Origin of the sequence: Methanobrevibacter sp. (assembly GCF_045120835.1) — an archaeon.
Taxonomy (GTDB): domain Archaea; phylum Methanobacteriota; class Methanobacteria; order Methanobacteriales; family Methanobacteriaceae; genus Methanocatella.
In genome coordinates this window covers 1-51,972 of sequence record NZ_JBGVFE010000013.1, presented here as the reverse complement: position 1 = coordinate 51,972, position 51,972 = coordinate 1, and the positions used below count along the sequence as shown (strand labels likewise).

Sequence of the window (51,972 nt, the reverse complement as noted above, 5' to 3'; positions counted from 1 at the left end):
AAAGATGCTTAAAATCGGTAAAAAAGCAGAACAGCAATCTTTCTCAAAATATGGTCTTGAATATGTAGTAGATACATATTTCCCAGCCAAATTTGAGGAAATGGAAAATCAAGCATAGTCTTGAAATTTTCCTCCTTTTTTTATTTTTATTTTTTTCCGGACAAAATCTTTATATACTATAACAATCATATACCCCCATAGGTATAGGATGTGTTATTTTGAAAGAATGTATGGACAGTGAAAATTTACACAGAAGAATCAGAAAAATCATCGGCCAGTTGAATGCAATTGACCGTATGATCGATGAAGATATTCCCTGCGAACAGATACTGATGCAGGTCAATGCCTCCAAATCCGCATTGCACAAAGTAGGACACATAATTGTTGAAGGTCACCTCGAACATTGTGTAAAACAGGCTATTGTAGATGAGGATGCAGATGAGGCTATTGGGGATCTTTCATCAATTCTTGAATACTACTCCAGACTTTAATTTTTTTTAAAATAACCTTATACCCCATAGGGTATACCTGTACTATTGGAGATGATAAAAATGAAATTCAAAAAAGATGAAACAATCAAAATTACACTTATAGCAATTTCCACAATAAGTTTAATTGTAAGCTTCTCTTTATCTCTCGATTATGTTGCATGGATTGCAGTTCTGCTATGTGGAATACCAATATTTAAAGAATGCATACAAGGTTTAGTTAAAGAATTTGATTTAAAAGCAGATGTGCTTGTAACAATAGCCATTATTGCATCAATCATGATTGGTGAAGTTTTTGCAGCAGGTGAAATTGCTACAATAATGGCAATAGGGGGATTTTTAGAAAACTATACAGTCTCAAAAACCAAAGGAAAAATCGAAAAGCTCGCAAAAATGAGCCCGCAATACGCAACAAGGATAAAAAACGGAACTGAAGAAAGAATATCTGTCGAAACTGTACAAGTCGGAGATATCCTAAAAGTACTGCCGGGTGAAAGCATTCCAACAGACGGAATAATAATTGCAGGTGAAACATCAATAAATCAAGCCACATTAACTGGAGAATCTCTGCCTGTTGATAAAAAGGCAAATGATGAAGTATACAGCGGAACAATAAATCTTTATGGGTCATTTACAATGGAAGTGACCAGACAAAGCCAGGACAGTTCACTGCAAAAGCTGATAAAACTTGTTGAGTCCTCATCTCCTGAAAACTCAAAAATAGTCAAGACAGCTGATAAATGGGCAACAATGATAGTTGTCATTGCATTTACAGCTGCACTGATAACATACCTTTTGACATTCGAAATAACAAGGTCGGTTACAATACTTGTTGTATTCTGCCCATGTGCTCTGGTGCTTGCCACCCCAACAGCGATAATGGCAACAATAGGCAATCTGACAAAAAAAGGAATTCTAGTCAAGGACGGCGCATCCATAGAAGAGCTGGCCCACATAGACGAAATCATCTTTGATAAAACTGGTACTCTCACCTACGGAACACCAAAAGTGGTTAAGGTAACCTCTGATGATGAAGATATGATGCATCTTTTAGCATCACTTGAATCAAAATCCGAACATCCCCTTGCAAAGGCCATAGTAAAGCACTACAAGGGCAAAATCTACAGTGACGTGGAGAATTTTAGAATACATCCTGGATGCGGAGTAAGTGGAAAAATAAACGGCAGCGAAATATTTGCAGGCAATAGAAAACTCCTGAAACTTAAAAACGTTAAAACAGATGACGACTCCGGAAATGGGGAAATGATAATCTATGTCCTGAAAAATTCAAAGCTGATAGGCAAAGTTTACCTTAAAGACACCATACGTGAAAACACTAAAAAAACAATATGGAACCTCAAGGGGTTGCGTGTCAGAACAACGCTGCTAACCGGAGACAATGAAAAAACCGCAAAAAACATTGCAAAAGAGGTAAAAATCAGAAACGTGAAATTCAACTGCCTGCCTGAAGACAAAACAGAATACATCAAAAAAGAACAGATTAAGAAAAACAGAGTTGCAATGATCGGTGACGGGATAAACGATGCACCATCCCTTAAAAAGGCAAATGTAGGAATAGCAATGGGCGAAATCGGAAGTGACGTTAGCGTTGAAGCGGCCGACATTGCACTTGTAAACGACAACATCGCAGATATCCCTCATCTGATTGCAGCCGCCAAAAAAACCATAAGAACAATAAACATCTCTATAGGATTCGCATTGCTTGTGAATATCATTGCAATGACCCTTGCAATTCTGGGACTCCTCAATCCCATTGAAGGGGCACTGATTCACAACATAGGATCGGTTATTGTGATAGTATACGCATACAGATTGAGCAACCTCAAAACAACAACAAAGGATTATCACAAAGTGAAAAAGTTAGGTTTGACTAAATATTTATATAATGGCATGACATAATATAATTTAACGATAATAAGGTGAATTATTATGGCTGAAAAAGAAATCAAAGTTGTGGGCATGCACTGCCCATCATGTGTAAACGCTGTTGAACTTTGCTTAAAAGACGTTGACGGAATTGACGATGCTAAAGCCGATTTAGACTCAGGAATTACTACTATTACAATGTCTGGCGACGTAAGTGATGCAGACATTAATGATGCTGTCGAAGAGGCAGGATTTAAAGTAGAATAGAATAATTCTACTTACTTTTTTATTTTTTTCTTATTTTTTTAATTTCAAGCATTAAATTTTTAAATTAAAAAATATGAATATACCATACTGCAACCATCCTATAAACCAAGTTAATATGTTGGTGATTAAATTTACAGAACGATTAACATTTTTGTCAAAAGGTCTTCTGAATCTAATATAATTAGCTAAACGAGTATGTTCTCCTTTTTGATATGAATGATACGGAGTGTGCTTTTTTAACCATTCTCTAAAAAGAGATAGACAGCAGTTTAAAGAATAAACAATCTAGTAAAATAATACATCATTAACATCAATAATACGATTTTAGCATACAATTAACCATTCAAACAAACAAAACGAAATCATAGCCAAATATCAAATTTTAAATAAGTTAACAAACAAAATTTAATACATATAATAAATTATTTATTATAACTGAAAAAGGGATTAAAATGAAAACTGTTGCAATTAATGGTTATGGAACCATCGGTAAAAGAGTGGCTGATGCAGTAGCCGCTCAAGATGATATGAAAGTCATTGGTGTAAGTAAAACTAGACCAAACTACGAGGCAAGAACTGCAGTTGAAGAAAAAGGCTATCCTTTATACATTGGAATTCCTGAAAGAGAACAATTATTCAAAGATGCAGGAATTGAAATAGCTGGTACCGTTGAAGACATGATACAGGAAGCAGATGTTGTTGTAGACTGTACTCCTGGAAGCATCGGTCCACAAAACCTTGAAATGTATAAAAAAGCAGGCGTTAAAGCAATTTACCAAGGTGGAGAAGACCATGACCTTACTGGCCTTTCATTTAACGCCATTTCAAATTACGATGACTCATACGGTGCAGACTACACCCGTGTAGTTTCCTGTAACACTACAGGACTGACCCGTACATTACACACAATTGATGCAATTGCCGACATAAAAAAGGTAAGGGCAGTAATGGTTAGAAGAGGATCAGACCCATCTGAAGTCAAAAAAGGACCAATCAACGCTATTGTTCCAAATCCTCCAAAAGTGCCATCCCACCACGGACCTGACGTTAAAACCGTAATGGACGGAATTGATGTAACCACAATGGCATTGCTCGTGCCAACCACATTGATGCACCAGCACAACATCATGGTTGAAATCAACAACGATGTTGAAACCGAAGAAATCCTTGAGGCATTGGAAAAACGTTCAAGAGTAATTGTCGTATCCGCCGAAGAGGGATTAGGTTCAACTGCCGAGTTAATGGAATATGCTAAAGAGCTTGGAAGAAGCAGAAATGACCTGTATGAAATTCCTGTCTGGAAGGAATCAGTTAATGTCGTGGACAACGAACTATTCTACATGCAGGCAGTACACCAAGAATCTGACGTTATTCCTGAAAACATTGATGCAATTCGTGCACTTCTTGAAATGGAAAGTGATAACGAAAAATCAATTGCAAAAACCAACGAAGCTATGGGAATATTCTAAAATTCCCACTTTTTTACTATTTTTAACATGAAACCTAAAGTGCTTTTTGGACCTGCAGGCAGTCCAGTGAACTACAAAGGTGCAGCCTACAAGGCACCTAAATATATTCATGAAGAAGGCCTTCATTCCTATGAATACCAGTCCCCCTATGGCGTGAGGATTGGTGAAAGTTCTGCCGCCACATTAAAAGAGGAATCAGAAAAACATGATATTTTAGTTTCTATGCATGCCCCATATTACATTAACTTATGTGCAAAAGAGGAATCCAAGCTTGAAAAAAGTATCGGACATCTAATAGCTGCAGCCCGTGCCGGCGAATGGATGGGAGCATACCGATTGGTATTCCACCCTGGAGCATACTTAAACAGAAAGCCCGAAAAGGCAATGGAAATATCAAAAAATACCGTAAACAGATTATTTGAAGAGCTCGAAGCGGAAGGTATAGAGAATTTTACCTTTGCACCCGAAACTACCGGCAAACGTACACAACTCGGAAATGTAGGCGAAGTTGTTGAGTTATGTGCTACATTTGACCACTTCGAACCGACAATCGATTTTGCCCATGTGCATGCACGTGGCCGTGGATTTTTAAACAAAAAAGAAGACTACAATTGCATATTTTCAACAATTGAAGATAATTTAGATATTGATATTCTTCACTGCCATTATACAACAATAGAATTCGGGCATGGCGGAGAGGTAAAACACCATACTCTTGATGAAAGTGACGAATACGGACCGGACATTAGGGATTTGCTTTCAAACTTGATCGATAACGGTTGGAAGGCAAACATTATTTGTGAAACCCCAAAACGTGATTTGGATGCACTTAAAATGAAAGAGATTTATAAAGAAATGATTCAATAATCCTTAACTGAATCAATCAAATCGTCCATATCATTAAAAAGATTATTGATGTCCTCATTATCATCTTTATTGGAACTTAAATGGATAACCAACTCATTGGTTAAATCTTCCATCTTATCAACGAAAGTATTTAATGTTTTTATTTTATTTTCAAGCTCCCCTTCAACAAGATTATTGTTTTCGTCCAATTCAACCATTTTATGAGCAATAGCCAACTGATTAGAAAATAGCTGGTTGGATTTTTTAATGGCATTGCTGAATTTCGAATAGGCCATGTGTGATGGGTCAAACAACTTTTCGACCAGTTCCTTTGCCTTTGCCTGTTTTGAATTATAATCCGCTTCAATTTCATCGATTTTTGACTTGTATCTGGAAGGAGTCTTTATAACTGTTGTTTCCGGGTCATGATAAACTTCCTTGCCGCATTGTGAACAGAAATGCTGGTCCGGAACCAATTGCGCACCACAATAAATGCAAAAATGATTATGGTTATCTTCAAGAGTCATATACTTATAGTTTAGATTAAGTTAAATAAAACAATTATGATTTTTTCAACTTCAAAACAACAATTTCAGAATCGGTTCCCCATCTCATAGGAGTATCCATTGAACCGACGCCAGTTGTCACATGCAGATAACTGCCAAATTTATTTCTAAACAGTCCCATATTATATCCGAACAGGATATTTCCAAACCATAGCACCGGATAGAACTGTCCTCCATGAGTATGACCTGACAATTGAATATTGAATCCCAATGCGGAAAATTCCTCCCAATATGATGGAACATGATAATTGATAATGTTTATTTTATCTGGGTTTAAACAGGACTGCAGCTCTTCCATTGACGGCATTTCAATATCTTCAAAGCTGTATGTCAAACCATAAATATTCAGATTTTTAAATTCAAAAACATCATTATCCAAAACGATTATCCCCGCCTTTTTAGCAGCATTTATGACATTTTCTATTCCGGGATAGAAATCATGGTTTCCGGGAGTGAACACTACCGGCATTCCAACATCCCCAAATGCCATCAGGTCATCTTCTTCGACCACACATGAACCGTCAGCCAGATCACCTGAAATTATTGCAATATCGCATGTATCTTCAAGTTCCTGCAATTTCAAAGATACCTCTCGGATAATGCTTTTATGCCTTACAGAACCGAAGTGGACATCTGACAAATGGGCGATGTTGATTTCACCATCAAGATTGTCAAAAAACAATGTTTTTTCATTGACAACCAATTTATGAGCCTTATAATAATTGTAAATGCCCAAAACCGGTACAACCAACAGCAATGCCACAATAATTATTTGAGGAATACTGAAAAAACTTCCAATCAGATATATTATCAGAATATCTATCAGAAACATTAATGATGCCCACATCCAGATTCCATCCATTGCCGATAAAAAGCGAGTGATTTTGCGTGATTTCTTTTCTTCAAACCACATAGGAATTAGACGCAAGAGGCCTATAAAAACTATTGCCATTAAGATATAACCATCCCCTATGCCACCAATCAGTAAAAAAAGATATTTAAGTAGAAAAAACTCAAACAACATATAAAATGGTGTCGAAAATATTACACGTCGTGATCTGAAACTCATGAATTAATATATTATGACAACAAGTATTTAAATAATTAAAGCTAATGTTTGAATGTATACAAAAACATGGAGGTGATTATTTGAAAAGTGACAACAAACAAGTAGAAATTAAGACAACTAATCAAAAAACATCAAAAGTCGAAAATGAAAATAAGGAATATGCCAAATTAGTTGTAGTCAAACCTGTAGGTTATCCATTTGATTTTACATTAATGGACGAGGATATTGAAATAACAAACACCAAATTGTTTGAAGAATATGCTCGTGAGCAATGGCTAGGATTGGTTGTACGTGAAAAGTCACATTTATTTGACCAGAAAATAATCCCCGATTATGGTTTTGAAATTGTAACTGCAAAACCGAATAACTCAATAATTTCAGACAATACCAAAATTCAAATCATTACAGATAAAATTGACAAAAGCAACGACAATAAGATCAAATCCAATATTCATCTTGATGACATCATTGGTCAGGAAAATGCAAAGTCAAAAGTTAAGGTCATAACCAGATATCTTGAAAACCCCAAAAGTTTCGGACCATGGGCTCCGAAAAACATTCTATTCTATGGGCTCCCAGGTACCGGCAAAACCATGCTTGTAAAAGCGCTGGCCAATGAGCTTAAGGTTCCATTGTATCTGGTCAAAGCAACATCACTAATTGGCGAACATGTCGGCGATGCATCATCCAAAATTCATGATTTATTTAAAAAAGCATCAGAAAATGCTCCGGCAATTATTTTCATTGACGAAATTGATGCCATTGCACTACATAGATCATTTCAATCCCTAAGGGGAGACGTTTCTGAAATCGTAAACTCACTTTTAACTGAAATGGATGGAATTGAAGAGAATGAATCTGTAATAACAATTGGAGCCACCAACAATCAGGACAGTCTTGACCTTGCTGTACGCAGCAGATTTGAAGAAGAAATCGAATTCAAACTACCTAACGATAATGAAAGATTGGCCATTTTAGAAAACAATCTCAAGACAATGCCACTGGATTATGATTTGGATTTGGAAAAAATAGTCAAACTGACAAAAGGACTGTCCGGCAGAGATATTAAAGAGAAAATTTTAAAGACCTCTCTTCACAATGCCCTCTCCGAGGATTCCCAGACAATCACCATGAAAAATATTAACTATGCTTTAGATAGTTTTAAAATTAAAAATAGTGATGTTAAAGGAATGTTTGAGTAAAATTCTAATCAAAATGAAAAATTTGCTCAGCCGCCTCAATAACATCCTTATCTTCATCTTTTGCAGCTTTTTTAAGATTATTCGAAATATCGAAAAATATCTTGTTAACAATAGAATTTGTTAAATTATTGAGAATTTTTGCACTGCCATCTATATCTGACAACTTTGAAGATGCTTTTTTAGTTTCACGTTGTCTTATCTCTTCCATAGATGCTCTCAAATTACCAAGTATTTCATCAACTTCCATAATTTTAAAGGATTCTTTAAGTAAAATGAACTCATCATTGATTATGTTTTCCGCTTCACCAAATTCCTTAATACGAAGTCGAGTGTTTTCATCAGCAATTTCACGCAAATCATCAATATTAAATGATTTGACTCCCAATTCGAGAACATCTTCTGAAATATCTCGAGGATTAGCAATATCAACCATCATGACATTTTCATAATCCATATCAATATCCAAAAGGCGTTGTTTGTTAATTATGGCATGAGGAGCACTAGTGGCACTGATGACCAAATCAGCACTGGCCAGATATTCTTCCAAATCATTGAACAAAATAGCTTCGCCACCCAAATCTTTAGCAAGCTCGACAGCAACATAATAGGTCCTGTTAGCAACAAAAATAGCATTCAAATCTTTTTCAGCGAGTGCCTTAGCAACCAATCTGCCCATTTTTCCGGCACCAATAACCAAAACCGATTTATCATCCAAACTACCCATATGCTTTTCAGCCAAATCAATGGCTGCAGAGCCGATAGAAACCGCTCCCTTATTAATATTTGTCTTGTTTCTTACAACTTGACCAACATGAATGGCCTTGGTAAAAATAGCATCAAGAGACTTGCCGCAATGATGGTTTTTAATCGCCTTATGTTTTGCATCCTTAACCTGACCAAGGATTTGGTCTTCACCAACAATCATGGACTCCAAACCTGAAGTCATCCTAAGCAAGTGCATGACAGCACTTTGACCATATTCGATTATAATGTTTTGATTTTCATGAGAAAGCAAATCCTCATCTTCCGGAATAAAGTTATTATTAATATAATATTCTTTTCTGTTACATGTAGAAATCTCAATATATTCATTTATTGAATATTTTTCCTGCAACTTCCAAAATAGATCATCCATATCCTTTGAAATATTCTCCATTGATTGAATATCTGCAATCTTATGGTCTACTCTTAAATTAAGTATCATTTAATCCCCTTATTAACTTATCAATATGATCTTTAGCCAAATCCAATTCCCCCTTTTTTATCAAATCATTAATTTCCTCATCCTCAAAAATCTGATAAAGATAATCTCTTCTCACTTTCTGCTCATCAATGGCACTTTTTAATTTCAATCTTGCATAATCCTGAAGTTCGATTTCAAGGATATCTTCATCTGTAATGACTGCCTGAATTTTTTTTCTTAATTGGCGAGCCATTAATGGACTTTTCCCATTAGTAAAAATAGATATTTCAACATCAGCAATGTTGAAACTTGTAGGAACAATAACATTGCCCCTTAAAGGATAATCGGCCCTATTAATTAACTTATCGCCAGAGATTTCAGAAACATGCTCACACAGGCCCTCATCGCCGCTTGCAACTACAACCAAATCAGCCCACTCGACCAGTTTATCGGCATCACAAGGGGAACATAATTCTGCACCCTTATCAATTAAATCCTTTGATAAATCATTGCCTGCCAGTTTAACATTAGCTCCATGGTCTAAAAATTTATTTGCACGCCTTGTTGCAACTTCCCCAGTGCCTAAAATAAATACATTCAAATCGAATGTCTTTAAATAAATAGAGGTATAATCCATTTTAATCAGAATTTTCAAGAGATCTTGCATGCAATACTTTTACAGCAGCTCTCAAATCATTATTGCAATCAGTTAAAACATTCATTGCCTCAAGTTTGGAAATGTTGAATGTTTCAGCCAAAGCCTCGGCCCTTTGATCAGGGTCAGGTTTTTTAACGCCAACTAACCTTTCAGACAATTGTTTTTTCAAATCCAAATACTCATCATGACTCATTCCCATATTCCTTAGGGTCATGTCTCTTAATGGGCAAGGTTTTGACGGCTTGCAACACCATATAAGTGACCCGAAACAGGTCCCTGCCCCTTCACCTAATCTGGTTTCCTTACCGAATTGAATCTTGATATCCACAAATTCCTGTGGAGTTAAATTAACTTCCTGTAACGCGTTTAAAACTGGGCATGGTTTAACTGGCGGACAGCAAAAAGCAAGTCCTCTTACATCTCCCCCTCTGCAAATGTGAGATGGTGCATCTTCCCAAGTCATAACAATCCTCCAAAAATTATTCACTTCTCTATTGATAAATATAAAATAATAATATAATTTATTTAAATTATGAATATATAACCTTTTTGTGAAAAGTTCAAAATCGATTAATGAAAAAATAAGGTTTAAATACGATATCAATCTTAATTTTTAATGAAATGATAATTGAAGATATTGCCGTCACTGTTGAAAAGAAGAACATAAAAAATATGTACATTCGTATTCTGCCTCCAAATGGAGACGTTAAAGTATCTGCACCCCTATTCGTTAGTGATGAAGATATAATTAGATTTGTTAAATCCAAAAAAGACTGGATTTTAAAAAAACAGAGATATATTCAGGAAAATGACATAAAAGCTCCTTATAAATATGATAATGGTGAAAAACATCCATTATGGGGAAAAGAATATGAACTGCAATTAATTTCAAATGAAAACGTGAAAGATGCCTTTGTCATGGATGATAAAATTTATCTTCCAATCCCCAAAAGAAGCACAATTGAGAAAAGAAAAAATATTCTGGATGAACTGTACAGACGGGAACTTAAAAATGCCCTTCCAGATATTTCAGATAAATGCTGCAACACTGTTGGCAGAAGACCTAAAAGCATAAACGTCCGCAAAATGAAAAACTGGGGAAACTGCAAGCAGGACGGCAGAATAACCCTAAACTTGAATCTTGCAAAAAAAGATAAGGAATGTCTGGAATATGTGATGATTCATGAATTATGTCATTTAATAGAATTCAATCATGGGAAAAATTTTAAAAAATTAATGGACCAGTTCTGTCCGAACTGGAAAAAAATAAAAAAAAGATTAAATGAATAAAGACTATCTGTCTTTAAGCATATCTTCTTTTTCGTCAGGAGTCAACTGATCAACAATTTCTTCAGGAGTGCCAACATCCAAAAGTTTTCCACCCCTCATTAAAGCAGCCCTGTCACAAACATCCAAGACAAAGTCCATATCGTGAGAAACAATAATGAATGTTTGTTCCAATTCAGTACGAGCTTTTAGAATTGAGTCAGTAACATTTACACGAGTAATAGGATCCATAGTACCTGTTGGCTCATCTAAAACGATTATTTTAGGTTCTTTGATTAAAACTTGTGCTAAAGCAATCCTATGTTTTTCTCCTACACTCAATTGATCAGGATACTTATCAAGAATTATTGCTGCCTCTTTTTCATCAAAACCAACGGTAGACAATGCATGAATCGCCTTAATCTTTCCAAATTCCGCAGGCAGATTTAAACTAATTGCATCAGTCAGGTTTCCTAAAATTGTTCTGTGTGGATATAAAGAATACTCTTGATGCAATAATCCTAAATAAGGAACAATACGTCCACGATTAAGAGGTCCTCCTTCAGTCATGTCAATCCATTCATCACCGAGTTTGATTTTGATTTCACCACTACTTGGTTCAGTTAAACCGATTAACATTCTTGTGGTGGTTGTTTTACCGGAACCGCTCAATCCAACAAGACCAAAAATTTCCTCCTTATGGATTTTCAAGTCAATTCCATCAACAGCTTTTACAACACCACGTTCAATGGAATAATAATGTTTTTTAACGTCATTTAAAATAATTTCTTCTTCACCGAATTCTGGAATTTCTGGTTTTTTAGGGACTGGAACTGTTTCCAAAAACCTGTTCACAACAATTTCCGGGTCTCCTTCTTCTTTAATTTCACCATTTTCCAACCAGATAACCTTATCCGCAAGTTCGTTCATTACTTCCGGCCAGTGAGAAGTGATTACCATTGTAATATTTTTATCTTTAACCCCTTCTTTTAATGTGTTGTGAAGTTTTACAGCTGTTTGAGGATCCAAAGTACCTGTCGGTTCATCAGCTAAAAACATCATTGGATTTTTAGCCAATTGCCTTGCAAGCACTACTCTCTGTTTTTCCCCACCACTTAAATCACGTGCAATATGAGTAATCCTGTGGTTCATTTGAACCATTTCTAATAATTCCAAGGCAATATATAATCCTTCTTCATAATCAACATCATCAGGTATAGCCCTCATAACATTTTCAATAACAGTCTCCTCATCATATAGCGCGAAATTACGTTGCAGCATGATAGAAATTCTTCTTCTGATACTTGCGAATAATTTCCTGTCACAATTAAAGAAATCTACTTCTTTAGATTCATATGTTGCTCCACAATTACATTTATCTCCAACATGAGACGGAGATTCGACAGCCAAACAATCTGGACAAACTGCAAGATTCATTATAATATTTCCATCATCAGGCCAATATTCTTTGGTTCCACGAAGCATACTAATTAAAACAGATTTTCCGCTTCCACTACGTCCCAAAATACCTAAAGTCTCTCCTTCATTAATCTTTAAATTAATATCTTTAAGAACATCAACACCATCAAAATTTTTTGTAATATTCTTAAGAGTTATAAAATCCATGAAATCACCTATTGATTTAATCTTTATTTTAAACTATTAATAATACTTTCTAATAACAATTGTTTTAAATTTTTTAAAAATTAGTGATATTGAAATCTAAATTTCCAGAAATAACTGAACGAGCTATTGAAAAACCATCTACCCCAGTATTAATCATTTTTTTAATATTCTCTTCACTGTTTACTGAATTATTTCCAATAACTTTAATATTAACATTATTACAGACTTCCCTTAAAAGTTCCCAATCCGCTTCAAAAACACCATTTCTCATAGCATCGACATGTAAATAATCAGCACCGCTCTGTTCAATTATCCGTGCAATTTCTAGTGTATCGATTCCATCAACATTTGCTCGGATTTTAACTGAAACTTCACTTTTAACATTGTCTGCAACATCTGAAATAAAATCTCCCAAATCATCTCGATTCAACATTTCCTGGCCACAACCAATAGATATTATTTCATTTTGGCGACAATGACAATTTATTTCAACAATATCCAAATCCTTAATATTTCCAACATCAATTATTGGCTGCGGAGTAGTTGAACGAACATTCGCTGAGACCTTTACATCATTATGAACCTTTTTTATTGAGTCAACCTCATTTCCGATATGTGTAAAAATTTCATCCAAAGGAAAATCAAATTCTGCCCGTCCCCTTTCAATAATTTTTTTACTTGCTTCAATTGTAGGCAAATCCAAACTATATCCACCTAAAGTAGCCACATCAAAACCATATGGAATAACCTTATTTAAAAATTCTGCATTAGTTATCCCCGCCATTGGAGCAACTACTTTAATCATGATTTTTCCTCAGTATTCCTTTTCGATTACCCAAGTCCACATTTCATTATTATGAGCTCTGATTTCTTCAAGACCTATATCTGCCATGTAAGCAGCATCTTCAGCATTTTTTCCTCTACCAATACCTGCTTTGAGTTTGATTCCAATCTCTTCATCAATTTCAACCATGATGTCTTCAATTTCCTGTTCGGATAAACCGTTGCATGGAGACATAAAGTTATCTCCACCAATGAAGAATAATAATGCTCCTTTTTTAATCAATTTAGTCATCAAGTAATGTTGAGCTTTGTTAACCATGAAACTTGTGTCAAAAGCAGATTCGATATCGGTTAATGTTTCTGTGACACTGTTAATGTCAATGTGTGCGGCCTGAACAAAACTATCTTCTTCACTTACCAAACTGTCAACAGCTAAAATTTCTTTTCTTTCACCGGATTGTGCACTTCCAGCTTTTTGAAGAGCTACAGTTGCTAATTTTTGAGCTTCATGAGGAGTTTCAGCAGCACCTACCCCCATACTTACTGTAATCGGAAATCTGTTTCTGATAGATCTTTGAATTCTTAAATGGTCTTCCTCATCTAAGCCGTTTGAAATTGCAAGCAGATTATCGAATCTTGTAAAGAAAACTAAACCTTTTTTGTTTCCAAAATGGTTGTTTAAATCTGCAAATAGATTTGCTTGTAGCATTTGTAAGTCGGATTCAGTTCTTGGTCTTGGAGTTACAGTCCAAGGCCCATAATTGTCGATTTGTATTAATGTCATCTGTATCATTTGATATTCGCCTCTTTGACTAAGGAATACTATCTTTAATAATTTGGGCTAAATTTTTTTTCACGCCTAAATTATTCATTATAGTATTTGTAATTGTTACCTTATTAACTATTTGATTTAATTGTGATTTTAGATTTGAATCTTTATCATCAATAACAATATTATCTAAAAAATCTTTATATAATGATGCCACACCAACTGATGAGACTTCAATATCCAAAGCCTTCATGAATTTGCTTGCAGGACCTGAAACAGCATCTGAACCAATAATTGGAGAAACTGCAATAACATAAGTGTCTTTTAATGCTTCACGAATGCCTTTTAAGGACAATATTGGCAAAATTGAAGTAATTGGATTGGATGGACCTATAATAACTGCTTCAGAGTTTTTAATTGCATCAACCACTCCATCTGCAGGTTTGACCTGAGAAAATTTAATGTCTAAAACTTCAGGTTCGCTTTTGTGTTTAATTAAAAAATCATGAAACTCCAACTCCCCTATGTCAGTGACAATCTTAATATCTGATTTTTCCTCACTCATAGGAATGATTTCAGATTCAATACCCATATTCCTTGCCTGAATTTCACAGGCCTTCTTAAGACCATACTTATCCATCAATTGAGTTTTCTGTATTTTTGTTGCGCGGTCAACATCACCTATTCTAAGCAATTCCCCGCAACCCAACTCATTAAGCCTTTCATGAGTAATGAATGTGTCGCCCTTAACACCATACCAGGTTTCATCGTTGATCATGTCAGAGAGAGTATACAATACCGTATCAATGTCTGCTGAGACATAAACTCCGGAAAAATAATCATTTTCTAAAGTATTTACAATGATTGTCAAATCAGCAGGATCTACAATTTCCTTTAAACCTTGCAACAATTTGGGAGTCCCAGTCCCCCCAGATAAAACAGTAATCATGATATCCCTATTTTCTAAATACATCAGCTTTCTTAGGCATTAAAACCGATTTAATGTTTGAATGTGTATTTCTCAATGTATCGAATGCTTCAAAACCACGCACAATAACAACCGGAAGACCTTCATCAGCCTGACCCATTATAAGAGATGCTGCTGAAGCCAGTTCATCGCATGTCGCAATTTCAGTTGTTTCCAATTCACGGCCATACAAATCCTTTTCACCAACACGTTTCCATATTGGAGAAATGCCGGAACAACCGATTGCAGTCCCAATGGCTCCAAACCTAAAAGCCCTTCCCTGAGTATCCGTAATTATAACAGCAATTTCTTCATCAAATTCATTTTCCAAATATTCACGAATTTCACATGCAGATTTATCGGCATCTTCAGGCATTGGAGTGGCCAGACCCTCTCCAACATTGGATTCGTCAATACCTGCATTAGCACAAACAAATCCATGTTTTGTTTCGGTTATTATGAAATTAGGGCCTACGCGAACAACTTCATTAGATTCATTTAAAATGGCTTCCACCAATCTTGGGTCTTTTCCGGAATCATTTGAAAGCCTGATTGCAAATTCAGAAGGGTTTAACTCATCCAATTTGATGAAGTTTTCTTCCGCTTTTGAAATTAAAGTTTCGGCAATCAAAACAATATCACCATGATTTAAACCGCATCCCTGCTTTTCGATAGCATCTTTAATAATTTGAGAAATATCACTATTCCCATCAACAATAGGAATATCCTCTAAGCCAAATAATTCAATACTCATAATAATCATCTGAAAATATTAAAAAAAAGAAAATTATGGATTATAGACATCGATAGTCCATTCTCCATCAAAAACCGCAGCACTAGATGTGACCGGCTTTTTATAATTCGCAAAGGTGCCCTCATCAAAAATATATTTAGCAGCTTCCTGTGAGGTCTTTGCTTCAAAATCAACTTCATCATGCACTTGACTACCATAGGTGGAAATAAATACTGCCTTACCATATGGCACTTCTTCAACTAACAATTTTTTATCATTAGCTATTCCAACATAACAGCCATATTCCTCTTTCTTGTTTGTTGATGTAACAACAGCAGCAATTCTAGGAGTGTTATAATCATCTTTTTCATAATCCATAGTAAGTAATGAATAAGCGATTGCATCTTTAATATTCATTCCTAAAGCTATCTTATCTGCTATAACATCAGTATGAGAACCATTAGAAACAATTGCCATATCCCTTACGATACGAATACAATTGTATGTAATGTAGGTGTTCTCATAAATATCCTTTTCAAAACCTTCTTTTGGCACAACAGCTGCACGATTATCAAATTTCAAACATCTCCTATTTGGAAATGACCTGCTTGATACCCTATACGCCACAAAAGGTTTACCATCACAATTCATCCCAGTTGATAAAATTCTCCCCGTATACATTTTTTTCTCCTCAATTAAAGTTCCGGACGTTGTACCGCCATGTCAACTGATACTCCCGGAGGAGTAGTAATAACAATTTCACCCGGCTTAATAGTAACCTGTCCTTGATCAATAACATTAGCTTGAACACCCACTGCACTGCCGGCTATCGCATCCGAGCGGTCTTGTCCATTAACAGTAACTTTATGTAAGTTAGCTACCGGCATTACATAATATTCCTCTTCACCAGAAACATCAGTGACATTAGGTTTTCCACCCGTATCCTGAATATCGTCTGTAGTGTCTGCTTGAACATCGGTCGCTGAAAAATTACTTGTAACAACTAAGAAAATCATTATAGTGAACAGAATATCAATGAAAGGAACCAAATTGATACTAGGTTTTTGATCTAAAAATTTCTTTTTATGTTTTTTAACATCAATCGCCATTGAATCACCTTATTGTCTTAGTTTACTTTCGGTAATCTCAGCATTAACATTACATTTCTCTAAAATAATATTCGCAATACTTTTATCCAACATACTTGGTTTAAAAGAAACCTTTATATTGGCATAAGGATCTGAAATTAATCTGGTATTTACAACACCTTCAGCTTCCTGAAGTGCTTCAAGTGCACATTCCACATTAGAATCAACTCTGATTTTTACTACTGCATAACCCCAGTTTGTCATTTTTGTAGCGAGTTCAATCTTATCCATTTCCGATTCAATAAGTCCCTGGATATAAGTATAAACCGGCAATAATACAATAGCAACCAAAAGTCCCATGATGGTAGTTGTTAAAGCCACATAAATACCTTCAGCCATAGCGGCAGAGTCAGGATGAACACCTAATGACTTGAATGTCATCCAAATACCAATAACAGTACCAATCAAACCTAAAAACGGAGCAAGCTCAGTAATAGTTTTTATTGTGCTTAAACCTTTAGTCATTTTAGCAACTTCAACAATGAAAATCTGCTCCATACTTTCTTCGACTTCGGTTTTATTTTTATAACCGATCTTTAAAGTTTCAGAAATAATTCTAGAAATAGGATTTTTAAAACCATTAATTTGTTTTAAAGCTTCAACAGCCCCACCTCTTTCCATGGAAGCTGTTACCACACCAAATATTTCAGTTGTGTCAACTTTACTAATTCTTCTAAGATATGCAATCTTTCTCAATGCAATAATAAGACCATAAATACCTACAAAAAGAATTATATAAGTAATAATTCCCCCTTGGGTAAAAATATCCATCATACCATCAATTAACGGCATAATATACTCAATAATCATATTTATCACTATCAATATATTAAATTGAAAATCGTTTATAAGAATACTTTATCAATACATATACTTAAATATTGTTTAAAAAATAGTTAAAAATTATTTCATCTTAGCCACGGTATTCCATGACCGTCGAACAAAATCAGGCATTTCATCATAAGTATAATTTGATAGGAATTTCTTTGTAGTCGGGTCTGACGGATAGCCAGAACCGATACCCCCTTGCTTGATAAATTCTTTATTAATCTCGGCAATTTGGGCATCCCTCTCAGCTTTTGCAATAATGGATGCAGCACTTACCTGAATATAGTTGTCATCGGCCTTATGTTCTGCAATAATGTCAAAACCAGTGTCTTTTCTGAGATTTTCCTGGAAACGTTCAGCCTTTACATCAACTGCATCAACAATAGCTTTTTCAGGTTTTAATCTTAAAATTAGTTCTTCCATGGCATTTTTCTCAATTTCATTAAGGTTAATGCCTTCTGCCCTCATCTCATCAATTTCACGAGCAGTAATCACAATAATGTCATATTCAAACATTTTTTTCAATTTACGAGATAAAATAGTACGACGATTAGGAACGAGTCTTTTAGAATCCTTGACACCCATTCTTTCAAGAACCTTCTCCATTTTTTCAGGAACAATCACGCCTGCTATGACCATGGGCCCCAGTACAGACCCTCTTCCCGCTTCGTCTACACCTAAAATATCCATAAAAATCAAATAAAAAAAAGAAATGAAATAAAAATTAAATTTTATTTCATGGCCTTAAGACGGACTTCAGGTTCTAATGCTAAAGGTTCAGCTGCAACAATAGCAGTACCTTTTGCCACAACAGTCATTGGATCTTCAGAAATGACAATTGGTATTCCAATCTCATCAAAGATTCTTTCTTTTATTCCACGGAGTCTGGAACTACCACCGACAGCAACGGAGTTATTGTAAACACCCATCATTAATTCTGGAGACAATCTTTCCAAGATTACATTTAATCCGTCGACAATCTGTTGCATGAAAGGTTCTACTGCATCAGCAACCAACATTGAATCTATGACCACTTTTTTAGGCCTGTTAGTTTCTAAGGATTTACCAATTACTTCAACACTTAAGTTTTCAAGTTGTTCGGAACAATGTACCATTCCAACTTCCATTTTAGCGGATTCTGCATCATGAATACCAATAGCTACATCGTATTTTTCTGCAACAAGCTCTACGATTTTATTGTCAATATCATCTCCACCACATCTAACGGTTTCGATGTCATTTATGCCACCAAGAGAAATGATTACAATATCGGTTGAACCTGCACCAATATCTACAACCATAGTACCGTTTGGTTCTGCTATAGGCAATCCAGCACCAATAGCTGCGGCTAATCCTTCACTAATTACTAAAATGTTTTGTGCTCCTGCTTTTCTTCCAATTTCTTCAGCAGCATTTTTTTCCACTTCAGACGCATCTCCAGGAATCCCAATGACTATTCTTCCCACAGTTTCGCCTTCATTAATACCGATTTGCATTGCTTTGATGAGTAATGCCTGAGCCTGTACAACGTTTTCTATAACGCCTTTTTTTAATGGTCGGACTGCAAGAATATCTTCAGGAGTTCTTCCAAGCATTTTTTTAGCTTCTTCACCGACAGCTAAAACTTCAGACGGATCATCTTTTTTAACTGCAACAACAGATGGAATTTGGTATAAATCAAATTTGTCACCTGAAGGTTTTGCAATTACGGTATTTAAAGTTCCTAAATCAATTCCTAAACTGTTACTTATAACTTTAGTATTTTCAGTTTGTGGTTCTTCTTCTTCATTTCCAAAAATATTCATGATTAATCCTCCGTTACAATATCTCTAAAATCTATAACGAAAACTCTATTAGATGTAGCTATACTTTGAACTTTATTAACTGCTGATTCCTTTTCAACGGAAATTAAAATTGTTGATAAAACAACTTCATTTGCATTATAAAACGGTTTAAGAACAGATTTAATAAAGTTAGGTAATTTAACCTCGTTATTTAAATCGATATCAATAAATCCTGTAGTCTGTGATTCCTGCAATATTGCAAAGGATATTTTTGATTTTTCAATTGAAGAGACAACATTCCTGATTACATCATCCGGAGCAACCAATACCATCAAATTAGGCTCATTTAAGAGATGTGCCTCATTAACCTGAACATATGCCCCACCATTCTGTTTAGTTTCGCTATTGAATTCATTTAAACTCAATGCATTACCATGAAGCATGATGAAATCAAATTTTTTATCAAGTTTTCCCTCATTCAAGATAACATGTTCTCTAAACAGGATTTTTACCTGATGATTTGATGCAATAGCTTTATAGGCCATATCATCAACCAAATCAACATTTCCTGCAATAACGCACCAGGCCTTTTCGATTTTATAATCCGTGCCTGATGAAACCATTGCAGCTTGCCTGAGAATACGTATATTATCTTCTATCATTTAACTACTCGCAATTCATTGATATTAATTCTCTTTTTAAACAAACAAGCAAAATCTTTAAGATATATTAAATTTAGTGAAATTAATTCACGATTTAATACATAAATAAAGAAATTTATTGATGTTTAATAAAGTTTAACAATTAATATTTATTAAAAATATTCTATATAAATTTTATCTTTCATTGGATTTTTTTTAAAAAAGATTGTAAAAAACAATATTTTTAAATATAACCCAATAAGCCATAACTTAAAGAAAAATTGCTATATATTATGAAGTAAATACTACTAAATGGAAACAATTTTTTCAAACCAAATAAAATTACGAAAATAACTCAACTAATAATTATTTAAGTAAAAATGACACAGATGACAAGCAAAGATTAATAATAAATGAAAATAATAGTATTACTGGAGTTAAATTATGAGCAACATTCAAACTGAGATGAAAAGTTTTATTGCACTATCTGACATCATATCCCTATTAAATATGAGTTCAGGATTTCTGTCAATCATAAGTTCAATCAATCATAATTTTGAACTTGCTGCAATACTTATGCTCGTTGCAATCATGTTTGACTCCGTAGATGGTTGGGTAGCACGAAAAATAAATAGACAGGACGATTTAGGCTTCGGGAAAAATATCGATTCCTTATCGGACATCGTTTCATTCGGAGTAGCTCCTGCAGTATTCATATTCACCTGCATTAACACCACCCCAGGCATATTTCAAACAATAGTGATACTTGTTAGCTTATGTATTGTTGTTTGTGGAGTTTTAAGATTAACAAGATACAATGTAATCGCTGGTAAGATTGATACATCCGATTTTATTGGATTTCCAATACCTGCAATATCATTTGCTGTTGCAACATTCTATCTGAGCGGATTATTCCATCCCTACATTGCCTTAATATTAAGCGTTATCATTTCACTGCTTATGATAAGCAATATCAGATATCCAAAATTCGACAATATCCCCATAATATCATTATCAGCAATTCTTATCATACTGTTAATTCTTCCAATCAATATAATTTTATTCAATGTGAACATACCAGCACTATTATTGCTATTATTCTGTCTTTACTACCTAATAATTAATTTAATTAAAAGATAAAGTAATTTTTTACTCCTGTTAATTAAATTACCATCAGCAATTAAAATTAGGGGTATTAAAATGAATAATAAAAAACCAAGAGATCCATTGTATCCTAGAGGTTTTGAGGAAAGCAAGGAACTGAAAAATAAGATTTCCAGCGAACTTAAAAAGCCCAATAAAAAACAAGATGAATTAACACCACTGAAAAGATTAAACCACAAGCTTGGAGTGTATCTGTCTCCAAAATCTATAGACATAAGCGATGATGAGAAGAAAAGAAAAATTGGAGTGATTATAACTACAGTAATCCTACTGACATTAATAATCTCCGCCTATTATTTTTTAATATATGAACCTTCTCAGGAGCAGTTATCCCTTGCAAAAACAACAAAGTTAAATGAACTTCATGAGCTATACACAGGGGGCATAACAACCTCCCCAAACGCATACCTATTGGAAGAGCAGATCAATGATGCAAATAACCCCGATGAGATAAATGCAATAAATATAATAACACCCGCAACAAAGGACTGGAAAGAATTCCATAAAAAATCCATTAATCTAAATCAGGACAAATACAACAGAACAATGGCCATTTATGAAAACGACACCAATACCATAATGTCCTTTGCTGAAGCGATGAAAATCGTGAATGAAAATGATGCAAGAGTCCTTTCAAAAATCAAATTTGAAGAGCCGAACACTGTATCCGTTCCGATTTTGGTTTCAAGGCTTCAGGCCGGTGCCGGACTTGTAAAAGTCGGCAGCGTTGTTGACATTTATACAAACAATAATTCCACATATGAAAATGCAACAAATTCAACCTCTCCAGAAGTGAGCGGATGCACCGTTTTATCGATAATGAGATATGAGGACAACGGCGAAATCGACTCCGAATATTCAAAAACCCATACAAAAGTTGCAGGAAACACCACCAATCCTCATGAAAACACAAAAAGTTTTTCATCAGACATATTGGAAATGATTAAGGGGGCCATTGTTAACGGTTATGATGAAAATGAAACATTTGAACTGCTTGAAAACTATGGCGTAAAGCTATCCAATTACGAAAGGCAAATTAATTTGGGAGATCTGGATGCACAGTACATGCTTTTAATTGAAACACCGCAGGATAAAGTAAACTACATTCTAGATAATATGGATGACATCGTATTGACAATTCCAACATCAGATGCACCAGATTGGATGGTGTCTGAAATAAGTGCAACATATCAAAATTAAGAAATATATTATAGTAGATATGACAAAAGTGGTAATATGAATAAACCCAACATTTCAACTATAATTGTTATAATCTGTCTTTTGATAATTGGATTATATGCAATGGGAGAAGTGAATTATTTTTCATCAAAAATAATTGTTGAAAAAAATATAGATTCTCCCAAAATCCTAATCCCTTCAATTGGAGTTGAAGAAAAAATTAACAATGCATCATTGAATCAGGGGGTTTTAAGTGACCCTGGAGAAAATATACCTACTGAAAACCCTGTGATATTGTATGGGCACAGGACACTTCAGGGATCCCCATTTTTAAGGCTGAATGAATTGGATATTGGAGACAGCTTTACCTTAGAATGGCCCGGAGTTGGAGAATTAACATATAGTGTTGTAAATACAAGCATTGTACCTGCAGGCTATGAATTAAATGCTGAAGGAGAGAACAACACTTATTTAATTACCTGTGATCCGATCGGTTCAACAGAAAACAGAATAATTGTCGAGGGCGAACTAATAGACAGCAAACCAGTAAACACAGAGATTATTAAAAATAATCCTCAAGAATCAAATGCCCTTATAATTTCCGCAGCATTTTTGGCAATTGGTTTAATCTTCAGTTTCTTTTATCCAAAGGACAATAGAATTTATATCCTGGCGACTGTGATAATCATATCCGCCGTGCTATTTTACTGTTGTATCAATCCGATTCCCTCTGAAATGATTTATGATAAGATAATATTTTTAAATGGAGGACTATAATGGACGTAGATAAGGAATATTTTTCAAACATAAGTTCAAGAGAACGAGCGATATTTGAGGGTGCCATCAGCATGGGTGCCCTGTTTCATCAGTTTGTAGGAACCCCAGTCAATAAGGATTCAAAAGAAAGTCTTGAAAAGGCCATGGAAGAATCTTTAAACCTGCAGCCGGCAATAGAAAAGGTGGAAGTTGAAATCCGTTTTGATAAACTTGAAGAATCAATGACCGAGTTTGACTACACTTCCCTTACCGGAGACATGCTGGACGTTAAAATCCATACAAAAGTTGATGATGTTTTAGCGATTATCAGAATCGAATTTATTGAAGAGTTAAATTATCCTTTGATGTATGTTGAAGATATTGAAGATTAATATATGTCTTTTAAATCTTCCAACAACTCTTCCAAATGATTTCTTTTTATATGATTCATTAGAACTACACGAATAGCGACTGGACACTTAGCAACTGATACTTTCCAACCCAGATTCTCTAATTTTTCTGCCAGTTCATTAGTATCCATAGTCGGATGATTGAATGCAACTATATTTAATTCGGGCTCGCAGATAATCTCATAGCCCAATTCCTTTAGCCCTTCAGAGAAAAATTTAGTGTTGCCCATTAAGTTTTGAGAAATATTGGAATAACCTTTTTTTCCAAGATATTTCATTATCGCATAAGTTGCAGCAGATGAAGCGCCTAGTCGGGTTCCAACAATAGTGGATTGTGTTTTAACAGTCAGATATGGTGAATCAACTGCCATCACTTCCAAATATTCTTCACATCTGAATATAATTCCACCGGCAGGAATCGGAGCCAATCCCATCTTATGAGGATCAACCGTTATGGAACAAACCCCTTCAAGTGAAAAATCAAATACGGGCAAATCATGACCCAATTCCCTTAAAAATGGAATTGAAAAACCTCCAAAAGCAGCATCAACATGAAAATAGATATTATTTTCAAAAGCAATTTTGGAAATCTCTTCAATCGGATCAATTAGTCCCAACTCAGTAGTTCCGGCAATTGCAACAATTGCTACTGTTTTATCAGATATGGACTCTTTTACTGATTCAACATCAATCTTATAATTTTCATCAAGTTTCGCTTCAACGATTTTTAGGTTTAACATGTCTGCAGCTTTTTTAAATGAAAAATGAGCAGATTCAGGAATAATTATCTCCCCATTTGTTATTCCTTTATATTTTCTTGCATGATTTCTAGCTGCTCTAATTGCCATTAAATTAGCTTCAGTTCCCCCAGTTACAATATTCCCATAAGCTTCATCTAAAGAGAGCAATTCACCAATAGAATTTATAACTTCCTTTTCGATATGTTTAGTTCCTTTAAAAAGCCCAGGATCTCCCAAATTTGTATCTAAAAATTTACAATATACTTCCTTTGCAAAAGGATGTGCCTCTGTACACATTGATCCCAAAATTCGACCATCAGCATAATCATGGTCTAATTTGTGAAGCTCTTCCAATTCATTTAAGATATCCTGTTTGTCTATTGGTTCATCATCCATAAAATAACCTAATTATTCGTTAAAATTAAAAATAAAAATAAAAAAAAAGAAAATAGAAAAATTATTCTATACGCTTACGGGCAGCATCAAGAATAATTTTCTGCTCTGCACGAGCAACAGTTTTTCTAACATCAGCAATAGCATCAGTGTTTGAAGATACACTTGTAATTCCAAATTGAACAAGTTTTTCGACAATATGAGGCACACTGCCTGCTTGTCCACAAATACTGCAAGTTACACCGGCTTCAGCACATTTTCTAATTGTTCTTTCAATCAATTTCATGACTGCAGGGTGTTCTTCAGTATAGTGTTTTGCTACAAACTCGTTGTTTCTGTCAACTGCAAGAGTGTATTGAGTTAAATCATTGGTACCTAAACTTACAAAGTCAATACCTACTTTAATATACTCGTCAATCATTATTGCAGCTGCAGGAATTTCAACCATCATACCAAAGTCAACATCCTTGTGAGGTTCGAAACCTACTTCAGAACAGAGTGCTTTTGCTTTTTTAAGCTCTTCAGGACTTTGTGACAGTGGAATCATAATACCAATGTTTGTGTATCCTTTCTCATGCAATTTTTTAATAGCTCTAAATTCGCATTTAAGGATTTCCGGCTGGTCAAGCTCTCTTCTGATACCTCTCCAACCAAGCATTGGGTTATGTTCCCTAGGTTCATTTTCTCCACCTTCCAAAGTGATAAATTCATCAGTTGGTGCGTCTAAAGTTCTGTACCATACCGGTTTTGGATAGAATGCATCAGCTACGATTTGAACATTGTCTGCAATTGTATCGATTAGCTCGTCTTCTCTTCCATCAGCAATGAATTTACCTGGGTGAATACCGGAAGTCAACATTAAATGTTCAGTTCTTAAAAGTCCAACACCATCTGCACCGGTCGCTGCTGCTTTTTCAGCTGCTTCAGGCATACTTACATTAGCTTTAACTTCAGTTACTGTAATAATTGGAGCAGCTTCAACATTGGCTGCAACAGGAGCCTCTTCTTTAGTTTCTGAAATTCCTTCAAATACCAATCCTTTTTTACCGTCCAAGGTAACTCCAGTATTTTCTTTTAATGTGGTTGTAGCATCTCCAGTTCCCACAACACAAGGAATTCCAAGTTCTCTTGAAATGATTGAAGCATGACAGGTTACTCCACCTTCATCGGTTACAATACCACTTGCCCTTTTCATAGCAGGGACCATATCCGGTGTGGTCATTGTTGTAACCATTACGTCTCCTTCCTTAATCTTATCTAACTCATCAATGTCTAAAACGATTTTGACTTTACCCGCAGCCATTCCAGGACTTGCTCCAAGACCTCTTACAAGAACTTGACCTAAATCGGAAGCGGCATCATCTTCGGTAGCCTCTTCAACATCGCCTAAGGTAGTAATAGGTCTAGCCTGTAATAAGAATAGCATATCTTTTTCAAATGCCCATTCAGTGTCCATTGGTTCTCCATAATGAGCTTGAACTCTTTTACCCATTTCAGTTAATTCAATGAGTTCATCATCAGACAATACTCTTTCCTTTCTTTTATCTTCAGGAACATCAACTTTTACACTTGTACCGTTTTCATCATTAGTGTACATTACCTTTTTATCACTAATTGTAACATTGATAATCTCATTATCTTTCTTATCAACTTGATAATTATCCGGAGTTACATCTCCAGATACAACAGATTCACCAAGACCCCAAGATCCTTCGATTAAAGCAATTTCTTCACCGGTTGAAGGGTTAACTGTAAACATTACACCTGCCTTATCTGCATTTGCCATTTTTTGAACAACTACGGCAATGTAAACTTTTGAATGTTCAAAGTTGTTTTCTTCCCTGTAGAAAATTGCTCTTGCTTCAAATAAAGAAGCCCAACACTTTCTAATGTATTCAATTACTTCATCGTCCCCAGAAACATGTAAGAAAGTATCTTGTTGGCCTGCAAATGAAGCTTCAGGCAAATCTTCAGCTGTAGCAGATGACCTAATTGCCACATCAGTATCATCCTCACCAACTTTTTGGCAAAGCTGATTATAATATTCACGAATGAATACAACCAAATCATTTGGAATTGGAGATTCAATGATAATAGATTTGATTTCTTCAGCTGCCGCTTGAAGAGCCTTAGTATCATTAATGTCAATTTCCTCAAGAATACTCATAACCTTATCATTAATTCCTGCCTCATCCATGAAATATTCATAAGCTTGAGCAGTTACAACAAAACCAGGTGGCACCGGAATGCCTGCTTGGGTCAATTCACCCAAATTTGCACCTTTTCCACCTGCAATCCCAATATCGGATTTAGATAAATCCTCAAATTTTACAACATACATGAAATATAACCTCTTGGATTAAAATATTAATAAATTGACAATATTTAAAAAGTAAAAACAAAGTCAATATTATATTTTATTATGTTTTTTAATGTTTAAATATTTAATGAAAAAAAGTTTTTGAAAAAAAATTAATGAATAAAAAAAGAGTAAAAAAAAGATTAATTAAATAAATCTATTTAATTAAGTCTTCGCCTTTGTCGACAACAATTTTACAAGGGACAGGTAATTTCATGCCTGCTCTTTTAAGTGCGACTTTAGCTTGTTCAAAGTTTTTAGCTTGACAATCAATAGTGATTATCCTTTGATCTTTTTTGACAATAGCTTCAACGGAAATAGGTTTACCGAAAGCATTTCTCATACCACTTTGAACCCTATCTGCTCCTGCACCAGTTGCCATTGGGTTTTCTCTTACGATTTGATGTGGGTAAACTCTTAATTTTAAGTGATAACCCATTCTTCCAGCTGCTCTTTGCATTAATCTGTTAGAAGCAATCCTAGCAGCTTCTAAAGAATTGTGTCTAATTTGAGCTGGTTTTTTAACAGCTAAACTTAATGAAACTGGAAATTCATCTTTTAAGTTACCCATATCGTATTGCACGATTCTTGAATTTGGGGTTTTTCTAATATAATCTCTTCTTGTATAAGCACGAACCATTATTATTCCTCCAAAATAAACATAAAATGTTTTTTAATTAAAGATAGCTAAAAATAGTAATTATCCAACAATAGCTATATAAAAATTATATCGTAATATAATAGAATAGTTAAATATATTGATTAACTTATTAATAAAGGTTACCCTAATTTTAAAATTTTGACAACAAAAATATTTTAGATGATAAAATACATATTCGTTACTATGAAGATTAATGGAAATATTACTTTCATATATAAAGATGAAAAAAATGCCAAATTGTCATTTGACTCACTTGAAGTTGACAATGAAAATTTCCTGCGTTCAAAATTAAATGGCAATTCCATTGATTATAATATGGAAAGTGAAAAGTTAGGAAGTTTTCTTGCTACCGTCGATGATTTGGTTGCTTCAGAAATTGTTGTTGAGAAAATCATCACAAAAACTAAACAATGAAAAGTTTTATATAAATAAAAAAAACATATATAAAATTAATATATATTAATTCGTTGAGAGAGTGTAATTTATGGAATGTTATTATCATCCTGACAGAGACAGCACAGATACATGTGCAATATGTGGAAAATCAATTTGTAAAGAATGTGGTTTAGAAATTGCTGGAAAAATATACTGTAAAGAATGTTTAGAAAAAATCGTAGGCCTTGGAATTGAAAATAAATCCAGTCAACCTGCTCAAGAGCCTGCAAGACTTAACAAACAACCTGCCAATGAAAATATTTACCAGACACAAGGCACTGAGAAAGTAGCTCAAACTCCTGAACCAACACATGAAATCAAACAGATTAGTGATGATTCACCATACAACATAAAAGACAATATTGAATATAACGGAGGTCTTGAAACATCATATCTAAACGATAATGAACCTGTTCAACCAAAAGCCGAACAACCTCAAGTTGCCCCTGAACCTCAAATTACACAAAACGAACCTGAATATATCTATCCAGATCATTCATATGAGCCTGCGCCAACAAGTGCCAGAGCTGAATTAGAAGACAAATATGAAAAATACTTAGATGATTTGTACTTTGATGAAAATGAAGTTCCTTTAGGAGAACAATTAGCAAAAGATGAAGAGGAATTCGGTTCATTAACCAGAAAACCATATACTCCTAGAGAAGAGCCACCATTAACACAAAAACGTGAAATGTCAAAACCGCCTAAAAACGAAACTCCAGAAGAGATGGAAGCAAGAATCAGAGCTGAAATCCTAGGCGAAAAAGAAGGTGGCAAAAAAATAAAAGATAAAAACATTCACAACTTGAATTACCAAGAAGAAAAAGAATCAATGGGTGCTGTAGACATTCTTTTAACCATTATCTTGATTCTGGTTATTTTAGTTGTCATTTACTACTTGATATACATATTTACATTAACTACATACTATCCAACATTCATGGATGCAGTATACGGTTTAACAAACCCTCAAAATGTAATTAATAATATATTAAGCCCTGCTCAATAATGAAATATTTTCATTATTGACTTTTTCTTTAAATTTTTCAAAACTTTCCTCATTTTTATAGCCCAATACTCTTATTTTAGATGGATAATTATCAATGTATTGGGATATTGTATTTTTAGGAATCGGATTTTCCAATATGCTCAGTACCCTTTGGCGAAAATGAGATGAAAATCCATGCAATATTGATTTTTCCAAAGTTTCAATGTCCCCATAAGGTCCGTTATCAATGATGTTTTTCGCTAATTTTTCATTGAATAAATTTAGGCCGGACAACTCGTTTAAAGAATAGTTATTTGCAGTATCCAAAATGCGTTCCTCATCACGAAGCCCATAAATTATGCCTCCGGATTTGATTTCACGCTTCAATACCTCAATGGTCTTTTGAGGCATCATGTCCAAGACATTATCAAAGTTATCCTGCAAAATGCTTTCACGAATTAAAGTGCCGCTTACCCCTTCTATCCTTTCAACAAAAATGAATTTACCTGCATAGTCAAAACCTATTTTTGACAGGGAATTTGAAAAAGACGTGATTACATAATTGTCTTCCTCAAGCTTGCCCTTTAGAAGAGTTTCCTTGGTGGTTTTGTCAACAATCTTATAAGGTTTGGAAGCAATGTGATGGCCCAAATTAATTCTTTTTAATATTTCATCCATCCCCTCAACGGGTTTGTATCCCCGAGGAATATAATCAGTATTCAACGCCTGAAACATTTTGCAAAGACACAATGAATATTGGCCGGATCCCATTATTCCCATTGGCGGGCCTTCAACAACAATGTCTGCACCAACAGAAATTGCAATTTCTGCCCTGACATGTCTTGGCAATATATATGGTATGCCTCTCCCACTTCTTTCAAATAATCCTGGCACAATAGCTACAAATAATGACTCCGGAAACATTTCCTTAGCGGTTTTCATGCAATGAAAATGACCATTGTGCAAAGGATTATACTCAGTGAAATCCGAGACCAAAACCGTGTCTGAGGCAGTGTATGAAATTTTAGACCCACAATTCAAATCATCATGAAATAAATCCATATCCCTTTTAAGAATATCTGAAACTTGAGACATAATAAAAAATTTAGTTTTTAGATTAAAAAAAAGTTATGTTTTAAAAATATTAATGACAAATATTGAATTGAAAGGTGATTGAAATGGATTTAGTCTTGAAAAATTGTAAGTTAGTTGACAAAGATGGAGAATATTTTATAAAAGTGGAAAATGGAAAAATAGCAGACATTTCAAAAACTCCCCTGAAAGCCGAGGAAACAATCGATATTAAAAATAATTATTTGCTTTCCGGTTTTATCGACCCGCATATCCACTTTAGAGATCCGGGATTAACTCAAAAAGAAGATTTTAAAAGTGGTAGCCTAGCTGCTGCAAACGGTGGGTTCACAACCGTGATTGACATGCCAAACACTCTTCCAAAAACAAACACTTACCAATCACTTAAAGAAAAGATAAGAATAGCCAAATCCAAATCAGCGATTAACTTCGAACTCCAAATCGGTCCGAACAATTTAGATGAAATGAAAAAAATGATGAAGCTAAATCCTATTGCGGTTAAAGTTTTCATGGATCTGGAAAGTGATGAAAGTCTAGAAAAGATATTCAATGACCTATCCATTTTAAAACAGACCACCAATTACAACGGCCTTGTTGCAACACACTGTGAGAAAAAATCGATAGTTGAAAAAGAAACCGATAAACTAAAGCAAAAAGATGAAAATACCGCTATTGATTATACCTATGCCCGACCAACCCGATCCGAAGACGAATCTGTAAAGCAGGCAATTGAACTTGCAAGGGCAAATGATTTACGATTGCATATCTGCCATCTAAGTTCAAGCAAATCATTAAGTATGGCAAAAAGTGCAAGCAAAAGCATGCCTGTAAGCTGGGAATTTACACCTCATCATTTATTGCTAGATAATTCTTCGTACAATATATATGGCACATTCATTAAAACTAATCCTCCACTAAGACCTGAAAGAGACAGGGTTAGAATTAGTGATTTGGATGAAAACTCAATAATCGGAACCGACCATGCGCCCCATACACTTGAGGACAAAAACAAAGGAGTTTGGACATCTTCACCAGGAATTCCAAACCTTGAAACTGTAGTGCCCCTTATTTTAACCGAAGTGAACAAAGGAAATGTGGATTTCTCAATAATTCCAAAAATTTTCAGTGAAAATGCCGCCAGGGTTTATGGGTTAAGTTCAAAAGGAAAAATAGAAATTGGCTATGATGCCGATTTTACAGTAATAGACCTAAAGCAAAAAGGCAAATTCAACATTGATGAATTTAAAACAAAAGCAGAATACTCACCATTTGAAGGATGGGAATACATTGGAATGCCCGTCATGACCATAGTCAATGGAAAAACAGTTATGGATAAAATATAGTTAATTTAAAAAAAAGAAAAAAAGTAAGGTGTGTTTACACACCTATTTGTAACATAATGCGTCTACGCTACATGCCTCAATACATTGACCACATAAGGTACAGAATCCTGCAATTGGTAATTTAGGATTTTCTGTTTTGTGAATCATATCATATGGACATGCTTCGATACAATCACCACATTGATCACATTTAGATGGGTTGAATGCAATTCTGTCTCTTTCTACTGCTTCACCATCAATGGTGACTTCGTATTTTTCGACTTTTAAAGCATCGTTAGAACACATTGAAGCACATGCTCCACATCTAATACAACTTGTGAAAGATGGTTCTGCATCGGTTTCTACTAAAGCAGGGCAGGACATACCAGTTTTGGTAACTACACGAATAGCTTCAGTAGGACATTTGTTTGCACATGCACCGAGGAAATCACATTTTTCTACATCTCTTCCAATACCTTCAGCATCTACAGGTGCTCCTTCACCCCATTCGACATCAATTTCTAATGCATCAACAGGACAAAGGTTTACACATAATCCACATGCCGCACAGACACTAGGAATTGCAACAGTTAAACTAGCGTTGTTTGCTGCAATAAAGTCTCCAGGACATGCTTCTACACAAGTGTTACAACCTATACATTTAGCTGAATCGAAAGTAAATGATTTGATTTCTTTAGTACGTTTGACTGGTACTTTTTCAGCAATGAATATTGCATTCCAAGGACAGGTTTGAGAACATAAACCACATCTAATACAGTCATCGTTAACAGTAACAGGACTTCCAACTTCTTCAAGAGAAATTGCATTTACAGGACAAGGTTCTACACAGGTTCCACATCCAACACAATCTTGGATATAAACTGGTCCTTTTCCTTTGAGATCTAACTCATATTCTGCAGGTTCTTTGACGCCAGGAATTCCAATTACATCAACTGGGCAAATGTCAACACATTTTTGACACATTACACAGAAACCTTCAACTTCTTTTAATTTAGCCCCTGTGACTTCAATAGTTTCTTGAGGGCAAACTTCAGCACATTTACCGCAGGAGTCACATAAAATTGAATTAAATACTAATCTTGCTTGTTCTATGCCTTCAGCAACTTCGTACATTTCAACTTTTAATGCACCGTTAGGACAAACGTCTGCACATTTAGGTTCGCCACCACAAGTGTCACAGTGGATAATAGCATTTGGTGTTACATCAATAGCTGATGTAGGGCAAGTACCTTCACAAGCACCACATTTAATACAGCCATCTTCGTTAAATACAATCATTTATAAAAACCCCCTTAAATTTAGAATTTTTTAATGAGGTTTCCTTCACTGTCTACAATATCTACTTCAGCTAATCTCATTTGACTATCCATTGAGTGGGTAGCACAAGATAAACATGGGTCGTAAGCTCTGATAACCATTTCCATTAAGTTGAAGATACTATCATCTACTTCTACGCCAGGTTTGATGTAGTCTAAAGCAACTTGGTGAATACCCATTTCCATAGCTGGGTTGTTTTGGATTGTAGCTACAACAATGTTAGCGTAATTACATAATCCATTATCATCTGATTCATAATGGTGGATTAAAGTACCACGAGGAGCTTCTACAATACCTACACCTTTACCTTCAGTTCTTTCTAATTCATCAGGGAATTTTTGTGCTGATAAATCTTCTTCTAATGCTGCAGCAGCACATTCAGCAGATGCTAACAATTCAATGAGTCTAGCATAGTTGAATAATAATGGTGCTTGAGCATATCCGAAAGCATCACGGAAAGCTTTGAGAGCTTCTTGTGCAAGAGGTGCTTCTTTAGGCATTTGATCACAAACATTAATCCTGGATAATGGTGCAACTCTGTAAATACCTTCTGGGTATCCCATTTCTTTAATGTATGGGAATTTTAACCAGGAGTAAGGTTTTACATGTTCAGCAACATAGTCGGTATATTCTTCGTTTCTGTATTCGAACATGTCACTACCATCTTTGTCTCTGAATCTGATGTTACCGTTATATACATCCCAAGTTCCGTCAGGTTTAACAGTACCACAGTGTCTTGTGTCACCGAAGTTACCTAATGAAGATACTAAGTCAATGTTTTCTTCAAATACAGGAATAGCTAAGTCTAAAGTAGCTTGAGCTAATTCAACATTGTCTTGAGCTCTTTTAAGTAAGTCTTTTTGAGTTTCATCATCTAATTCGGTAGAAATACCACCAGGAGTGGATGAAGTAGGGTGAATAGGACGACCACCGATTTTTCTAACCATTTCTAAACCGTTTCTTCTGATATTAATAGCTTGAAGTGCAATTTCAGGCATGTCTTTAATAACTTGGAAAACGTTTCTGGTTTTTCTAGTTCCGTTAGGAATAATTAAATCTGGTGCAGCTAAGAAGTAGAAGTGAAGAGCGTGGGAGTGCATGTAAGAACCCCAGTTCATAATTTCTCTCATTCTGTATGCAGCAGGTAAAATTTCGTAATCGTCATATCCGAAAATTTGGTCCACTGCTTTTGCAGCTGCTAAGTGGTGTTGTACATCACAAATACCACAAATCCTAGGTACGAGTCTTGGCAATTCTTCAACAGGACGGCCTGTTAAGAATTTTTCGAACCCTCTGAATTCCATAACGTGTAATCTTGTTTCTTCCACGTTTCCTGCATCGTCTAGATGCACAGTAATTTTTGCGTGTCCTTCAATACGAGTGACAGGCTCCATAGTAAGCTTAACCATTTTATTCTCCTCCTTTCTGCATTTTCATTGGTACTAAAGCAGCAGGTAATGTGTAACTGTAGAAAGTACCTACAATATCATCTAATTGATCAGCAACAGTTTCTGGATCAACGGTTTTATCTTCTTGTACACCGTAGTCAGATGCAATCGCACTGATCATTTTTGCTCCTTGATCTAATACTTTAGCAGTAGGACCATAACATCCTCTACATTGGATACCAATGGAAGGACATTCTGCACCACATAATGATACGGTAGCAGGACCCATACATACTAAACCTTGACTGATTAAACATAAGTCAGGTTCAGGAGCACCAATTTCAAATTGTCTTTTAATGAAGTCCATAGCTAAACCAGCAGGTGGTTTTTCTCTAGGACATACTTCACAAAGGTTAGTTGAAGGTAATTCGATTGTTTCTCCTCTTAATAATGTTAAAATAGCTTCAGCTACAACATCAGAACGAGGTGGACAACCTGGAATCATTAAATCAATATCCATAGCTGCACTGATAGGTCTTACTCTGCTTTCGAGATGAGGAACATCTTCGTGAGGAATAATTCCTTCAGGGTTTACAGTAGATACAGAATTAATGTATGCTTCTTCTTCTAATTCTTCAACAGTCCATAAGTTACCGAGACCTGGAATACCTCCGTAACATGAACAAGTACCGTAAGAAATAACCATGTTAGCTTTTTCATTTAACATTTCAGCTAATTCTCTGTTTTCTTCGTTTCTTACTCCACCTTCTACGATAATAATATCTAACTCTGGTACTTCATCATATTTAGTATCCATGAGCACAGGGGAAAATTCGAAATCCGCAAATTCCATAACATCAATTAAGGATTCGTGGAAATCCGCAATGGATAAGTGGCAACCGGAACATCCGCCAAACCACATAGTTCCTATTTTAACTTTATCTGCCATATTCATTCCTCCAATCTAGTTTTCAGCATCTAATTGTTGTTTCAATGGAGCTGGACCTAAATCTTTGATTCTGTTAACCATCATTTTAACAGATTCAGAGAATTTTTCACCTTCGGATGCGGAAATCCAGTCGTGGTGTACTCTTTCTTTTCCAATTCCCATATCTTCAACTAATCTATAGATTAATCTCATTCTACGATCTAATTTGTAGTTACCTGCATCATAGTGGCAGTCACCCATGTGACATCCAGCTACAAATACACCGTCAGCACCTTCTTTAAATGCTTTTAAAACAAATTGTGGGTCAATTCTTCCAGAACACATTACACGAATAACTCTAATATTCGGTGGGTATTGCATACGTGCAGTACCAGCTGTGTCTGCTCCTCCATAGGAACACCAGTTGCAACAAAACATTACAATTTTTACATCATCAGCCATAGAGTTTCTCCTCCTCTATAAATATTTTTTACGTTTTAGAAAAACTTTCGTCTTTCAAAAACCCAATTTTAAAGTTTTTTAAAAAATTTTAAAATTTTATTTTAAGGAAATACTGTTTAGGTACACCTTAAAATCACAATTTTACGTACGTAATGAGCTAGCTCAGCATTACATTATGTACTGATTAATATATTTCATTAATAATTAATATAAAGGTTACTTAGAAAATAAAGTCAAAAAGTTTATATACTATGAAACTAAATTTTTGAAAAAAAGAAAATAAAGATAAAAAAAGTAAAAAGAGATGAAATTACATTCCATCTACACTCATATCAATCATTTTTTGAGTCTGCTCAGCCAATTCATCAGGAAGGCCTGTTATATCCATGTTTAAAAATCCTCTAACAATCATGGATTCGGCTTCCTCCTCGGCAATTCCACGGGAAGTCAGGTAATTGATTTCCTCTTCAGAGATTTTACCGACAGCAGCTTCGTGAGACATTTCCAAATTAGCAGAACTGGCCTCCAATTCAGGAACAGCATAAATAAAACTATTATCATCCAAAACTAATCCGTGACATTCCAAGTGTCCTTTGACGCCAGGCACGGTACCTGCAAGATGTCCTCTGGAGTAGATTTGTGATTCATCCTGTGAAACCGCCCTTGAGATAACTTCACCACGAGCTCCTTCAGCATTCAGAAGAACACGGGATCCCACATCAATTATTGAATCCTTTTTACCTCCCTGAATACTTTGGAAAATAGCTCTTGAGTTAACTCCATCACAGTAAGCGGTAGGATAAGACTGCAGTGTACTGACAGGACTTGTTAAAATGTAATTATTAATATAAGTTGAATTGTCTCCCAATTTTACACCGGTTCTAGGACGGACTTCAACCTGTTCTGCCCAATTGTGAACCATAGTGAAAGTGATTTTGGAACCCGGTTTCAGATACATTTCAGAAACGCCCACATGCATTGCAGAAGATATGTCATCTCCGGTTGCACAACCGGTAATCAAATGCAATTCGGAGTTTTCCTCAGCGATGATTACATTATGAGCAGTCTGCATGATATCCTCATCACTAATAAACATGCATGCCTGAACAGGCATTACTTCACAGGTTCCCGGAAGGGACCTTACAAAGTAACCGCTTTTAATGCCATCTTCCTTCTCACGTAACGCTGTTTTAGCAGTGTATTTATCTGCATCGGGTTTAACAACATTCCAAATGTAATCTTCAAGCCAGCTGTATTTTTCAAGTGCAATGCCAATGTTCATCACTTCAATTGAATCGGACATTGAATTGTTTGTAAAAATATTACTCTGATCAACCTGCAAGAATGAGCCAGACCTGTTTTTCTCATCGGTATCCACACCGACTTTCAGCAAATCATTTTTGGTCTGTTTGTTTAAGTCATCCAAATCATCAATTAAATCCAAGGCATTGACTGCTTCATCGGTGAAGTTTTCGATAGTTACATCAGCACCTATTGCAGCTTTTTTATCTTTTGCTCTTTCAGCATCCTCATAAACATTGCGCACACTCAACACATCCATTAAAGCCGTTTTTTCTAATATCTTCAAGAATTTCAGTAGGGTTTCCAGAACAAGAAATTACCCCATTCATCAAAACATGTGCCTTGTCGGCACTGACAAAGTTTAAAATATATCCCAAATGAGTAATCAAAAGTCCGCTTCTTTTTCTTGCGCCTTGTGGCTTGTCTTTATCAAGCAAGGTTCCTATTTCAGAAGCAAGCAACTCTACATTTTCAATATCCACACCAGAATCCGGTTCATCAAACATTGTGAAATCCGGCATTTGAGCAAGTAACTGTAAAATTTCAGAACGTTTTACCTCTCCTCCGGAAAATCCATAGTTAACATCCCTGTCTAAAAACTCATCACTGAACTTAAGTTGCTTAGCCAGATCTTGCATCCTTGGATTTAAATCTTCATTTACATCTTGATTAGAAATAATCTTTATCAAATCTCTAACGGACACTCCTCTAATTGATGGAGGAGATTGGAAACTTACGCCAATACCTAACTTAACCCTTTCAGCAGTAGTCAAATTAGTAATGTCCTGACCTTTAAATTTAATAGAACCTTCTACTATTTCATATTGTGGAAAACCTAAAATAGTTAAAAATAAAGTACTTTTACCAGCACCATTAGGTCCTAAAAGAACATGAGTTTCTCCTTCAGCTATTGAAAGATTGATGTCCTTTAAAACTCTTTTACCGGCCACTTCAACAGCCAAATTTTCTATTTCAAGCAACATACAATCACCTTTTAAAATAAATATGAATTTGTTATATACTATAATAGTATAATTTCCAAAATATAAATAGTTAAGTAATACAGTTAAAAAAAATTATAAAAAAAGAGTAATAACTGAAATTATTCAGTTACAATAATAAATTCGCCGACTTTTTCAACTTTAGCAAAAGGAACTAACAACAAGTCTCCGTTTCTTTTAGCGCCTTTAACATGAATATTGCGGTCACTTTCTATCCTAATAGCAATATCAACGATTTTACCGGTTTTTTCATTGATAATTAATTCGTCCAATACACCAAGAATACGTGCATTGTTGGTAGCTACTTGATAGTTTTTAATTTCACTCCATAATTTTTCTTCTCTTTTAGGAATTTGTTTATTTTCCATTTAATCACCTGATAAAAATAATTTTACTTATATAATTATTAAACTTCATTATATTTAAATATAATATTCGTGATACAATTTTTCTGCAATTTCACTATCTGGAATTGTATTAATATTTAAGGCCAATTCCACTTTTTTAAGCACCAGCTGAGTTTCATCCTGTATGATGTTTTCGCTCCTTAAAATATTCAATCCCGATGGAACGCAACCGTTGAAATCATATGAGTAATCCAATCCCAATTCCTTGAAAATCTCAACCGGAACAATAACAGACAATGCATCCTTATCGGTTTTAGAATAATAATCTAAAACATAATCAATGGTTTCAGCGGATATGAATGGCAAGTCTGCATTAATAAAGAGCAGCGTATCTTCTTTGGACATTTTTTCGAAATAATCCAAAATGTAAGACAAGTCCTTGAGATAATCTTTTCCGGAAGTATCCAAGATAATAAAATCCTCATCAAGGGACTTCAGATATTTTGTAGTTTCGCAAGTGTTCGGACTGACTGCAATAACGATTTTGTCGATTGATTTGGAAGAATTTAAATTGTCAAGTACATATTTAATCAATGGTTTGTCATGTAATTTGAAGAGAGGTTTTTCTTCGGGAACCTTGAGTCTAGTTCCCATACCTCCAGCCATCAAAATTGCATAAATCATGATAAACCAACAAGGATTATGCGAACTTGCCGCCCATCATTTTCATACGGTCTTTGAGAATGCATCGTCCACCCTGTTTACCCCCAATAGGCACTTTAGGTGTTCCCATTGAATTCATACAACGGGCCATAATAGCAGATCCTAATGCTAGACCGTCTTCAACAAAAACGATATTTTCAAATTTGTCCTGAACAGCCTCTAAAATTAAGTCAGGTTTGCGGCCTGTAATACCCGCCCTTCCGGTAATACCTAATGCAGAACCCGGAATAATGACATTTTCCTTAAATGCCACGTCAAGAACACGAGTAACAATATTGGTACTTACATAATCCAATGTTGAAAGCAAGGTTGCAAGGCCATGATCATCATAGAACTGTGCACCCAGTTCCATCAATTCAGGAAGTTTATCCCCATTGAATCCAACATCACAACCAATCAGAGTAGTGCCTGCATTTTCAGCGGCTTCAGGATTTACCGGTACGGTACCGAATCTGTCAACATCCATCGGCACTTTAGTGATATTAATCAGTTTGTGAGCTTCAAGGGCATTTGCTTGAGCCTGATCATGGTTAGCCTTTTTCATTGCCTTTTCAGAATACAAGTCTAAAGCAGCACCATTTTTCTTATCAATTTTTCCAGAACCCCTAGCCAAAGAGTCACTTACAACACCTGCAAGACCCAGGAAGTTACCAACAGTATTTGCATAAGGTTCATTGTCATTAACTATACGGCCTGCCAAAGTGGAACCGAAATCCAGGGACACACAAGGGTTTCTATAGTCAACATCAGTCCATTTAGCACCCAATTTGATTCCGGCAGTAACAAGTTCCCCTTCCATTTCATTTGCAACTGTTTCTTTTCCTTCAGGAGGAACTACACTCACAACAGCCCCATCAAACATGATATTCTCCAGAAGTGAATGTTTTTGCAATCTTTCAGGAAGTTGAGAAATGCTCATTGCAGGAGACATTTTACGTGGAGGAATATCCGCTTCAAGACATCCGTCCGCCAATGCAATAATCAATTGTCCTGCCTCTTCAGCAGTTGCAAAACCTGCAGTTACTCCAGTTGACCTTACAACAAAATCCAAATCCTCATCCTTATCAACTTGACATTTCTTAAGAGACTGCAACACAGTATCTCTAATTAATTCAGTAACAGCTTCCTTAGAAAGTTCAATACCCCAAACAGTCTTACCAAAAACCTCTTCATTAGGTTTAGGAGGGCGGATATCCCTAGTCATTTTAACTGTTTTATTTAATAAATAAGATTCACTGGTGTTTAGATTAGTGGCCATCACAATAGATTTTGTAGTGGTGTTACCTAATTCAACGGAAGCAGTTACATAAAAAGTATCAGGCTTTTTAACAGCCCCCGGACTTGCGGGACCTGCCCTTTGAGCTCTTAAAGAAGCCAGATTACCTTCTTTTGAATGAGCAATAATAGGCTTAGGACCTCTATTAAATAGTTTACTTAAAAAAGACATTATTTTAACCTCTCCAAATTAAAGTTAATTAATAATCTCTTTTTATAATAATATAAATTTTATTAAAAATTTTTAAAAAATAATTGAAAAAAAGTAAATAAAAAAAATGATTAGATGAAATGAATCATCTAATCGGGACCCTTTATATCTATAATAAGTTGTTAATAGGGTGGTCTTCTACAGGTTCGGTACCGATATCTTTTGCTGCTTCAGCAATCATAATATCAGCCATACCACAAGCAGGGAATGCGAGTCTTGCGTTTTCGATTGGTCCGAAAAGTACGAAGTCTCCACCAGCCATTTGTTGTACGATGTTAGAACCTATATCACAAACAGGCCATGCTTCTTTGTGTTCTTTTTTGTATCCTCTTAACCAGTCCCATGCAGATGGAACATTGTGAATACCGGAGCCTACTGGGTATCCCCATTTAGCTTTTACTGCGTAAGATGTTCTTACAGCAGGTCCTGCACCTTGACCTAATGGAGTTACTGCTACGTCCATCCAAGGTTTGGTGATTCCACATTCGTCAGCCATTTCGAGAATACCTTGATCAATTACGTCTCCACCAGTTTCCCAGATTTCGATTTTTCCTTCTACACCAGCTTTCATTGGGTTGAAACCTAATAAAATGGATGCATCGATGTCTGAGTTTTTAACTGCTTCGATTTCACCAGGTTCTGCTGCCATACTTATGGAGTTGTAAACAGCCCTTTCACATAATCCAACATCTTGAACGTATTCTACACCTGCAATTTTAGCTGCAGCTGCGGTTGAATCGATAAGGAAAGGTTTGTCACAGACGTCTCCTACAAATTCTAAGTATTTTACCATAGCTTCTGGAGTAGCACCGAAAGTTTGTACAACACAAGGGTTTCCGGTTACATCAGACATTTCTTCCATTGTTTTAATTCTTTCTTCAGCAGCATCTTTATCAAAGATACCTTCTTTTTCATCACTAATAATATTGTGTCCGCCGTAAAAGATAGTTCCTGCTAAAACGGTAGGGTATTCACCAGGTTGCCCACCCATTTTTACTCCAGCAATATCAACGACGATTTGTTCTTTATCAAATCTTAACATAAATATAAACCCCCTATAATAAGGCAGATAACATTGAAGCTACACCGAATTTTATAGCCACAATTAAAATAATTAATCCAATTATAATACCGTATAAGATACCAACATCTCTACCAGTTTGTTGGCCTAAACGTTGGTAATATTCCCCAACAGTGAAATCAACTTTTTCTTCTGCATCATCTAATTTTTCGATAATTTGGTTGAACTCATCTGAGGAAACCATGACTTGAGGTACTGAATTATCTTCTTCACTCATAATAACACCCCTAGAATCCTAGTAATTTTGCAATTAAAGGAATAATCACGATTAAAAGTATTGCAATACAAGCACCGTATGCAAAGCCTTTAAATCTGGTTGCAAGTAAACCTGCAAACAATTTACCTTCTCTTGCAAGGAGTTTTGAACTGTATTCAGCATCATCTGCTGCAGTTTTCATTCCATTAATATTTGGTTTGTTTGAAATTTGTACCATATTCGTCTCCTCCTTAAATCAAGAATAATACTCCGATTATTAAAGTAAAAGCTAATCCAATCATTATACCTTGAACTTTACCAGAATAATTTCCAGCCATGTTTCTTTGAACAGCTCCAACCATATCGATTTTAGTGTTTATATCCCTAATTCTTGCTTCGATAAGACCAGTTTCAGCAGAAACAACTCTGATTGCTTCTCCTTCATCTTCTTCTCCACCATCGTCATCTACAGAAATGACCATAGCTTCTTCTTCAAAAGCACCTGGATCTTTTTCTACGCATTCATTGATTTTTGATTGAATTGCCCCAATATCTTCTGTGTCGATTAAATCAACAATTTCTAATTGTTGCTGGAATCTTTCAACACCTTCAAGAGGAACATTTTCTACGAATGGAATAGCTCCAGTTGCGCCAATAATTTTCTTTTTGTCAGGGTCAGCACCATTTTCGTGTAAAGCTTTAAAACTTTGACCAGTAATGTGACCTTGCACTTCAGCACCAGCTAATATTAAGAAACGAATATTAGGGTTAGAAATAATATTTGCAACTACTTTTTCTATTCCTAAGTTTTCTGTTTTACATGGACCTGCAATAGCTGCACCAGAAAGTTCAGCTTCAATGTGAGAAGCTAAAGTTGTTACTGCAACAGGGCTTTCTGGATCACCGACAATGTAATCCCCACTGATAACCGGCCAGCCGTCTGCAGGAGCTTTTTTATCAGCCATCTATAAAACCCCCATCAATTGTAATATTGGCAATGCAGCAAATATGATGAATGTAGCTAATAAGAAACCATATACCATATTAGTTAATAACCCTGCAGTAACATAAGAACCTTCCCTTCCAGGGAAAGATCCGACAGGACTTGTATATGGGTCTAATGAAGCCATTAATTCATCAGCAGCCAATTCCACTTTTGCTACTTGTTCATTTACATCATCCATAGAAAGGAGAACAATTCCTGAACCTAAAGATGATCCGATAATCCCAGTTACTGGGTCATATGCGAAATTCATTTCAGGTACAATTTGTACCATAGGTAACATTTGAGCCATATTTAATTCCTCCTAATCTATTGATCCACTTTAGGCCATAATCCAGCCCATTTGGTTGAAGCAGCATCATTACATGAAGCAAGTACGAATGCTCTGAATGAAATAATCCAACCAATTAAACCTACTATGAATACAATGAACCAACCTAATCCACCTGAAGCAACAGACATGAGACCAACAAGTGTCATAGATAAGAATGCAGTAGAACATGCACATTTTAAGGTTCTTAATTGATCTTCGTTAGGTCCTAAACATGCGTTGAATGGGTGTTGGATAGCCATAGTACACAAGATAAATAATACTGCAATGAAACCAGTTGCAACAACATTTTCATAAATAGCAGCCATATCATAAGTACCTGCAATAGCAACTGAAAATGCGAGAATTGATAAGGTTGCAGCACCAGCAATTTCAATAGTACATTGAAGCATAATAGGTATTTTCATTCCTACAATTTTAGTAGCAACAATTGCAATGATTGCACCGATGATTACAGCAATGACAAAAGCTGCAACTGGTCCAACAATAGCCATTTTTAAGATAGTTGCTAAACTAATACCTGCTAAAGCAGAGATTACACCAACGGATAAAGACATGTATCCGATAGATGGTACACCAGTACCTAAACCGTAACTTGCTACTCTACGAATAGCATCGGCACCCCATACGATAGCACAAACAGCACCAAGACCTGCAATAACAGATCCCATATCTCCTAAGAAACCAGTGAGATAAATAGCAATTAATGCGCCAACAATACCTACAGCGAGTAACATTGTTGAGCTTACTGCACCTGCAGCTGCACCATCAGCACTTCCACCAGCAGACATTTTAAATACCTCCAGTTAAAATAATACAAAAGATTCCGACAACGATAGATGCGATAGCACAAGCAATAGCTCCAGTACCAATTCTTTTGAATTTTGGATCGTGCATACCTTCGATGGTACCACCAATGTTATATGAAGCAATTACTGAGTTAATAAAGAACACACCTACACCTAAAATAGCAGCTAAACCAATACTTACAGCAGGGTCAGTTACAAAAGAACTGTCTTGTACAGCATTGTAAATTCCGAAGTAGACTAATCCACCACCGAAACCACCAAGAAGACCTCCGATAAGACCACTTACAAATGAAGTTAAAGGTACACCGTGACCTTCGGTACCAGGAGTTTTGTAAGCTTCTTGGTTACGTTTGGTAATCCAGTCTACAGGTACTTTTGATGCTGCTGGTACAATACCTACACCGAAGATGTAGATTAAGTTTGCAATGAGCATAGTAATACCCATCATGATCATAGCACCAATTGCACCACCTATACCAACTATATAGAATGGTTCACCTGTCATAGTTGCCGCAGTAATAAGTCCTGTTAAACCTGCACCAGCAGCTAACATAGCAGTACCGGTACCTACACCAGTAGCGGTTGCCATAGCCGCAGGAGCTCCTCCTACAGGAATAAAGTGCACACCTGCACCAATCATAATACCGCCTATTGCGATGAATAAAATTAATGTAATTGGATCCATAATGAAACCTCCTTATTCGTCACCAGCTTCTTCAGCTTCTTCAGCAGCTTCAACAGGAGCTTTTTCAGCTTCTTCAATAATTTCTTCAGCAGGAGCTGCTTCTAAAGCGCCTTCATCATAAGGTCCATATTTGTTTCTAGCGAATACTTCTAATCTATCATCCATAACGATTAATAAAATGATGATTATAATACCAACGATAATACCGCCGTATGTTCCGAATACGACAGTGTTCCAGAAACTAAAGAACACAACAAGACCGAAACAGAAACCTGTTAAAGGTCCACCGAATTTAGCACAGAAGTTTACAACATCCATTGAGTTTTTAGCACCTAAAGGAGCTTTAGTAACAATATCCCCTTGAATAGCTACAGGAGTTCCTCCACCAAATTCGAATTTTTGATACTCACTTTCTGCACCATAGTGAACGTCCCCAGTTGAAGAACCGATAGCTCCTAAAGCAATACCCCAAAGCATTGCTAAGAGTGGTAATGGGAATACGTGTAATGGATCACTTGTTCCTAATGGAATGGTCATCAAGTAAGAAATTCCGACTATACAAAAACTAGTTATAAATCCGTGACCAACGATAGGTCCTAAAGATTGTGTTAATACATCCATAAATAATGGTTGTTCAAATTGGGATTGTCCGACAATCCTTCCCATGTGGGATGTAACAGTATAAATAGCGTGAACAAAAGCAGCGACACAAGCACCCATTGCAATAGCTACGATAGGCATCATGCCTAAAGACATAACTAAGTATGCAATAGCACCAGCAACACCACACCAAACACCATAAGCGACTGGTTCACCAGAAGCCGCCTTGTTTATCATACGGTGCAAATGTCCCATCTGTGGAGCAAGTTGAACTTGGGAGTTAGGGTTACTTTGAGAACCGATATCAGATTCTAAGTCCTCTGCAGCCCCTCCGATAGTAGCAACTGCACCCATTAATGCAACTACACCTAATGTTACAGGGTCCATAATTTTTTTCCTCCATATTATTTTATTAAATTGATCATTTAATAAACGTGAATAATTTATGATTTTTGTTCCTTACAAAAAATCAATTATGATTGAATTATGCCTAATAATTCTTCTGTAATATATAATATTTTATGACTTTAAATATAAATGTTTTGGATTTTTTCAAGTAAACTTGAATTTATAAAATGGATAGATAGGTGACGAATCACCTATCTACGTGTTTATCTATCTATTTTGCTGGAGTAATAGCAGTTCTTTCACCAGCAGGTTCGAATTCTCTTAATGCACCTTTAGCAAATTCTTCACGTACTTTACCGAAGTCAAAGACTAAGTTTTTGTCAGCAAATGCGATTTTTACTAATGGGTTGAAAGCCCAAGCGTCTCCACGAGCGGAGTGAGGTGCTTGTGCGATACCAGCGTATTCACCTTGGTGACCTACGTTCATTGCGTAGTTAGGATAGTTTGGTCCTCTCATTTCGAGTGGTAATCCTTCATCGTTTCTGATGGAGAATACGTTAGCTGCACCACATTGATCTTGTAAATCGAAACCGTAGAATCCTAATCTGGAATGTTGTTCTTTGTGTAAGTACATAGCTAAGTACCATGCGCTTAAACCAGTTTGAGCATTACCAGTAGCAAATGCTGTGGAAGCACCTGCAGCTGCGGAAACAACGGAAGCTCTTTGAGATCCACCGAAGTGAGTTTCGAGTAATGCTGGGTATTCTTCGTATTGTTCTAATGCGTAGAATGCTACTTCAGTACCTACATCAAGAACTGTGTCCATGTTGTTAGGTGCTGAGCATAAGTCACCGTATTTGTCTTCGACGTAGTCTTTACCGTAGTAGGTGAAGTCGTCTAATACGTTATCGGTGTATGCTGCGGTAGCATATTGGGTGAATCCTACACCACCAGACATGTAAGAACCTAACCAGATTTGGTCGTATAAAGCAGCACCTAAAGCTACTACTTCTAAGGTTGATCTTACAGGGTCGTCAGGATACATTCTGGAACCTTGACAGATATCTGCCATGAATCCGAATGGAACTCCACCAAGTTCGTTTTCTGCTCTTGCTCTTCTTACAGGTAAGTAAGTACCCATGTGAATAACTTCTGCGTGTTTGGATGCGTATGCGAAGTCACCAGTAGCTCCTTCACCAGCACATTGGTTGTATGCAGAAATCATTGACATACCAATTTGCATAGCAGACCATCTGGAGGTGTTACCACCGTCACAGACTCTTCCTACAATGGATGGAATTCTTACAGCTTGCCAAACAGCTCCGCCAACTTCAGCTTTTAAAGCTTCAGCTTGTTCTTCAGGGAACTCTTTGTTGATGTCTAAAACAAATGCGGAGTCAATTTCGTCAGCTAAATCGTCATCACCAGTGAAAACTTTTACGTAGGAATCTTGTACGATTAATGGGTCAGTTTCTACCATGTGTTCTTGAACTACTGCTGCACCAGGCATAGCGTGGTTTACAGTTTCTAAGTAGTGAGTAATTGTTTCAGGAGTTACTTCAATACCTAACCTTTTTTCAAGAACGTTGTGAGCAGTGTTTAATCCTACAATTACAGTTCTTCTAATGTCGTCCCATGCTTGTTGGATAGCTGCGTTGTTAACGTAGTGTAAATCGTCACCTTCTACGAAAGTATCAGTAGTAGATAATTGGTAGGACATTAAAGCCCTTTGACCTAAAGGAGTACCAATGTCTGGGTTGTACATTGGGATTCCTCTTTTTTCAGCGATTTCTTTACCTTCGTTTACAAATGCAGTTTTCTTTTCTGACTGAGTCCAACCACCCATGTTATAGAATTGGGTCCTTTTTTCTGTTGGGTCTTCAGTAAATTTCTTTTTCATTGCATCTAAGAATTTTTTATCAGCCATATTATCTACCATCCTGCTTCTGGATTGAATGCACCAAAGGATCTGGTAACGTGTATTCTTTGACAGACTTTTACAGCGTCTACGTCGTCTTTGTATGCTTCACCATCTATTCTGTAAATAGTGGTTTTTCCTCTTAAGGTTTCTTCGTCTAATGGTTCACCTAAGACTACAGGTTCGTCTAATTCCCTACCAACTTGGTCTTTAACCATTTCGACATTACCGGTATCTTTGTTGAATACTTGTCTTCTGAGCATATCAAACATTAAACCGTTTTCATCTAATCTTAAGGAGTGACCGTGTACACCTGCACCTCTAATACCGGTTCTTGCGGTATCGAAGTATTCGGTTTCTAAGAGATATTTTGAGATTCTTTCGATGTCTCTTTCTCTTGCTTCGATAACTTGTCTTCCGGATAATGTACCGGTATCGATTCCTCTAAATCTGCATAAGTAAGATCTAGCTCTTAAGAAAGGTTGAGCTGGAGCAAAGTACATGGAGTCTACGAATTGAATGTATCTGATCCTGTCTCCTGCTTTTGCACCTTCAATAGGTGCTACTAATTCTCTTACACTGTCATCTGGCTCGTCCATTTCATCTAATGGTGGGTGAACTGATTTGTATTCTTCACCTGGAGCTTTGTGACCTAATATTTTTACTACGTCTTCATCAGCGATTTCTCTTAACTTTTCTAACTCATATTCAGGGTTAGTGAAGTTTCTTCTGTTTTGAGCAACCTGAGAAGTACCTGGATAAATTTGTACCATAATTATGCATCTCCTAATGCTAATTTAACTTTTCTAATAATTTCATCTAATTTTTCCTGTGAAATTGTTTCACCACGGATAACCCCTGTAACAATATCATCGATAGTGCCTGCAGTTTTAATATTACTATCATCTGGCATGACTTTGGAAGTTTTAATACCAATTTTGGCAAAATCTTCACAGTCAACTGGTGACTCACAGATAATAATACAGTGTTTATTGACGTTCCTAAGTATTAACCTTGCTTTGTAAGTAATATGATTTGCAACTCCACCAAGGTGGACTACAAGTAATTTGAATTTTTGCATCTGTTCAACCTCTTTATCAGTAAGTCCGAACAGAGTTCCACCTGCTGCCGGAGCATCATGAGGAACACCAGCACCAGCATTTAAAACCATAGTACTTGTTAAAACATTAGCTTCACGTAAACCAAATGTAATTTCGCAAACTGGCTTGGTAATGTGTCTACGTCCTGGAGACATAGCTACTGCACATACATCTGTACCGCATTCGGCAAAAGTCCCTCTTTGAGCCAGGCTTCCACCTCTACCCATTCCACTTGCTTCCCTACAATCTACTACGTGAGTACAACGTCCTATCATATTAATCTAGTTATCCTTTTTAATTATATTCACATGGTCGTCGAATGTTGAATATTGATCTGTCATTCCGACTAATTCATCAGGAATTTCTTTATCTCCATATTTAATCCTATCAGTAACAGTTTTTTGCTTTCTGATGTAATTTGATCTGTCCTGATTAATATCAAAGCCAAATGGTATATGTTTTTCACATATTTCTCTGACATCATCAATAGTGGATTCCATGGTAATTTCCAAGAAAATTCTGGCAGTTTTAACTTGTAAAACAACATCTTCCCCATTTATAGTAATAACTCTACGTTCCCTATATTTTGGAGGCAGAGTTGCTTCGCCTTTAGGAAATCTTGGACCGTGGATAACAGTTCTTCTTACATCTTCAAGTGATTCCAAGTCATTTAATAACTTTTCAGTAGTGTCACTTCCAAGAACTCTGTAAGGAAATATCTCAATATCCATTATATGACCTTCAAATTAGATTTGATTAAATTAATTAGATGTCACCTTTAATTTCTTCAGCTGCAGCTGCAACTGCTTTAATAGGTTCTCTGAATTCGTCAATTTGGCTGTATACTTCTTTAATTAAACCAGAAGTTGCTTCTGGTGAAAAGAGTTGTGTTCCTGCATCTAAGGACATAGCAGCAGCTACACAAGGGATACAGAATCCTTTACTGTGTCTGGTTACAACGTGGTTACCGTTGAAGAGACCAGGACCTCCACCACCGTAAATGGAGTGACTGAAGAAGGAGAATCCTACAGCTACACCTTCAGCTCTACCATAGTCGAGACCAGGTAAACCGGTAGCGAATTCAAGGTTGTCGTTGAAGTATAATAAAGTAGATGGAATACCTTGAGCAGCACGAGCTGCACCAACGTTAACCATAGTTGCTGCAACAGCACCAGCAGCAGCATATGCATTCCATTTAGCTGCGTCATCGGTGTCGTAAATTGCGAAATCGGTTAATTGTTCTTGAGGAGCAATAATACCATCTGCTTCTGCACGAGCAATAGTTGCTTGTACGATACTACCAACAGTACCTTCAGTTGCGTTGTCTTTTACTAAGTCATATACTAAGTTATCAGCGTTTAAACCTTGGTAAGCTAAACCTAATAAGTGTAATCTTTCGAATGAACCTAATGCGTCAGCCATTTCAAACATTGCAGTTTGTTCAAAGATAGCAGCTAATGCAGTAGCTTCAAAAGTGTTTTTCAATGTAGCAGCAGCGAAGTCGTTTGCTTTTACATTTCTTAAACCGTAACCTGCACCTTCGAGTTTTTGTGGAATGTCTAACATGGTTGCGATGTTGGATCCTTTGTAGTCTACAGATTGTGGGTATCTACCTAATACTGCAGCTTTTACGAAGTTTGCATCGTAAATGTCTACACCACAAACATCAATTACAGATTGTACTAATGCGGAAGCACTGGATAATGGAGCTGTTGAGTATTCAGCAGCAACATCAATTCTTTTAGTTGGTACTTGTACTAATAACCTTTTTCCTCCGGAAATAGGTGTTACAACAGTATCATCGTCTGCAGAAATTTGGATAATTTCTTTCATTTTGTCTGCGATTGCTTCTGCGTTATCTACAATAGCGAGATCTAATTCTCTACCTAAGATTCTAGATTTGTCTCCACCAACAGATGCTGTTTTTACAGATTTTTCGAGTCCTTCTAAGTTTACTGCAACAGTTCTTTTAACACCTTTTACGATGCTTTGAATTGCAGGGTTTCTTAATGGACTGATAGCTTCGATTGGTACGTCAGATGCAATTTCATTGCCTCTATCATCGAATAAATCGATTTTATCATCAAACTTTGCCATTTTTTCCCTCCTAAATAAATAGAGTTTAACTAATATACCACTCTCAATGGTAAAATTTTTTACCAAATTGAGTTTTTAGCTACAAAGCAAGTTTTTGCAATAGCCAGCCATATGGTATACAAATTTTATTTTATAAAAGATATAATATAAAGATTACCTATAAGATATTTTAGAAAAGTTTATAAAGTATAATAAAAGATTTTTTCTTTAAGATAAAATTGCTCAAAAGTAATACTTTTTATTTTTAATTTAAACTAATATTTTCCAAAGAAAAATAAAATAAATATATAATAATTAAAATAAATCGAATTTATAAATCTTTTATATATTTTACCATGTTTAAATACATATCTATTAAAATAAAGTAAAATGCTAAATTATTACTTTCAAGCATCATAGTAATAAATAATACTAAAAGTAATACAAAAATTTGGCTGAAAAAAATCATGAATTTATAAATAAAATGAAATAAAAAATAAAATATTATGCAACTTGTAGCGGATGTTGGAGGAATACCCGGAAGGGATTGCAACGGGTTTTGCAAATACTGTTACTTTAGAAAGGTAAAAGAAGTGAAAACCTTTGGCTGTGCGCACTGCCTTCCCAATAAAATTGGCTGTGAAAGATGCAGCAAGGGCGTTGCTGAATCTCAAGGCGATTTTAAGTCCCCTTTTCAAGTAATGAACGAAGTACAAAACGCATTGATGATGAATATGGGGAGGGGAGAAATCAGCGCCTACATTAGTGGAGGCGGAGATATAAGCTGTTATCCTCATCTTGAAGAGTTGACTGCCAGTTTGAATCAATTTTCAATTCCTTCAGTACTAGGATATACATGCGGCAAAGGCATAACCGATTCGCAGATGGCTACAAGACTAATCAATAATGGCGTCAATGAAGTGTCATTCACTATCTTTTCATCAGACCCCAAACTTAGAAAAGAATGGGTGAAAGATCCGAATCCTGCAGAAGCCCTTAAGGCATGCCAGATATTTTGTGAAAACATTGATTTGACAGGCGCTGCAGTAATAATACCTGGAGTGAATGACGGAGATGTTTTAAGGCAAACCTGCAATTCCCTGGAAGAATGGGGAGCAAAAGGAATGCTTTTAATGAGATTTGCAAATACCTTCAACGAGGGGCTGATTTT

At 35.8% G+C, this 51,972-nt stretch carries 57 protein-coding genes and 1 pseudogene; 16 read left to right on the top strand and 42 right to left on the bottom strand.

Translation table 11 applies throughout. The annotated features are described in order from the left end of the window. The 6 genes and pseudogenes from ACJMLO_RS01790 to ACJMLO_RS01765 form a co-directional block, all read left to right on the top strand. Positions 1–118 (top strand): annotated as a pseudogene (locus ACJMLO_RS01790) (DNA topoisomerase VI); the annotation flags it as partial. A 100-nt stretch (positions 119–218) separates the two neighbouring features. Beyond that, positions 219–491, top strand: coding sequence for a metal-sensing transcriptional repressor (locus ACJMLO_RS01785; protein ID WP_405293330.1), 273 nt, complete (start codon positions 219–221; stop codon positions 489–491). Positions 492–551: 60 nt separating this feature from the next. Then, complete coding sequence (locus ACJMLO_RS01780; protein WP_405293328.1) at positions 552–2,408, top strand: heavy metal translocating P-type ATPase; 1,857 nt, start codon at positions 552–554, stop codon at positions 2,406–2,408. Between the two features lie 30 nt (positions 2,409–2,438). After that, on the top strand, positions 2,439–2,642 hold the full coding sequence (locus ACJMLO_RS01775; protein WP_405293326.1) for a heavy-metal-associated domain-containing protein: 204 nt from the start codon (positions 2,439–2,441) through the stop codon (positions 2,640–2,642). A gap of 452 nt (positions 2,643–3,094) precedes the next feature. Next, complete coding sequence (locus ACJMLO_RS01770; protein WP_405293324.1) at positions 3,095–4,111, top strand: phosphorylating glyceraldehyde-3-phosphate dehydrogenase; 1,017 nt, start codon at positions 3,095–3,097, stop codon at positions 4,109–4,111. A 27-nt stretch (positions 4,112–4,138) separates the two neighbouring features. Continuing rightward, positions 4,139–4,978 carry a TIM barrel protein gene (locus tag ACJMLO_RS01765; RefSeq protein WP_405293322.1) on the top strand — a complete coding sequence of 280 codons (840 nt, stop codon included), beginning with the start codon at positions 4,139–4,141 and terminating at the stop codon, positions 4,976–4,978. On the opposite strand, the gene ACJMLO_RS01760 is transcribed toward ACJMLO_RS01765, so the two are convergent. Together ACJMLO_RS01760 and ACJMLO_RS01755 are read right to left on the bottom strand one after the other, a co-directional pair. Beyond that, positions 4,972–5,484, bottom strand: coding sequence for a zinc-ribbon domain-containing protein (locus tag ACJMLO_RS01760; RefSeq protein WP_405293320.1), 513 nt, complete (start codon positions 5,482–5,484; stop codon positions 4,972–4,974). The two genes, ACJMLO_RS01765 and ACJMLO_RS01760, sit on opposite strands and share 7 nt — an antisense overlap. Positions 5,485–5,518: 34 nt before the next feature. After that, on the bottom strand, positions 5,519–6,592 hold the full coding sequence (locus ACJMLO_RS01755) for a metallophosphoesterase (protein ID WP_405293318.1): 1,074 nt from the start codon (positions 6,590–6,592) through the stop codon (positions 5,519–5,521). 80 nt (positions 6,593–6,672) lie between these two features. Between ACJMLO_RS01755 and ACJMLO_RS01750 the strand changes: the two genes are divergently transcribed. After that, positions 6,673–7,794 (top strand): AAA family ATPase, encoded by a 1,122-nt coding sequence (locus ACJMLO_RS01750; protein ID WP_405293316.1) that lies wholly within the window; start codon positions 6,673–6,675, stop codon positions 7,792–7,794. A gap of 4 nt (positions 7,795–7,798) precedes the next feature. On the opposite strand, the gene hemA is transcribed toward ACJMLO_RS01750, so the two are convergent. Genes hemA through ACJMLO_RS01735 form a run of 3 tightly spaced genes read right to left on the bottom strand, consistent with a single transcriptional unit; the run spans position 7,799 to position 10,098 of the window. Then, positions 7,799–8,998, bottom strand: coding sequence for a glutamyl-tRNA reductase (hemA, locus tag ACJMLO_RS01745; protein ID WP_405293314.1), 1,200 nt, complete (start codon positions 8,996–8,998; stop codon positions 7,799–7,801). Then, the gene (locus ACJMLO_RS01740; RefSeq protein WP_405293336.1) at positions 8,988–9,614 is read right to left on the bottom strand and encodes a bifunctional precorrin-2 dehydrogenase/sirohydrochlorin ferrochelatase; all 627 of its coding nucleotides are present in this window, start codon (positions 9,612–9,614) and stop codon (positions 8,988–8,990) included. The genes hemA and ACJMLO_RS01740 overlap by 11 nt, the downstream gene beginning before the upstream one ends. Before the next feature lies 1 nt (position 9,615). Next, on the bottom strand, positions 9,616–10,098 hold the full coding sequence (locus ACJMLO_RS01735) for a methanogenesis marker 9 domain-containing protein (RefSeq protein WP_405293312.1): 483 nt from the start codon (positions 10,096–10,098) through the stop codon (positions 9,616–9,618). Positions 10,099–10,256: 158 nt separating this feature from the next. Here ACJMLO_RS01735 and ACJMLO_RS01730 point away from each other — a divergent pair, with 158 nt between their 5' ends. Then, complete coding sequence (locus tag ACJMLO_RS01730) at positions 10,257–10,925, top strand: M48 family metallopeptidase (RefSeq protein ID WP_405293310.1); 669 nt, start codon at positions 10,257–10,259, stop codon at positions 10,923–10,925. A gap of 3 nt (positions 10,926–10,928) precedes the next feature. Here the strand turns inward: ACJMLO_RS01730 and atwA are convergent, their stop codons facing one another. The 11 genes from atwA to ACJMLO_RS01675 all read right to left on the bottom strand — a co-directional run bounded on the left by atwA (position 10,929) and on the right by ACJMLO_RS01675 (position 20,201). Then, a complete protein-coding gene (gene atwA, locus ACJMLO_RS01725; RefSeq protein ID WP_405293308.1) occupies positions 10,929–12,527 on the bottom strand; it encodes a methyl coenzyme M reductase system, component A2 in 1,599 nt (532 codons plus the stop codon). A gap of 73 nt (positions 12,528–12,600) precedes the next feature. Next, positions 12,601–13,311, bottom strand: a complete 711-nt coding sequence (locus ACJMLO_RS01720) for an MJ0144 family RNA dihydrouridine synthase-like protein (protein ID WP_405293334.1) — start codon at positions 13,309–13,311, stop codon at positions 12,601–12,603. 30 nt (positions 13,312–13,341) lie between these two features. Beyond that, a complete protein-coding gene (locus tag ACJMLO_RS01715; RefSeq protein WP_405293306.1) occupies positions 13,342–14,103 on the bottom strand; it encodes a GTP cyclohydrolase III in 762 nt (253 codons plus the stop codon). A gap of 19 nt (positions 14,104–14,122) precedes the next feature. After that, positions 14,123–15,028, bottom strand: a complete 906-nt coding sequence (cofD, locus tag ACJMLO_RS01710) for a 2-phospho-L-lactate transferase (protein ID WP_405293332.1) — start codon at positions 15,026–15,028, stop codon at positions 14,123–14,125. Between the two features lie 7 nt (positions 15,029–15,035). Beyond that, positions 15,036–15,809 (bottom strand): coenzyme F420-0:L-glutamate ligase, encoded by a 774-nt coding sequence (locus tag ACJMLO_RS01705; protein ID WP_405293304.1) that lies wholly within the window; start codon positions 15,807–15,809, stop codon positions 15,036–15,038. A 24-nt stretch (positions 15,810–15,833) separates the two neighbouring features. Then, a complete protein-coding gene (locus tag ACJMLO_RS01700) occupies positions 15,834–16,460 on the bottom strand; it encodes an IMP cyclohydrolase (RefSeq protein WP_405293302.1) in 627 nt (208 codons plus the stop codon). A gap of 14 nt (positions 16,461–16,474) precedes the next feature. Further along, positions 16,475–16,888, bottom strand: coding sequence for an ExbD/TolR family protein (locus tag ACJMLO_RS01695; protein ID WP_405293300.1), 414 nt, complete (start codon positions 16,886–16,888; stop codon positions 16,475–16,477). 9 nt (positions 16,889–16,897) lie between these two features. Further along, positions 16,898–17,737 carry a MotA/TolQ/ExbB proton channel family protein gene (locus ACJMLO_RS01690; RefSeq protein WP_405293298.1) on the bottom strand — a complete coding sequence of 280 codons (840 nt, stop codon included), beginning with the start codon at positions 17,735–17,737 and terminating at the stop codon, positions 16,898–16,900. A gap of 93 nt (positions 17,738–17,830) precedes the next feature. Next, the gene (gene rnhB / locus ACJMLO_RS01685) at positions 17,831–18,445 is read right to left on the bottom strand and encodes a ribonuclease HII (RefSeq protein WP_405293296.1); all 615 of its coding nucleotides are present in this window, start codon (positions 18,443–18,445) and stop codon (positions 17,831–17,833) included. Between the two features lie 41 nt (positions 18,446–18,486). Then, positions 18,487–19,560: a rod shape-determining protein gene (locus tag ACJMLO_RS01680; RefSeq protein WP_405293294.1), complete on the bottom strand. Its 1,074-nt coding sequence runs from the start codon at positions 19,558–19,560 to the stop codon at positions 18,487–18,489. A gap of 2 nt (positions 19,561–19,562) precedes the next feature. Further along, positions 19,563–20,201 (bottom strand): hypothetical protein, encoded by a 639-nt coding sequence (locus ACJMLO_RS01675; RefSeq protein ID WP_405293292.1) that lies wholly within the window; start codon positions 20,199–20,201, stop codon positions 19,563–19,565. A gap of 423 nt (positions 20,202–20,624) precedes the next feature. On the opposite strand from ACJMLO_RS01675, the gene ACJMLO_RS01670 reads away from it, so the two are divergent. The 4 genes from ACJMLO_RS01670 to ACJMLO_RS01655 are packed head-to-tail and all read left to right on the top strand — an operon-like array spanning position 20,625 to position 23,671. Then, complete coding sequence (locus ACJMLO_RS01670) at positions 20,625–21,320, top strand: archaetidylserine synthase (RefSeq protein WP_405293290.1); 696 nt, start codon at positions 20,625–20,627, stop codon at positions 21,318–21,320. A 60-nt stretch (positions 21,321–21,380) separates the two neighbouring features. Next, positions 21,381–22,544: a DUF515 domain-containing protein gene (locus ACJMLO_RS01665; protein ID WP_405293288.1), complete on the top strand. Its 1,164-nt coding sequence runs from the start codon at positions 21,381–21,383 to the stop codon at positions 22,542–22,544. Positions 22,545–22,580: 36 nt separating this feature from the next. Continuing rightward, on the top strand, positions 22,581–23,300 hold the full coding sequence (locus tag ACJMLO_RS01660; protein ID WP_405293286.1) for a sortase: 720 nt from the start codon (positions 22,581–22,583) through the stop codon (positions 23,298–23,300). Further along, complete coding sequence (locus tag ACJMLO_RS01655) at positions 23,300–23,671, top strand: dihydroneopterin aldolase family protein (protein WP_405293284.1); 372 nt, start codon at positions 23,300–23,302, stop codon at positions 23,669–23,671. The genes ACJMLO_RS01660 and ACJMLO_RS01655 overlap by 1 nt, the downstream gene beginning before the upstream one ends. Here ACJMLO_RS01655 and mfnA read toward each other — a convergent pair. The 3 genes from mfnA to rplJ all read right to left on the bottom strand — a co-directional run bounded on the left by mfnA (position 23,668) and on the right by rplJ (position 27,821). Beyond that, positions 23,668–24,825, bottom strand: coding sequence for a tyrosine decarboxylase MfnA (mfnA, locus tag ACJMLO_RS01650; protein ID WP_405293282.1), 1,158 nt, complete (start codon positions 24,823–24,825; stop codon positions 23,668–23,670). The two genes, ACJMLO_RS01655 and mfnA, sit on opposite strands and share 4 nt — an antisense overlap. Before the next feature lie 61 nt (positions 24,826–24,886). Next, a complete protein-coding gene (ppsA, locus tag ACJMLO_RS01645; protein ID WP_405293280.1) occupies positions 24,887–27,163 on the bottom strand; it encodes a phosphoenolpyruvate synthase in 2,277 nt (758 codons plus the stop codon). A 175-nt stretch (positions 27,164–27,338) separates the two neighbouring features. Further along, entirely contained in the window at positions 27,339–27,821 is a 483-nt protein-coding gene (gene rplJ, locus ACJMLO_RS01640) for a 50S ribosomal protein L16 (protein WP_405293278.1), read from the bottom strand. A gap of 204 nt (positions 27,822–28,025) precedes the next feature. Here rplJ and ACJMLO_RS01635 point away from each other — a divergent pair, with 204 nt between their 5' ends. After that, positions 28,026–28,256 carry a KEOPS complex subunit Pcc1 gene (locus tag ACJMLO_RS01635; protein ID WP_405293276.1) on the top strand — a complete coding sequence of 77 codons (231 nt, stop codon included), beginning with the start codon at positions 28,026–28,028 and terminating at the stop codon, positions 28,254–28,256. Positions 28,257–28,326: 70 nt separating this feature from the next. Further along, on the top strand, positions 28,327–29,286 hold the full coding sequence (locus tag ACJMLO_RS01630; RefSeq protein ID WP_405293274.1) for a hypothetical protein: 960 nt from the start codon (positions 28,327–28,329) through the stop codon (positions 29,284–29,286). On the opposite strand, the gene ACJMLO_RS01625 is transcribed toward ACJMLO_RS01630, so the two are convergent. Next, a complete protein-coding gene (locus ACJMLO_RS01625; RefSeq protein WP_405293272.1) occupies positions 29,269–30,360 on the bottom strand; it encodes a nucleotidyltransferase family protein in 1,092 nt (363 codons plus the stop codon). The genes ACJMLO_RS01630 and ACJMLO_RS01625 overlap by 18 nt on opposite strands. 83 nt (positions 30,361–30,443) lie before the next feature. Between ACJMLO_RS01625 and ACJMLO_RS01620 the strand changes: the two genes are divergently transcribed. Next, entirely contained in the window at positions 30,444–31,700 is a 1,257-nt protein-coding gene (locus tag ACJMLO_RS01620; RefSeq protein ID WP_405293270.1) for a dihydroorotase, read from the top strand. 42 nt (positions 31,701–31,742) lie between these two features. Here the strand turns inward: ACJMLO_RS01620 and ACJMLO_RS01615 are convergent, their stop codons facing one another. From ACJMLO_RS01615 to mcrB, 22 genes are all read right to left on the bottom strand, one after another. Further along, positions 31,743–32,978, bottom strand: a complete 1,236-nt coding sequence (locus ACJMLO_RS01615) for a 4Fe-4S binding protein (RefSeq protein ID WP_405293268.1) — start codon at positions 32,976–32,978, stop codon at positions 31,743–31,745. Between the two features lie 20 nt (positions 32,979–32,998). Then, a complete protein-coding gene (locus ACJMLO_RS01610; RefSeq protein WP_405293266.1) occupies positions 32,999–34,426 on the bottom strand; it encodes a Ni/Fe hydrogenase subunit alpha in 1,428 nt (475 codons plus the stop codon). A gap of 1 nt (position 34,427) precedes the next feature. Continuing rightward, complete coding sequence (locus ACJMLO_RS01605; protein WP_405293264.1) at positions 34,428–35,354, bottom strand: F420-nonreducing hydrogenase; 927 nt, start codon at positions 35,352–35,354, stop codon at positions 34,428–34,430. 15 nt (positions 35,355–35,369) lie between these two features. Continuing rightward, on the bottom strand, positions 35,370–35,795 hold the full coding sequence (locus ACJMLO_RS01600) for a hydrogenase iron-sulfur subunit (RefSeq protein ID WP_405293262.1): 426 nt from the start codon (positions 35,793–35,795) through the stop codon (positions 35,370–35,372). A 310-nt stretch (positions 35,796–36,105) separates the two neighbouring features. Beyond that, positions 36,106–37,356, bottom strand: coding sequence for a SufB/SufD family protein (locus ACJMLO_RS01595; protein WP_405293261.1), 1,251 nt, complete (start codon positions 37,354–37,356; stop codon positions 36,106–36,108). Further along, on the bottom strand, positions 37,325–38,080 hold the full coding sequence (locus tag ACJMLO_RS01590; RefSeq protein ID WP_405293259.1) for an ABC transporter ATP-binding protein: 756 nt from the start codon (positions 38,078–38,080) through the stop codon (positions 37,325–37,327). The genes ACJMLO_RS01595 and ACJMLO_RS01590 overlap by 32 nt, the downstream gene beginning before the upstream one ends. A gap of 119 nt (positions 38,081–38,199) precedes the next feature. Then, positions 38,200–38,466 carry a PRC-barrel domain-containing protein gene (locus ACJMLO_RS01585; protein WP_405293257.1) on the bottom strand — a complete coding sequence of 89 codons (267 nt, stop codon included), beginning with the start codon at positions 38,464–38,466 and terminating at the stop codon, positions 38,200–38,202. A gap of 54 nt (positions 38,467–38,520) precedes the next feature. Then, a complete protein-coding gene (locus ACJMLO_RS01580; protein ID WP_405293255.1) occupies positions 38,521–39,129 on the bottom strand; it encodes an NTP transferase domain-containing protein in 609 nt (202 codons plus the stop codon). Positions 39,130–39,145: 16 nt separating this feature from the next. Beyond that, positions 39,146–40,615, bottom strand: a complete 1,470-nt coding sequence (locus tag ACJMLO_RS01575) for a methanogenesis marker 14 protein (protein WP_405293253.1) — start codon at positions 40,613–40,615, stop codon at positions 39,146–39,148. A gap of 148 nt (positions 40,616–40,763) precedes the next feature. Continuing rightward, positions 40,764–41,696 (bottom strand): tetrahydromethanopterin S-methyltransferase subunit H, encoded by a 933-nt coding sequence (gene mtrH, locus ACJMLO_RS01570; RefSeq protein WP_405293251.1) that lies wholly within the window; start codon positions 41,694–41,696, stop codon positions 40,764–40,766. 13 nt (positions 41,697–41,709) lie between these two features. Then, positions 41,710–41,952: a tetrahydromethanopterin S-methyltransferase subunit MtrG gene (mtrG, locus tag ACJMLO_RS01565; RefSeq protein WP_405293249.1), complete on the bottom strand. Its 243-nt coding sequence runs from the start codon at positions 41,950–41,952 to the stop codon at positions 41,710–41,712. 10 nt (positions 41,953–41,962) lie between these two features. Further along, a complete protein-coding gene (locus ACJMLO_RS01560) occupies positions 41,963–42,169 on the bottom strand; it encodes a tetrahydromethanopterin S-methyltransferase subunit F (protein ID WP_405293247.1) in 207 nt (68 codons plus the stop codon). Between the two features lie 13 nt (positions 42,170–42,182). After that, a complete protein-coding gene (mtrA, locus tag ACJMLO_RS01555; protein WP_405293245.1) occupies positions 42,183–42,896 on the bottom strand; it encodes a tetrahydromethanopterin S-methyltransferase subunit A in 714 nt (237 codons plus the stop codon). Then, a complete protein-coding gene (locus ACJMLO_RS01550; RefSeq protein WP_405293243.1) occupies positions 42,897–43,226 on the bottom strand; it encodes a tetrahydromethanopterin S-methyltransferase subunit B in 330 nt (109 codons plus the stop codon). Positions 43,227–43,243: 17 nt separating this feature from the next. Then, positions 43,244–44,056, bottom strand: coding sequence for a tetrahydromethanopterin S-methyltransferase subunit MtrC (mtrC, locus tag ACJMLO_RS01545; protein WP_405293241.1), 813 nt, complete (start codon positions 44,054–44,056; stop codon positions 43,244–43,246). Between the two features lies 1 nt (position 44,057). Then, the gene (gene mtrD, locus ACJMLO_RS01540) at positions 44,058–44,759 is read right to left on the bottom strand and encodes a tetrahydromethanopterin S-methyltransferase subunit D (protein ID WP_405293239.1); all 702 of its coding nucleotides are present in this window, start codon (positions 44,757–44,759) and stop codon (positions 44,058–44,060) included. Positions 44,760–44,771: 12 nt separating this feature from the next. Then, positions 44,772–45,746 carry a tetrahydromethanopterin S-methyltransferase subunit E gene (gene mtrE, locus ACJMLO_RS01535; RefSeq protein ID WP_405293237.1) on the bottom strand — a complete coding sequence of 325 codons (975 nt, stop codon included), beginning with the start codon at positions 45,744–45,746 and terminating at the stop codon, positions 44,772–44,774. Positions 45,747–45,978: 232 nt separating this feature from the next. Beyond that, a complete protein-coding gene (gene mcrA / locus ACJMLO_RS01530) occupies positions 45,979–47,634 on the bottom strand; it encodes a coenzyme-B sulfoethylthiotransferase subunit alpha (protein ID WP_405293235.1) in 1,656 nt (551 codons plus the stop codon). A gap of 5 nt (positions 47,635–47,639) precedes the next feature. Beyond that, positions 47,640–48,398 carry a coenzyme-B sulfoethylthiotransferase subunit gamma gene (gene mcrG, locus ACJMLO_RS01525; RefSeq protein WP_405293233.1) on the bottom strand — a complete coding sequence of 253 codons (759 nt, stop codon included), beginning with the start codon at positions 48,396–48,398 and terminating at the stop codon, positions 47,640–47,642. 2 nt (positions 48,399–48,400) lie between these two features. Continuing rightward, a complete protein-coding gene (gene mcrC / locus ACJMLO_RS01520) occupies positions 48,401–49,000 on the bottom strand; it encodes a methyl-coenzyme M reductase I operon protein C (protein WP_405293231.1) in 600 nt (199 codons plus the stop codon). A 6-nt stretch (positions 49,001–49,006) separates the two neighbouring features. After that, positions 49,007–49,456 carry a methyl-coenzyme M reductase operon protein D gene (gene mcrD, locus ACJMLO_RS01515; RefSeq protein ID WP_405293229.1) on the bottom strand — a complete coding sequence of 150 codons (450 nt, stop codon included), beginning with the start codon at positions 49,454–49,456 and terminating at the stop codon, positions 49,007–49,009. A 34-nt stretch (positions 49,457–49,490) separates the two neighbouring features. Then, complete coding sequence (gene mcrB / locus ACJMLO_RS01510; protein ID WP_405293227.1) at positions 49,491–50,822, bottom strand: coenzyme-B sulfoethylthiotransferase subunit beta; 1,332 nt, start codon at positions 50,820–50,822, stop codon at positions 49,491–49,493. A gap of 485 nt (positions 50,823–51,307) precedes the next feature. On the opposite strand from mcrB, the gene ACJMLO_RS01505 reads away from it, so the two are divergent. Next, positions 51,308–51,972, top strand: a 665-nt coding sequence (locus ACJMLO_RS01505; protein WP_405293225.1) for a radical SAM protein, incomplete at its 3' end; no start/stop codon positions are given.

Coding starts and splice junctions, on each gene's coding strand:
- ACJMLO_RS01780 (WP_405293328.1), top strand. CDS start 552: ATGAAATTCAAAAAAGATGAAACAATCAAAATTACACTTATAGCAATT.
- ACJMLO_RS01775 (WP_405293326.1), top strand. CDS start 2,439: ATGGCTGAAAAAGAAATCAAAGTTGTGGGCATGCACTGCCCATCATGT.
- ACJMLO_RS01770 (WP_405293324.1), top strand. CDS start 3,095: ATGAAAACTGTTGCAATTAATGGTTATGGAACCATCGGTAAAAGAGTG.
- ACJMLO_RS01765 (WP_405293322.1), top strand. CDS start 4,139: ATGAAACCTAAAGTGCTTTTTGGACCTGCAGGCAGTCCAGTGAACTAC.
- ACJMLO_RS01760 (WP_405293320.1), bottom strand. CDS start 5,484: ATGACTCTTGAAGATAACCATAATCATTTTTGCATTTATTGTGGTGCG.
- ACJMLO_RS01755 (WP_405293318.1), bottom strand. CDS start 6,592: ATGAGTTTCAGATCACGACGTGTAATATTTTCGACACCATTTTATATG.
- hemA (WP_405293314.1), bottom strand. CDS start 8,998: ATGATACTTAATTTAAGAGTAGACCATAAGATTGCAGATATTCAATCA.
- ACJMLO_RS01740 (WP_405293336.1), bottom strand. CDS start 9,614: ATGGATTATACCTCTATTTATTTAAAGACATTCGATTTGAATGTATTT.
- ACJMLO_RS01735 (WP_405293312.1), bottom strand. CDS start 10,098: ATGACTTGGGAAGATGCACCATCTCACATTTGCAGAGGGGGAGATGTA.
- ACJMLO_RS01730 (WP_405293310.1), top strand. CDS start 10,257: ATGATAATTGAAGATATTGCCGTCACTGTTGAAAAGAAGAACATAAAA.
- atwA (WP_405293308.1), bottom strand. CDS start 12,527: ATGGATTTTATAACTCTTAAGAATATTACAAAAAATTTTGATGGTGTT.
- ACJMLO_RS01720 (WP_405293334.1), bottom strand. CDS start 13,311: ATGGCGGGGATAACTAATGCAGAATTTTTAAATAAGGTTATTCCATAT.
- ACJMLO_RS01715 (WP_405293306.1), bottom strand. CDS start 14,103: ATGATACAGATGACATTAATACAAATCGACAATTATGGGCCTTGGACT.
- cofD (WP_405293332.1), bottom strand. CDS start 15,028: ATGATTACTGTTTTATCTGGGGGGACTGGGACTCCCAAATTGTTGCAA.
- ACJMLO_RS01705 (WP_405293304.1), bottom strand. CDS start 15,809: ATGATTATTATGAGTATTGAATTATTTGGCTTAGAGGATATTCCTATT.
- ACJMLO_RS01700 (WP_405293302.1), bottom strand. CDS start 16,460: ATGTATACGGGGAGAATTTTATCAACTGGGATGAATTGTGATGGTAAA.
- ACJMLO_RS01695 (WP_405293300.1), bottom strand. CDS start 16,888: ATGGCGATTGATGTTAAAAAACATAAAAAGAAATTTTTAGATCAAAAA.
- ACJMLO_RS01690 (WP_405293298.1), bottom strand. CDS start 17,737: ATGATTATTGAGTATATTATGCCGTTAATTGATGGTATGATGGATATT.
- rnhB (WP_405293296.1), bottom strand. CDS start 18,445: ATGGATATTTTAGGTGTAGACGAAGCGGGAAGAGGGTCTGTACTGGGG.
- ACJMLO_RS01680 (WP_405293294.1), bottom strand. CDS start 19,560: ATGAATATTTTTGGAAATGAAGAAGAAGAACCACAAACTGAAAATACT.
- ACJMLO_RS01675 (WP_405293292.1), bottom strand. CDS start 20,201: ATGATAGAAGATAATATACGTATTCTCAGGCAAGCTGCAATGGTTTCA.
- ACJMLO_RS01670 (WP_405293290.1), top strand. CDS start 20,625: ATGAGCAACATTCAAACTGAGATGAAAAGTTTTATTGCACTATCTGAC.
- ACJMLO_RS01665 (WP_405293288.1), top strand. CDS start 21,381: ATGAATAATAAAAAACCAAGAGATCCATTGTATCCTAGAGGTTTTGAG.
- ACJMLO_RS01660 (WP_405293286.1), top strand. CDS start 22,581: ATGAATAAACCCAACATTTCAACTATAATTGTTATAATCTGTCTTTTG.
- ACJMLO_RS01655 (WP_405293284.1), top strand. CDS start 23,300: ATGGACGTAGATAAGGAATATTTTTCAAACATAAGTTCAAGAGAACGA.
- mfnA (WP_405293282.1), bottom strand. CDS start 24,825: ATGGATGATGAACCAATAGACAAACAGGATATCTTAAATGAATTGGAA.
- ppsA (WP_405293280.1), bottom strand. CDS start 27,163: ATGTATGTTGTAAAATTTGAGGATTTATCTAAATCCGATATTGGGATT.
- rplJ (WP_405293278.1), bottom strand. CDS start 27,821: ATGGTTCGTGCTTATACAAGAAGAGATTATATTAGAAAAACCCCAAAT.
- ACJMLO_RS01635 (WP_405293276.1), top strand. CDS start 28,026: ATGAAGATTAATGGAAATATTACTTTCATATATAAAGATGAAAAAAAT.
- ACJMLO_RS01630 (WP_405293274.1), top strand. CDS start 28,327: ATGGAATGTTATTATCATCCTGACAGAGACAGCACAGATACATGTGCA.
- ACJMLO_RS01625 (WP_405293272.1), bottom strand. CDS start 30,360: ATGTCTCAAGTTTCAGATATTCTTAAAAGGGATATGGATTTATTTCAT.
- ACJMLO_RS01620 (WP_405293270.1), top strand. CDS start 30,444: ATGGATTTAGTCTTGAAAAATTGTAAGTTAGTTGACAAAGATGGAGAA.
- ACJMLO_RS01615 (WP_405293268.1), bottom strand. CDS start 32,978: ATGATTGTATTTAACGAAGATGGCTGTATTAAATGTGGTGCTTGTGAA.
- ACJMLO_RS01610 (WP_405293266.1), bottom strand. CDS start 34,426: ATGGTTAAGCTTACTATGGAGCCTGTCACTCGTATTGAAGGACACGCA.
- ACJMLO_RS01605 (WP_405293264.1), bottom strand. CDS start 35,354: ATGGCAGATAAAGTTAAAATAGGAACTATGTGGTTTGGCGGATGTTCC.
- ACJMLO_RS01600 (WP_405293262.1), bottom strand. CDS start 35,795: ATGGCTGATGATGTAAAAATTGTAATGTTTTGTTGCAACTGGTGTTCC.
- ACJMLO_RS01595 (WP_405293261.1), bottom strand. CDS start 37,356: ATGGATGTGTTGAGTGTGCGCAATGTTTATGAGGATGCTGAAAGAGCA.
- ACJMLO_RS01590 (WP_405293259.1), bottom strand. CDS start 38,080: ATGTTGCTTGAAATAGAAAATTTGGCTGTTGAAGTGGCCGGTAAAAGA.
- ACJMLO_RS01585 (WP_405293257.1), bottom strand. CDS start 38,466: ATGGAAAATAAACAAATTCCTAAAAGAGAAGAAAAATTATGGAGTGAA.
- ACJMLO_RS01580 (WP_405293255.1), bottom strand. CDS start 39,129: ATGATTTATGCAATTTTGATGGCTGGAGGTATGGGAACTAGACTCAAG.
- ACJMLO_RS01575 (WP_405293253.1), bottom strand. CDS start 40,615: ATGTCTTTTTTAAGTAAACTATTTAATAGAGGTCCTAAGCCTATTATT.
- mtrH (WP_405293251.1), bottom strand. CDS start 41,696: ATGTTAAGATTTGATAAAGAACAAATCGTCGTTGATATTGCTGGAGTA.
- mtrG (WP_405293249.1), bottom strand. CDS start 41,952: ATGAGTGAAGAAGATAATTCAGTACCTCAAGTCATGGTTTCCTCAGAT.
- ACJMLO_RS01560 (WP_405293247.1), bottom strand. CDS start 42,169: ATGGTACAAATTTCAAACAAACCAAATATTAATGGAATGAAAACTGCA.
- mtrA (WP_405293245.1), bottom strand. CDS start 42,896: ATGGCTGATAAAAAAGCTCCTGCAGACGGCTGGCCGGTTATCAGTGGG.
- ACJMLO_RS01550 (WP_405293243.1), bottom strand. CDS start 43,226: ATGGCTCAAATGTTACCTATGGTACAAATTGTACCTGAAATGAATTTC.
- mtrC (WP_405293241.1), bottom strand. CDS start 44,056: ATGTCTGCTGGTGGAAGTGCTGATGGTGCAGCTGCAGGTGCAGTAAGC.
- mtrD (WP_405293239.1), bottom strand. CDS start 44,759: ATGGATCCAATTACATTAATTTTATTCATCGCAATAGGCGGTATTATG.
- mtrE (WP_405293237.1), bottom strand. CDS start 45,746: ATGGACCCTGTAACATTAGGTGTAGTTGCATTAATGGGTGCAGTTGCT.
- mcrA (WP_405293235.1), bottom strand. CDS start 47,634: ATGGCTGATAAAAAATTCTTAGATGCAATGAAAAAGAAATTTACTGAA.
- mcrG (WP_405293233.1), bottom strand. CDS start 48,398: ATGGTACAAATTTATCCAGGTACTTCTCAGGTTGCTCAAAACAGAAGA.
- mcrC (WP_405293231.1), bottom strand. CDS start 49,000: ATGATAGGACGTTGTACTCACGTAGTAGATTGTAGGGAAGCAAGTGGA.
- mcrD (WP_405293229.1), bottom strand. CDS start 49,456: ATGGATATTGAGATATTTCCTTACAGAGTTCTTGGAAGTGACACTACT.
- mcrB (WP_405293227.1), bottom strand. CDS start 50,822: ATGGCAAAGTTTGATGATAAAATCGATTTATTCGATGATAGAGGCAAT.